Here is a 57671-nt window from a genome sequence, read left to right as displayed (position 1 = left end):
TTCTTAGATTCTTTAGGAGCTTCTTCTTTGTTATTATCTCTTAATTCAGAAACTTTTTTACCAGTTCTTTCTTCGATTAATTTGTCGTTAACTTCGTTCAATCGTTCAGTTTCTTTCTTGATGTCTAATCTATTGAACAAGTTTTCTCCTCTTTGAACCTTAGTTCCAACAACAGTTTTACCGAACACTTTTCCATCTTCCCATTTAATTTCAGAAAGACCAATTTGCTCTTTGATTTTATTGCTTGTTTCTGTGATAAATGGAGAAGTTAATATACAAATAACTCTTATCGCATCCATCAAATTATACAGAACAGTTTTCAATCTTTCTGGGTCTTCTTTAATCAAAATCCATGGAGTTGTTTCATCAATATATTTATTAGCCCTTCTAACAACTTTCCAAATTTCTTCAAGTGCATTTGAAAAATCAAGTTCTTCCAATAACTCTTCAACTTTTCCTTGGCATCCTTCGACTACAGATATTAAACTCTTGTCAATATCGTTGTTGTCATTCGGTTGTGGGATAACACCATCAAAATATTTTTCAACCATTGATACCGATCTACTTACAAGATTGCCCAAATCATTTACCAAATCTGAATTATATCTGTTCATAAATCTTTCTGTCGTAAAGTTACCATCATTACCAAAAGTAAAATCTCTTAAAATGTAGTATTTCAAAGCATCTACACCGTACAAATCGATAATTGGCTCTGGATAGTATACATTTCCCTTTGATTTACTCATCTTATCTTCATTGAATAAAATCCATCCATGAGCGAAAACTCTCTTTGGCAATGGCAAATCCAAAGCCATCAACAACGCTGGCCAAATAATTGTGTGGAACCTTACAATTTCTTTTCCAACCAAGTGAATATCACATGGCCAGAATTTATTGAATAATTCTTCATCTTGTCCATATCCAATCCCTGTCAAATAACAGCTAAGCGCATCAATCCACACGTAAATAATATGCTTATCATCAAATGGAACCTTAACTCCCCAGTCAAAGCTTGTACGAGATACGGATAAATCTTCCAATTCACCACTTAAAAAGTTATTCACCATTTCGTTCTTACGAGATTCTGGCTTCAAGAAATCTGGGTTGTCTTTGTACAATTGTAAAATTCTATCTTTGTATTTTGATAATCTGAAAAAGTACGATTCTTCTTCGTGATAATGAACATCACGTCCACAATCTGGACACTTTCCATCCTTTAGTTGTGATTCTGTCCAAAAAGCTTCACAATCGACACAATAATGTCCCTTGTAAGTAGACTTGTAAATATCTCCCTTATCGTATAATTTTTGAAAAATTTCTTGAACATTTTTTTCGTGAGCCTTGTCTGTACTTCTGACAAAACTATCTATGTCTATGTCTAGTTTTTTCCACAAATCCTTGGCACTTTGTACAATTGGATCGATATAATTTAATGGATTATCACCCATATTTTTTTCTTTTGCTTTTTCATACAACTTTTGACCGTGTTCATCAGTACCTGTAGTCAAGAACACATCGTAGCCTTGGATTTTTTTGAATTTCTTCAAAGTATCCGCAATGATTGTTGTATAAGTATGACCCAAATGTAAATTACTACTTGGATAATAGATTGGAGTAGTAATATAATATGATTTCTTTTCTTCTGACATAATTTCCCTCCTAAATAAAACTACAATAAAATAAAAAATCCCTTATATGACATACATCATATAAGGGCGAAAATCCGCGTTACCACCTTAATTTTAGAATATAAAATATTCTCTCATTGTTTGGCACTTTAATGCCTAGCATTTGATAACGGATGCTCCCGGAAAAATTTAAAAGCATTAGCTATTCAACTTTTCAAACTCAAAGACCATATTCTGCAATAATCTAATATCCTATTCCACCAAACTAAGACTCTCTTTAAAAAAAATTATTACATACTCATCTCATCATAGTCATTTTATCAATATATTAAAATAATATCATAAACAAATGATTTGTCAAGCAATCAAAAAGAGAGGCTATTATACATAACCTCTCCATAAATTTATCGACTATTTTAATTCGATAGTAGCTCCAACTTCTTCAAGTTTAGCTTTTAATTCTTCAGCTTCTTCTTTAGAAGCGCCTTCTTTAATTGCTTTAGGAGCTTCGTCTACGATAGCTTTAGCATCTTTTAATCCTAATCCAGTTAAGTCTTTAACTGCTTTGATAACTTTCATCTTAGCGTCACCAACTGATGCTAAAATTACATCAAATTCTGATTTTTCTTCTGCTGCTGCTCCACCTGCTGCTGGTGCTGCACCTGCTGCTGCTACAGGAGCTGCTGCTGATACTCCAAATTTTTCTTCTGCTTTTTCTACTAATTCATTTAATTCAAGAACAGTTAAGCCTTCAACTGCTTCTAAGATTTCATCTATTGACATTTTTTACCTCCAAATTTTATTTTAATTAATTATTCTTCTACTGTTTCAGTAGTTTCGTTTGATTCAGATTCTTCTGAACCTTCATTTTTTGATTTAGCAATAGCATCTGCTAAATATACAAATTTTGACACTGGAGCTTTGAAGCTTCCAAGCATTTTTGTAAGAAGAACTTCTCTTGAAGGGATAGATGCGATTTTCTTTACACCTTCAACATCTAAGAATTTGTCTCCTAAATAACCTGCTTTAATTTCTAAGTTTTCGTGATCTGCTGCGAATTCTTTAGCTATTCTAGCTGCAGCGATTGGATCATCCATACTGAATGCAACCGCGTTAGGACCAGATAAGTAATCTAAGAATCCATCAAATCCCAATTCTTTAAAAGCAAAATTCATCATTGTATTTTTGTATACTTTGAATAATACATTTTCATTTCTGAATTTTTCTCTTAATTCTGTTGCTTCGCTAACATCTAATCCTCTATAATCAACGATAACCATTGATTTAGCATCATTAATATGTCCTTTAATTTCATCAACAACAGCTTTCTTTTGATTTAAAACGTGTTCTTTCATTATTTCACCTCCATGAAAAAGGCTACACTAAAAAAGTCTTTCCATCCAAAGACAGAAAGACTGATAAACTCATATCTTATGCTCCTCTGTAGGATGATTAAACTTTAATAGTCCCTACTGTCTTCGGTAGCCCAAATTAATTACCTGATTATTATATCATATTCTATGAATATGTCAACACTTTTTTATTATTTTTCTTCAATAATACAGATGTTTTTATCTTTCAATTTCTTTTCCTTATATCTGTACAATAATTCATAGATTGTTGCAAAAATTGGAACGAAAATAAGCATACCAACAATACCGCTTAATGCCGCCCCTATGGTAACTGCAACTAGCACCCAAATAGATGGTAGCCCTACAGACGATCCCACGATTCTAGGATAAGTTACATTACCATCAAATTGTTGAAGTACAATTATGAAAATCACAAAAATAATAGCTTTTGAAAAAGATTCGATTAAAATAATCAAAGCTCCCAATGCAGCTCCTAAAATAGCTCCAACCAATGGAATTAATGCTCCAAAACCAATTAGCACACTAACTGTTGCTGCATTTGGCATCTTCAACAAATACATTCCTATAAAGCACATAAACCCAAGCATAAATGCTTCGATAAATTGCCCTTTAAAGAACGAATAAAATTTTTCGTAAGCCACCTTAAAGAAAATTAAAATCTTGTTTGCAGTTTTTCCACCAAAAAAAACATAAGCCAATTCTGTAAATTGTCTTCTCAAAGTTTCTTTTGAAAATAATAAATAAATAGCAAATGTGAACGACACTACAAAGCTAAGTACAACAGAAAACACTGTGCTAATTCCAAAAAACACATTGTTCAATATATCCAATCCATTTTTGGTTAAGTAAGGTTTCAGTTTTACAACCAAATCATGAGTATTTGTGATAGCGTATGTGTCGTAAATTTTATCTAATTGTTTTGCAACCTCTGGATATTTTCTTAGCTTTTCAACCAATACCGGAATTCCTTGGATTAGTGATTTAATAGCTTCAAAAAAATTAGGAATTATAAGTATCACTACAAATGCTATTATTGCACTAACTATTACTAAACTTATTAACAGGGATATTGCTCTTTTTAGACCCGGTTTCGAAGTCCATTTTTTAAAAACTTTATTCTCAATAAAATTCATAGGCATATTTAGGACAAAAGCTAATGCCGCACCAATAATAAATGGAGATATAATCGCCATAAAAGTGCCCAATGCATTTCCTATAGATTTCCCATTGAACAAAAGATATGCCAAAATAACTGGAACAATTAATATAATTATCCCTATTTGAATTTTCTTTTTATCTTCTTTTAATAATTTCATTTTTCCCTCTGTATTTAAGAAAAGCCACCTTAACGGTGGCTAATAAATTCTTATCTATATTATTCTTTTGCAAATTGTAATGGATTAACCTTGATTCCAGGGCCCATTGTTGAAGCAATTGTTAAAGATCTAATATATTTACCTTTTGATGAAGCTGGTTTTGCTTTCAATATTGCTTGCATCAACGCATTGATGTTTTCAGCAATTTTTTCTTCTCCGAAAGAAACTTTACCAACTGGAACGTGAATAATATTGCTCTTGTCAGTTCTATATTCAACTTTACCAGCTTTGATTTCTTTGATTGCACTTGTAACATCCATAGTTACTGTACCAGCTTTAGGGTTTGGCATTAAACCTTGAGGTCCTAAGATTCTACCAATTCTACCTACTACACCCATCATGTCTGGAGTAGCTACTGCAACATCAAATCCTAACCAACCTTCTTTTTGGATTTTTTCTGCTAAATCTTCTGCTCCTACAAAATCTGCTCCTGCAGCTTTTGCTTCTTCAGCTTTTTCACCTTTTGCAAATACAGCTACCTTTTGGTCTTTACCTGTACCATGAGGAAGTACGATAGTACCACGAACTTGTTGGTCAGCGTGTCTACTATCTACACCTAATTTTGCGTGTAATTCTACTGATTCGTCAAATTTAGCTTTAGCAGTTTCAACAACTAATTTACTTGCTTCGTCTAATTTATATTCAACTGTTCTATCAATTAATTTTGCACTTTCTTGATATTTTTTACCTTTTTTTGCCATATAATCCTCCTTGTGGTTCTAACGAACTAAATCTCCCACTATTCTTCTACTGTAACTCCCATACTTCTTGCTGTACCTTTAATCATACTCATAGCAGATTCTAAGTTTGCTGCATTTAAGTCAGGCATTTTAATTTCAGCAATTTTCTTAACTTGTTCTTTAGTTAATTGTCCAACTTTAGTTTTATTAGGTTCTCCTGAAGCAGAATTTAATCCTAATTCTTTTTTAATAAGAACTGGTGCTGGTGGAGTTTTTGTTATAAATGTGAATGATCTATCTTGGTATACAGTCATAACAACTGGAATAATCATTCCCATTTGGTCTTGAGTTTTTGCGTTAAACTCTTTTGTAAATTGCATTATATTAACACCGTGAGGTCCAAGTGCTGTACCTACTGGTGGTGCAGGTGTTGCTTTACCTGCAGGAATTTGTAACTTTACTATTGCTTGTACTTTTTTAGCCATATTAGTTCCTCCTTAAACTATTGTGGTTATCGGGGCTAACCTCCCACATCGATCTATATGAAATTAATTAAATAACTTATATTCAAATTTATATTTTTTCGATATCATCAAAGCTAATTTCAACAGATGTGTCTCTGCCGAACAAGGAAATTAAAACTTTACAGATAGCTTTTTCAGTATTTATTTCTTCAATAATACCTACTTGATCGCTAAATGCTCCAGAAACAATATTCACATTGTCTCCTACATTAACATCAATTTCTTTTTTAGAGTAAGATTGATTTTTAAGAGCGAATTTTTGGATTTCCTTTTCACTAACTGCTACAGGTTTGGATTCTGGTCCTACAAATCCTGTAACACCTCTGGTATTTCTAACTAAATACCATGAGACATCGGTAATTGTCATCTTAACGAAAACATAACCGGGGAAGATCTTTCTTTCTTTTAACTTTTTAGCTCCACCGACCTCTGAAACATATTCTTCAGTAGGTACTACTACTTCAAATATATCGTCGATATAACCACGATTTTCTACCATTTTTTCAATATTAACTTTTACTTTACCTTCGTGTCCAGAGTAAGTATGTACTACATACCATTTTCCCTCTTTGGCACGTTCCTTAAAATCTTCAGTTGCATTTTCAATAAATGTGTTATTTTTTTCGGTCATTGTGGATACTGTTCCTTTCTATATAAATAGTCCAATTAAACGTTGGAACACAGTATCTAATCCGTATACGATTAATGCAACTATAAAGGAAATTATAACTACTACTATTGAGTATTCTAAAGTTTCCTTTGGTGTCGGCCAGACAATTTTATTCCATTCAGTCTTCACGCCTTTCAAAAATCCTTGATTTTTTTGGGCTGATTTTTGATTAGAATTTTGCGTATTTTTCGCTGCCATAAGCTCCTCCTATCTTGTTTCCTTGTGTAGAGTGTGCTTTTTACAGAATTTACAATACTTGTTAGTTTCCACTCTATCAGGGTGAAGTTTTTTATTCTTTTTAGTAGTGTAATTTCTGCTCTTGCATTCAGTACATTCTAAAATTACTTTATCTCTCATATTAGACCTCCTCTATTAGTATGGACAAAATCCACCGTACTACTCTATCATAAATGCGTTAAAAAGTCAATAAATACTAAACTCTTGACAAATATTCTCCAGTTCTTGTATCTATCTTGATTTTATCTCCTTCGTTTACAAATAAAGGTACGTTAACTGTAGCGCCTGTTTCTACAGTAGCTGGTTTTGTAGCTCCTGTTGCAGTGTTACCTTTAATACCAGGTTCTGTTTGAGTGATTTCTAACTCAACAAAGTTTGGTGGAGAAACTTGGAATGCTTTACCCTTGAAAAATTTGATTGTTGCCATATCATTTTCCTTTATATAAAGAATAGCTTCTTCAACACTAACTTTATCAATTGGTAATTGTTCATAAGATTCTGGGTCCATGAAATAATATAAAGTTCCATCGTTGTATAAGTATTGCATTTCTCTTGTTTCAATTCTAGCTTCTTCATATTTTTCGTTAGGATTGAATGTCATGTCTCTGTTTGAACCAGTCATAACTGATCTGATTTTTGTTCTTACGAAAGCTGCACCTTTTCCTGGTTTAACGTGTTGGAAATCTATAATTTGCCATACATCCCCATCCATTTCAAAAGTTGTGCCTTTTCTAAAATCTCCTGCTTGTATCATATATACCTCCTACAATTATCTATCATATATTATACATTACTAATTAATTATGAACAACTATTTTCTCGCACATTCTGATGCATCGCCTTGTAAAATTTTCAAAGCGTGATCTAACGTATCAATTATGTATTCCAAACTTTCTTCAACAGCCTTAGGACTACCCGGCATATTTATTATGAGGGAGTTTTTTCTAATAACTGAAACAGCTCTTGAAAGCATTGCTCTTTTTGTAATAGTCATCGAATAATTTCTAATCGCTTCACTAATTCCCAAACAAAGTTTTTCTGAAACTTCTAATGTAGCCTCAGGAGTTACATCTCTTTTTGAAAATCCAGTTCCACCCGTAGTCAAAATCAACTCAATATTTTCATTGGAATACTCGATTAATTTTTCTTTTATAAGTTCTTTTTCATCTGCTACAATATCATATTTTTCTAATTTATAGCCGTTTTTTTCGATAATTTCTATAATTTTTTTACCACTTAAATCTTCTCTTTTTCCTTGAGAACCCTTGTCTGATACTGTAAGCACTGCTACTTTATACATATTAAAACCTCTTTGTGTCAATATATTTGCTTGACCTTGATATTATATAAAAATACTAGCCCATTGTCAATATTAAAATGCGTCAATATAGTGATTTAATTTGAAATTATCCAAATAAATTTCTATCACATCAAATCTAGGCTGATAATCGTACAAATCATTTTTGTCGATATAAATTTCTGTTGTTTTTCTTATTCTGTCTTGTTTTCCCAAAGTTACAAAATCAGAAGGAGCGCCGAACTTGTCATCAGTCCTTGCTTTTACTTCAACTATTACCAAATAATTTTCGTAAGTGCAAACTATGTCTAGTTCCCCAATTCTCTCGGAATAATTCCTGTCAATAATTTCGTAACCTTTTTCTATTAAATATTCACAAGCGTAATCCTCGGCAAATTTACCTCGGTTTTTTTCCATTTTCATATAATTTCCTCAAAAAAGTTTTTCTATGAAGTGGACACTCTCCATGTTCAAGTATCATTTCTCTGTGAAGTTTAGTTCCGTATCCCTTGTGTTTTTCAAAGCCGTATTGTGGATAGATAGTAGCCATATCCTTCATGTACTCATCTCTTATAACCTTTGCTACAATTGATGCACAAGAAATCGGATATAATTTTTCGTCACCTTTGACAAATGACATTTGTTTAATATCTGTGTCAATAATTTCTGCATCAATTACAATCAAATCAGGTTTTATGAATTTATTGTCCTTTGTTTTCAAACTTTCTACAGCTCTTTTCATGGATAATCTCGTGGCTTGCTTGATGTTAATCTCATCAATCACACTTTGATCCACAAAATTTACACTGTATGCCAAAGCTTGATCCAAAATCATATCCTTGAATTTAATTCTCTTTTTTTCAGAAAGCTTTTTTGAGTCAGTGACTCCGTCTATTATCTCACAATTTTTAGGCATAATAATTGCGCATGTCACAACAGGACCTGCTAATGGTCCTCGTCCAACTTCATCTACGCCACAAATTAATTCTTCCTCAAATTCGTTATAATCAATCGCAAACATCTTCTAATGAAATTCTTCCTAACTTTGTTTTTCTAAATTCATCTATAACTATTGATGAAACTTTAGAATAATCAATATTTTTTCCTTTTAACAAACAGCCACGTCTTATAGCAATATCATCCATTATTTCGATTGTTTCCTTGCTTTGTGTATCAATCGAATATCTTTTTTCTAAAATTTGTGGATCAATACTCATTAGTTTCTCGATGAGCTTGTACGCTAAGTTTTCTTCATCCAAAATTTCATCTTTGATAGCTCCAGTAAATGCCAAATTCAGGCCAATTTCATTATCTTCGAATTTTGGCCACAAAACACCTGGTGTATCCAACAATTCCATCTTGCCTTTTATTCTAATCCACTGATTAGTCCTTGTAACACCTGGAGTGTTTCCTGTTTTGGCAGATTGTCTGTTGGATAATTTGTTGATTATAGTAGATTTTCCAACATTTGGAATACCAACTATCATCATTCTAATAATTTCTGATTTTATGTTTTTGTCTTTTCTATTAGCAAGTACATCTTCTAAAATCTTTTTAGCTGTTGGCTCAATTTTATCCAAATTTTTACCGTTTTTGCTATCGATCGGAAGTGCTGTTATATTTTTCTTTGCAAAATAATTAATCCAGTTTTGTGTAATTTTAGGATCTGCCATGTCCATCTTGTTCAATAAAATCAATTGCGGCTTATCCTTTAAGATATCTTCTATAACTGGATTCATGGATGATCTTACAATTCTGCTATCCACAAGAACCAAAACTATGTCGACAAGTTTCATGTTTTCTTTTATCTTGTCAATAGCTTTTTTCATATGCCCTGGATACCAGTTTATATTATTAATGTCCATGTTATTTCCTTTCCATCTAAAAAAAGTACTGAGAAATTCTCAGCACTCAAATTAGAATTTTTGTTTTTCTTTAACTTTAGCAGCTTTACCTTCTCTGTGTCTTAAGTAGAATAATTTTGATCTTCTTACTTTACCTTCTCTAACTAATCTTACGTTAGTTACTCTTGGTGAGTTGATTAAGAAAGTTCTTTCTACTCCTACACCGTAAGCTAATCTTCTTACTGTGAAAGTTCTTCTAAGTCCAGTTCCTTGCATTTTAATTACAGTTCCTTCATAAACTTGAACTCTTTCTTTGTTACCTTCTTTGATAAGGTAGTCTACTTTTACAGTATCGCCAACATGAAAGTCGAACTTATTTTCTCTTAATTGTTCATCTTCTAATGTTTTTATAATATCCATTATGATCCTCCTTGGTTTTTTTCTTTCAGATATTTCTGATATATATCTTCTCTTTTAAGTTTAGTGTTGTTTAGTCTTGATTTTTCTCGCCACTGTTCGATTTTTTCGTGATTTCCTGATAATAAAACTTCAGGAACTTCATATCCGTTAAATACTCTGGGTCTTGTGTAGGAATCTTCCTGTAGCAATAAATTGTAGTGCGAATCTGTTTTATAACTTTCATCATTTCCCAAAACATCGTTAATCATTCGGCTTACACAATCTATAAGAACCATAGCTCCTAATTCTCCACCAGTCATCACATAATCTCCAATAGAAATCTCCTCATCACAATAATGATTGATGATTCTACTGTCGACACCTTCGTAATGGCCACAAAGAATTACTATTTCTTTTTCTTTTGAAAGTTCTATACACTTTTGTTGATTAAGAACTTTCCCTTGAGGAGACATAAACACAACTTTTGATTTGTTTTTGTTCACATCTTCCAAGCAGTCATAAATTGGTTGGCAAGTCATAAGCATCCCAGCTCCGCCACCATATATCTCATCGTCTACCTTTTTGTGTTTATTTTTAGTGTAATCCCTAATATTAACCACTTCAAGTTCAATGAGATTGTTTTGGACTGCTTTTCCTATGACGCCGTATGATTTTAAGTAATCAAAACTTTCTGGAAATAATGTGAGAATTATAAATTTCATCACATACCCTCAATTATAACTACATCGATTAATCCATTTTCTAAATCTATTTTTTTAATGAACTCTTTTACAGCAGGTATCATAAATTCTTTTTCATCATTTTTTATTACATATACATCATTACTATAAACGCTCAAAACTTCAACCAAATCTCCGATGTATTCACCATTACTATAAGCTTTCAATCCTATCAAATCGTCAATGTAAAAGCTTCCATCTTTCAATTCGTATCTGTCTTTTTCATCTATATATAAAAACTGTTTTTTGAATTCAAGAACTTCATTAATATCGTTAAATTCTTCAAAATCAATGTACAAAAAACCCTTGTACATTCTATAATTTTGAATATTGACCTTAACTTTTTTATCCCCAAGATAATAACAAATATCTTCGTCAAATCTTTCGATATTATCAGTCAACGGTCTCATTTTAAGACATCCTTTAATACCGTGAGTATTGAGCACTTCTGCTACAGCTATATATTCCATTATTGCAAAATATCTACGACAACTTTTTCGCCACTCTTAATAGCCGCTGCCTTAGTAATAGTTCTAATTGCCTTGGCAATCTTCCCTTCTTTTCCTATAATTTTCCCCAAATCTTTGGAATCTGCTTTAATTTCTATAATAACCGTATGTTTGTCTTGTCTTGATGTTACTTCAACTGCTTCTTTATTATCAACTAACGCAGTAGCAATTGTTTTAACTAATTTTTCCATGACAACTCCCAACTTGTATTATTATTTTGCTTCGTAAACTCCATTATTTTTGAATAATCTGTCTACTGTATCTGTAGGTTTTGCACCATTTTTAATCCATTGTTGAACTTTTTCGCTATCAACTTTAACAGTTTTTTCTTCAACTAATGGGTTGTAATATCCGATTTCTTCGATGAATTTACCATCACGAGGACATCTTGAATCTGCGACAACTATTCTATTAAATGGTTTCTTCTTTGCTCCCATTCTTTTCAATCTAATTTTTACTGACATAATTTACCTCCATAACTTATTATCTAAAAAAAGGCATTTTCATTTTACCTTTTTTACCAAATTTCTTTTGTAGCGCTCCCATATTTTTCATCATAACTTTCATTTCTTTGAATTGTTTCAAAAGTTTGTTAACCGCTACTTGATCTTGACCGCATCCTTTAGCAATTCTTTTTCTTCTAGATATACTAATGATATCTGGATTTTCTCTTTCTTCTTTGGTCATAGATTTTATAATAGCTTCAATCTTGTCAAATTCTTTGTTATCGAAATTCACTTGTTTAAGCATCTTACTATCCACGCCAGGAATCATTGCAAGAATATCTTGCATAGGTCCCATTTTTTTGATTTGCTGCATTTGGTCAAGAAAATCATTAAAGTCAAAACTTTGAGCTTTAATCTTTTCTTCTAATTCTTTTGCCTTCTTCTCGTCAAATTGATTTTGTGCTTTTTCGATAAGGCTAAGAACATCTCCCATACCCAAGATACGTGATGCCATTCTATCCGGATGGAACGGCTCCAAATCTCCAAGTTTTTCACCTACACCTATAAATTTAATAGGCTTATCAGCTACTTGTCTGATTGATAAAGCAGCACCACCTCTTGCATCACCGTCTAACTTAGTAAGGATAATTCCTGTAATATCCAAATCCTCGTTAAACTTAGCTGCAACATTCACTGCATCTTGTCCAGTCATCGCATCTACAACTAACAAAATATCTGAAGGATTCACTTCTTGTTTAATATTTTTCAGCTCATCCATTAAAGTATCGTCAATATGAAGACGACCGGCAGTATCTATAATTACATAATCAATGTTTTTTTTCTTAGCTTCTTCGATTGCTTTTTTTGAAATTTCAACGGGATTTGTTTGTCCCATTTCAAATACTTCTACCCCAACTTTTCCACCAACAACTTGAAGTTGTTTAATGGCAGCAGGTCTGTAAATATCACACGCTACAAGTAAGACGCTTTTATTTTTGTTTTTCAAATTCAATGCAAGTTTTCCGGCATGAGTTGTTTTACCTGCCCCTTGCAAACCACAAAGCATAATTACTGTAGGTTTCATTGGTGAAACGTTAAGTTTTTCTTCCTTTTCACCCATCATTTTAGTTAATTCTTCATTAACTATTTTAATAACTTGTTGACCTGGAGTAAGACTTTCCAAAACAGAAGAATCGATAGCACGTTCTTTTACTTGAGATATAAAGTCTTTTACAACTTTATAGTTAACGTCCGCTTCCAATAAAGCAAGTTTAACTTCTCTCATTGCAACATCTATATCTTTTTCTGTTAGCTTTCCTCTGTTGGTCAATTTTGACAAGGCATTTTGTAATTTATCGGACAAATTTTCAAATATCATTTTCCACATCCTCTAAATCATTTAAGAAATCTTCTATATCTATAATGATATTTTCAATTTCTTTGCTTTTGATTTCTGGTGACAAAGAGAAAAGATCATTTCTGATTTTTCTAAGAAATTGATGACTCTTTTTTGATTTTTCAATTAAGCCAAGTTTTTGTTCGTATTCATAAAGCTTATTTTCAGCTCTTTTCAAACTATCACTTACAGCTTGTTTTGAAATATCACAAATTTGAGCAATTTCATTTAATGACAAATCCTCATTGTAGTATTTGTCAATTACATCGTATTCTCTTTTCGTAAGCAATTTACCATAATAATCAAACATCATGGTAATATTTAATAATTTTTCCATTCAATCACCGTCAACCTTTTTACTTGACTTGTATATTATATAAACTTAAAATCCATTTGTCAAGCATTTTAATCAAAAAAGAAGTGCTTTTTTGCACTTCTAATTTGTTTTTCATTAATAAAATTCTTTTTTCAAACTTCTACTGAATAATTTGTCGATTTCTTCTTCGCATTTTGAATTTTCGTACAAAACTTTGTACACTGCATTGTTAATCGGTAAATCCAAATTCATTTTATCTGCTTGTAATTTAATAGCTTTTACAGTGTAGTATCCTTCAGCTAATTTGTCGTATTTTTCTGATTTTGCATACATTTCACCGAACATTCTGTTGTGAGAATATTGCGAAAACACTGTAGCCTCATAATCTCCCAAGTGACAAAGTCCGTACGCGCTGAGCTCTTTACCTCCCGAAGCTTTAATAAACCTTGCGACTTCTCTACAACCTCTGCTCATTAAAGCTCCCTTCAAAGAACTTATTTTCATTCCATCCAACATTCCTGCAGCAATTCCAATTACGTTTTTGTAAGCTGCGCCTATTTCATTTCCAATCAAATCTTGGCCATAATAAAACCTAATCAAATCTGAACTGTAATTTTCAATCAACAATTCTTTCACATCTTCATCTTCCGAATCAATTACCATACAATTTGGAACATTGCGGTAAAATTCTTGTGGATGACCTGGGCCAATCCAAGCTGCAACTTTGTTAGATCCATCCATAATTTCTTTGCAGACTTCTGATAATCTTTTTCCAGTCGAAATCTCAATTCCCTTCATATTAGTAACGATAATTTTATCCTTAATTCCAATAGACTTAAGTTCTTCACACACATTTCTAAAACCTTGTGCATTTATACTAACATGAATAACATCACATTCTTTTGCTCTTGTAATATCATCAGTTAATTCTAAATCATCTTGCAAAGTTATGATACCATTCGTACGACTTTTCTTAAAATTTTCGAAATCTTCAGTTCCATTCAAACCATACAACAAAACTTCATGACCAATTTTTTTCAAATACCAAGCGATGAAACTTCCCCATCTGCCAGGCCCTATAACCATAATTTTCATTATATACCTCTTTATTTCTTTTTGTTAGATTTCTTATTATTTTCTTTATTAATAGCTCTCATTCTAATCATATTCATCCACAAAAGTGTGTTGTAAATTACAAATATAAGATATGTTAAGAACACATATACCTTATTAGGATGGTAATAAATCAACATAAAACCTATTAACAAAACGATAAAACTTCCGTATTCAAATTTTGTTCTTTTTCTTTCAAGACTTTTTGGTAAAATCATTTTATTTTGCGACGCATAAACTGCCCACGCAAGTAAAATTAACAACGATATTATGTTGTGGCCTCTAAGCAAAGTAGATACGAAAACTACCATCAAAACATTTGATATCGCTAATATAACATTGTCTGCATTTTTAGTATTATTTTTCATCATATCACCTAGATAAATTATAACATATTACCAAATTTAAAATAATGTAAAACTTTTAGTTAGTAATAAAATAGTAATAAAAAATCCTGTTATCAAATACTTGATAACAAGATTTTGTCAACATAAATTTATTTCTTTGCTTTTTGTTCCTTGTCTTCTAGTTTCTTTTTTTCGATGTAAGCTTGTTGTTTTTGTTTAATCAAATACTCTGCTGCAATTCCTGGCATTGTCATTGCTATTGGATCAAGGATTTCCTTTAATTCATCTTCTGTTAAGATTTTTTCGTCCAATACGATATTTCTAACAGTAATTCCTGTACTCAATGCACGTTTTGCGATTTCAGCAGATTTTTTGTATCCGATATGAGGAACAAGTGCTGTAACTATTCCTACAGATTTTTCGACGTCGTTTGAAAGTTTTTGTCTGTTTGGTTTGATACCAATTATGCAGTTTTCTCTGAAAGTTTTCACTGCATTAGTCAATATAGATATAGATTCAAATAAACTATCAAACAAAACCGGTTCGAATGCGTTAAGTTCCAATTGTCCGTGTTCTGCACACATTGTAATTGTATTATCGTTACCAATAATCCTGAATACAACTTGGTTAACAACTTCTGGAATTACAGGATTTACTTTTCCCGGCATAATTGATGAACCATTTTGTCTTGCTGGGAGCTCAATATCTCCTACCATTGTTTTTGGTCCTGAACTCATTAATCTCAAATCACTTGCCATTTTTGACAAACTTACGGCTGTTGATTTTACTGCTGAAGATATTTCTACAAGACCATCAAGGTTATTAGTTCCATCTATTAAATCTTCTGCTTGATGCAAATCAAATCCTGTTAATTCTGCTAGAATAGGAACTATATTTGTGAAGTAAACTTTGTCTACATTTACTCCTGTACCAATCGCTGTTGCTCCCATATTTATAGATTCAATTTGATCTGATGACCTTCTAATTCTTTTGATATCTCTTTTGATTACTGAATAATACGCGTGGAATTCTTGTCCCAATCTAATTGGAACTGCATCTTGAAGTTGGGTACGTCCCATTTTAAGTACATCATCAAATTCCACAGATTTATTTAACAAAGAAATCTCTAATTGCTTTAATTCATTTAAAGCTTTTATTAGTAGTCTTAAAGTTGCAATCTTGCCCGCAGTTGGGAAAACATCGTTTGTTGATTGACTCATATTAACATGATCGTTTGGATGAACATATTCATAAGTTCCCAATCCGCCGCCAAGTTTTTCATTGGCAATGTTTGCAATAACTTCATTGGCATTCATGTTAGCAGTTGTACCAGCTCCACCCTGAATTGGATCAGTCAAAAATTGATCGTGATATTCTCCTTGAAGAATTTTGTCGCATGCGTAAACGATTGCGTTTTTGACATCCTCCCTCATGATTCCTGCTCTGTGATTTGCTATAGCACAAGCTTTTTTAACTATTGTCAATCCATAAATTAATTCTTCATGTAAAGTTCTTCCTGTTATTGGGAAATTTTCCATTCCTCTTAAAGATTGCACACCGTAATATGCATCTTTTGGAACTTGCTTTTCACCAACACTATCAGACTCTAATCTGTAATCCATATTAACCCCCAAAAAACGTTTATTTATTACATTACAAATTGATATTAACACTTTTAAAATCCATTGTCAAAAATTTATAAAAATTGATTTTAAAAATAAAAATCAGCCAATATTTCAAAGTCTGAAAAACTTTTTATCGACTGATAATAAATTTATTTTTTAATTTTATAATCCCAATTCATCTTGTCTCTTACGAAGTTTTGTAATTATATGATCTTCATCTAAATTTACCATGTCGTAAGTAATCAAAGTGTCTTTTGCTATATCTACTTTTGCAGTTGTTTTTTCTGTTATGATTGGCATTGGTAACAAATTATTCTCCATTTGGTGTTTGTGAGATGTAATTTTACCAAAGCAATCGTGTCCACCAATACCTTCGATTGTTTGACCTTTTTTGATGTCTCTTTTTGCAACTGTAATTGTATCGGAAACTTGTCCGTATTTTGGATAAATTGTCGGTTCTTTCTCTACAATTGCATCGTAAATTGTAAGAGGAGTTTCCAAACTTGTCAAATGATATGGTCTGTACAAAGTATAGTTAGGTCCTTTACCCATTGACAAATATTCCATCAAATCGTGAACTTCGTTAGTATCGTGAGTTACAATTGCAAAAACTCCAGGCGCAACCCCAAATGCAAAATCAACTATATTGTAATTATTTAAAATTCCGCCTTGTTCTTTTAATTTAAATTCATCTGCGATATCGTGAATATTTGTTGTAATTCCATGGCAACCCAAAACATCCGGAGTAAATCCCAACGCATTTGCAACAGCTGTAAGTTCAATCATTGTGTTAGTTCCATCTACAAATGATGTCAACATTTTTGGAACTAATCCTTTTGATAAAGCTTCTTCTCTAAGAATATCTTCATTTGTGTAATTATCTAACGGATTATTTTTCCCTTTTCCAACAGCTAATAGTTTAAAACCTAATCCAAGAGCAAAATCAGATAATTGAATTATTGCACCCGGTTCATCTCCTGCAGATCCTGTGTACACAACGCCTTTTTTCTTTGCCATTTCATTTAATATTGGTCCAACGACTGCATCACATTCTACATTTAATAAAATTGTATGCTTTTCATTCTCAATACTTTCGACTGCAAGTTGTGTTCCAAACGGTGGATTTCCAGTAGCATCAATAACTCCATCAATCATATCCAATTTGTAACTCAAAGCGTAATCATCACTAACTACAAATGAATTGTTCGTTACAGCATTTTCTGCAACCTTCAAATCGGTTGTTTTGATAATATCCACATCTTTTACACCTGCTTTTCTCAAAGCATTCACGCACTTGTCGACGTGTCTGTCTATAATAACAGAAGGTCTCATTCCTTTGATTCTACTCAACTGACTCACAAGACCCGATCCCATTTTGCCACAACCAACCAAACCTACTCTAACTTTTTGACCGTGGTTATCTAAGTCAACAAGTTTTCTTTGCATTTTATTCATTTAGTTCTCCTTTTTAATTATAGACATCGCACAAGAATATGCAGACGAAAAAGCCCATTGAAGATTGTATCCGCCACAATCTCCGTCGACATCCATAATTTCACCAATAATATACAGATTTTTAATTTTTTTTGATTCCATAGTAGAAGGATTGATTTCATCTGTGTCGACTCCTCCGCAAGTTATCTGACCAGAATCTTCGTCCTTGTATCCACTAACACTAAATTCCAAATTTTTAAGAGTGTGTGCTAATTTGTAGATTTCTTCCTTACTAAGTTCACACACATTAATATCGTATTCGATATTCGCTTGATTCAAAACTTCTTCAATCAAATTATCGTTAATCAAACCGACCAACAACTCATTTATTTTCTTATAATAATTTAAAGATATTATGTAGATTAAATGCTCATACAATTTATTTTCATCCAAATCTACAGTGTCAATTCTTATTTTGACATCTAATCCCTTGTTTTTAGCTCTGATTGATTCTCCTGATAATTGCAAAATAGTTGGCCCACTAATTCCATAATCAGTAAACAACACATCGTGATAAAATTCAAAAACTTCTTTTCCGTCTACTACTAACTTTGCATTAGCCTTGAATTTGGTGCCGCTCATTTTCTTGAAACCATCTCCATTAAGCCTCAATTGCACAATTCCTGGATGAGTTTTCACGATATTGTGTCCAAATTTTTTCATAAGAATGTATCCATTTCCGTCAGAGCCACTTTTCTTGTAAGCTTTGGAACCACAAGCAACGACTAAATAATCAAACTTGTAAATCGAATCATTGGATTTTACTTCAAAAACATCGCCGTCTTTTCTTACATCATCAACAAAACTATCGTAGATGAATTCTACCTCCAAATGATTTGCCAAGCACATCATTTGCTTTACTATTGATGAAGCTTGCAAACTTTTTGGGAAAATCTTGCCATTTTCAAGCTCGACCTCAGGAATTCCCATATCATTGAAAAATTCTATAACATCGTAATTATCGAACTTTTTAATAGCACTTATTGTGAATTTTGGATTTTCGCCATGATAATTCTTGTAAGATACATTTCTGTTAGTAAAATTGCACCTACCATTACCAGTTGCATAAATTTTCTTCAAAGCATTGGTGTTTCTTTCAATAACAGTCGTGTCTATGTAATTTTGTTTTAAAATTAATGCCGCAAAAACCCCACTAGCTCCTGCTCCAATAATTCCTACTCTCATATTCCCCTCAATTCCCTAAATCGTAATAAATTTGTAACTTATTAAGTTTAATTCTATGATATTATAATAATAAGAATAAATGGTTGTTCATCCTCCTAATATGAACTTGCCAATGTTATTTAAGTAGCAAATCTATCCCAAAGATTTGCTACTTTTTTTATTACGATATTTATTCTATCACAAATTATGGGAATTTTTAAAAATGACGATTAATTGTAATAATTTTTGATTTTGACAAACAAAAAGCTCTCACAAATGTGAGAGCAAAATTTCTATTGTTCGAAATTTTATTGAAATTTTTCATCCAAGAATTTTATAATATCCATTGATTCATACATTGGTTTGCCATCAATAAAAAGACAAGGTACTTGGTCTTGTCCACCTTTTTCGATAAGGTATTTTTCATTAGCTTCATCAGCTTTGATGTCTACTAATTCAACATCCTTAATTCCTTTTTTTTCTATAAATCTTAAAACTTTCTTGCAGAATGGGCAAGTTTCCATGTAATACAATTTTAAATCCATAATAATCTCCTTTTCGTCTAACTCTTTGATACAATATATATACCCGAATGAAAAATATATAAACATGAACAAAAGGAGTTTTTATGATAACATATAAAATAGATGTATACATACCAGAAGATTACATAGATTTGTTAATAAAAAAACTAGGTGATGAAAAAATTATAACCATAGGAAATTACGATTATTGTTATACTACATCGAAAGTAAAAGGTCATTTTATGCCCAATGATTTAGCAAATAATTTTTCTGGCGAAAAAAATATTATCAACGAAGTTGACGAAATCAAATTAGAATTTCGCACGACAGAAAATAATATCAAAAAATGTATACAAATTATCGAAGATATTCATCCGTATGAAGAATGCGTGTATGATATTTTCGAAATAAAAAATTTTTAATAATAATAGGAGATACAATGGGAAAAATTAAAACTATTTGTGGAATTTGTCCAGGTCAATGCCATGTAGAATGCGACATGGACACTAGAAGGATAAAATCCATCAAAAAATCTGACGAAAAACCTTCCGCTCTTTGTTTGAGAGGATTGTATTCAGACGAAATCCTAAACTCAGAAGACAGATTGACTGATCCGTTGATCCGAACTGGTGAAAAAGGAACACTAGAATTCAAAAAAGCTTCATGGGATGAAGCGATGGAACTTATTAAAGAAAAATGTTCTAAAATAATTGAAGACTACGGCGCAAAATCAATCGCAAGTCATTTTGGTAGAGGTGCATTTGACACAACTACGAACGATTTTATTTCAATTCAAATGCCTAACGCTGATAACGGAGGATTCTTGTCTCCAATTGGAAGTCCGAACAACGGATCAGTTGGCTCATTATGTTTTGTATCGTTTGGCATATTTGCTCCTCAAACAGTTTTTGGATTAAGTGCACCCAATCTAGTTTGCGATTTGCAAAACACTGAAATGCTTTGTGTGTGGGGTGCCAATCCTAAAACAGATTCCCCTCCATTTTTCTACAATAATATGGTAAAAAGAAAAAATGAAGGAATGAAAATCATAGCCGTTGGCCATTATAATTCAGATATTATCGAATATGCTGATTACAAATACATCGTCAATAGCGGAACTGATATGGTACTAATCCTCGGAATACTAAATTACTTAAAAGATAAACTTGACCAAAATTTTATCGAAAAATACACTTACGGATACGATGAGTTCAAGGAATATTTTACACAATTTGATTTGGAAAAAACATCAGAAATCACAGGACTTGAAGTTGATAAGATAAAAGAGTTGGCAAATTTACTCTTTGACAACACAGTTGCTCTTAAATCATACACAGGACTCGAATATTCACACTGCGGAGTTCAAACAATACGTTCATTGTATATTTTATGGAGCTTATTGGGAAACTTAGATGTCAAGGGCGGACTTTTGATTAATAAGAACAAGCCAATTAAGAGGGTACAAAACCCACCAAACAACGCACAAAATATCGAAAAAATCGGTTCAAAAGAATTCCCTCTTTTTGATAAATTAATCGGTCAACCACAATTTACGAAACTTCCGCAAGCAATATTAGAATCCGATCCTTATCCAATAAAAGGTCTAATTAATTTGGGTTCATGTATGTCTGTAAATTATCCAAACAGTCAACTTTTCAGAAAGGTATTAAAAAGCTTGGATTTCTTTGTAACTTGTGACAGATTTATGACAGAAGATGCATACTTTGCAGATGTCATCCTCCCTGCTACAACTTATTACGAAGAAGACCGCTACGCAATATATCCCGACCACATCGAAATCAAAGAAAAATTAGTCGAACCTTTGGGCAATTCTCTTCCAAATATTTTTATTTTGAAAAAAATTGCAGATGCATTAGGATTTGGTGAATATTATCCAGAAAATTTCGATGAATTATTAGATAAATCTTTTTATCACACACCAGAAATTTTAAAAGAATTGAAAGAAAATGGTGTATATCATTTTGACAAAAAACCTGAAGTGTCTTATGAAAAATACGATTCATTTAATACAGAAACTGGCAAGATAGAAATTCATTCAAAACTTTTAGAAAAGTATGGATTCTCACCTATTCCTGTTTATGACGACGGATTTGAAAATGAGCACGAAAAATCAGAAAAATTATCCAAATATCCATTTACTATGAACACAGGTGCAAGAATTCATACGACATTTAGAACACAACACTTAAATATCAATGGATTATTGAAACACCAAGAATATCCGCAAGTTATAATGAATGAAGATGATGCGAAAGAATTGGGAATTGAAAATATGGATTTAGTTGAAGTCTACAACGATAGATCAAGTGTAATCCTCCAAGCAGTTACTAATAATATGTCAAATCGTCACGATTTGGAAATAAATGTCGGCGGTGGTTCATTCAGCCAAGATGACAATTGGAAAGATGCGAATATTAATATGTTAATCGACAACGAAATCTTTGATCCAATTTCAGGATTCCCAGTATTCAAAAGACAATACTGTAATATTAGAAAAGTTAAATAAAAGAAAAAACCTTCTGAGGCTTGAATTTAAGCTACAGAAGGTATTTTTTTAGAAAAATTTTAAACAAACAAATGCTGTTAGAACTGCTAATATAATTGTTAGTCCAACATTTTCTTTCAAATAAGCTATAATAATAGCTACGATTGAAGCTACAATTGTAGGAATTAACATTTCACTTGAAGCTGTCAAAATTCCTCTTATAACCATAATACTTAATGATGTATATGGTATTATGTTTAAAAATTCGGCGGTTTGTCTAGAAAGTTGTTTTCCTTTTAAATATTTAAGAGGTATTATCTTAGGAACAGCTGTAACTAAGCTACATAATAAAATTAAAATTATATTATACATTTTGACCTCTTTTCATAATTACTTTCAATCCGATGTATGATGATAATAAAATTGCTAAGATTATATCCCATCCAGATGGTATAAATTTCAAATAAAAAATAATTGCATAAGTTACAACGCCTATCAAACTAACTACCAAACCATTAGAACTTTTCTTAATAGATGGTACTACAAGTGCGATAAACATCGCAGTAAGTCCGACTTCTAATGATGTTTGGACTGATTTTGGCATTAATTGTCCTATCAAATATCCAACCGGCGTAAATATTCCCCAAGCCAAATAAGGTCCTAATTCTACGGCCAACGCAAATTCTGTGTTGAGCTTTTCTTTATTAAAACTCATTACCGAAAATGCTTCATCCGTCAACATAAATCCTATTACAGGAAGTGCTTTCGGATTTATTTTTTGTGTATGAATCCCCAAAGAAGTCGACATTATGAACAATCTTAAATTTAATAAAAATACCGACAACACGATGGAAAACATACCTACTCCAGCACCCAATAATTCAACTGCCATGAATTGTGCTGCTCCAGAATAGAAAACAAAAGAAAACAAAGTCGAATCCAACATGCTAATGTTTTGACCTTTGCACAACAAACCAAAAGCCATCGCTATAGGAATATATCCCAACATAATTGGAGACGAAAATTTGATTGCTTCTTTAATTCTATTTGAATCCATTAAATTTTCCTCCATTCCATTTTTATTACAAACATTTAAACGTAAGAAATCATAATCTACAAGAATTGCAGATTATGATTATTTTATTTCTCTTCTATCCAAAATAGCCTTATACAAGCTCATTTCGTCATAATATTCCAAATTAGCTCCCAATGGTACTCCCATCGCAATTCTGGAAACTTTTACGTTATATTCTTCATTTTTAAGAACTTCTATTATGAAGTTAGTTGTTAAATCTCCATTAGTTGTTGGTGATAATGCTAGGATAACTTCCTTTACATAATCTTTTTTGCATCTCAAAAACAAATTTTCCAAATTCAAATCCTGCGGAGCAATATTATCTCTTGGAGATAATAATCCTCCTAAGACGTGATATTTCCCATTGTATTCGCCAGTTTTTTCAATTGATATTACATTCATTGAATCTTCAACTACAGTTATGACACTGTTATCTCTTTTTTGGTCGGAACAAATATCACACAATTTTTTATCAGTAAGATTTCCACAATTAGCACATGGTCTAATATTAGTCTTCACATTTACGATACTTTCTACAAGCTCATCGACTTTCTTAGGATCCATATCTATAATTCTATAAGCTAATCTTTTCGCACTTTTTCTGCCAATAGTTGGCAAATTGGACAAGTTTTTAATCAATTCGTCCATTGCTTTAGGGTATAGTGACAAAATTATCCCCCCTTATTTAGAATCCTGGAATATTAATTCCTCCAGTGATTTTACCAAGTTCAGACTCACTCATGTCCAATACTTTTTTGATAGCGTCATTAACAGCTACCATAACCATATCTTGAAGCATTTCAACATCGCCATCTTTTACCAAATCTTCATCTATTTTAATAGAAACTATTTCTTTTTTTCCGTTTGCTACAACTTCAATAGCTCCGCCACCACTAGTTGCAGTAACTTCAGTTTCTTCTAATCTTTTTTGAGTTTCTTCCATTTGTCTTTGCATTTTTTGCATTTGTTTCATCATGTTACCCATGTTTCCCATACCAGGCATTCCGCCTCTAAATTTATTTCCCATAATTCCTCCTATTTTTCGATTATTTGGAAATTATTTCCAAACAAATTTTGTAATTTTTTAACATTTTCATTTGCTTTTTTCTCTGCTTCATCATCAATTTGTAAATCTAAAACCTTGAAATCATAATGGGGTTTTAGTAATTGTTCGATAACTTTTTTGTGAGGAAGCAAAGTGTACATATACAACTGGTTAGTTTTCAAAATCAACTTATCATTATCCAAACTAGCTTTAATATCATTAGCTAATTCTTTTGGAATTTTGTCGAAGTCTCTTAAAACTTCTCTTAATTTTACAAATGAATCCTCATTTTCGACAATTTCGTCTTCATCCGTGTCGTCGATTTTTTCATCAGTCTTTATTATATCATTTTTATTGGATAATTCATCTGATTTTTCTGCTTTTTCTGAAGATTTTTGTGAAATTTCTATGTTTTTATCGATTTTTTCATCAAATTCGACTAATTTTTGTGAAGAATTGATTTTTATCCCATTTTGTTCAATATTTTTGAGCTTATCTTCCAAAGTATTCACTCTTGCAATCAAATCATCGTAATCAATGTAATCTATTAGGCGCATTACCAAAATTTCAAGAAGAGCTTTTTGATTGTCTGCCTGTTTAAGTTTTTTCTGATGCTCTATTATAATCGACATACTTTCGACTATTTGCCTATTCGTAATCAATTCAGATTGCGCATTATACTCATCATTGTATTGAGTGTTGTTCTGTCTGATGTTGTCAAGGCCATTTTTTGATAGCAACAAGTTTCTAAAATGATTTAACAATTCATCCATAACATTTTCTACAGGCTTGTTGTGTGATATTGTATACAAATTATCCAAAACTTCTGTTGCATCTTTTTTTATGATGCTATTTACAAGCTTGAAAATTCCTGTATTGTCGACAATACCAAGTATATCATTTATATCTTGTTTTGTAATATTTTCTTTTTCAATGCTTAAGACTTGATCTAAAATAGATAATGCATCTCTCATTGCACCATCAGCTTTGTTTGCAATAAGTTCAATCGCATCATCGTCCATTTTTCTGTTCAAATCGTTCAGAATATATTTGATATTGTCTGAAATATCCTTAGCATTAATCATCTTGAACTCATAGCGTTGACATCTTGATAAAATTGTTTGAGGAATTTTATCGATTTCTGTCGTAGCTAATATGAACACCAAATGTTTTGGTGGCTCTTCCATGATTTTAAGTAAAGCGTTAAATCCTTCATTAGTAATCATGTGTGCTTCGTCTATAATATAAACTTTGTACTTTAATTTTGTAGGTGGATAAATTACTTTATCTCGCAGTTCTCTAATATCGTCAATTCTTCTGTTACTAGCAGCATCCATTTCTACGATATCTAATGTGGATTCTTCCAAAGAACTCATACAATTCTCACATTTATTGCAAGGATTTCCATCTTGTAAATTCAAACAGTTGATAGCTCTTGCAAAGATTTTCGCACAACTAGTTTTACCTGTTCCTCTTGAACCAGAAAAAATATACGCGTGAGAAATATTTTTCGTTTCGATTTGATTTTTTAAAATATCAGTTATATGTTTTTGACCGTAAACTTTATCAAAAGTATCTGGTCTATATTTTCTGTAAATAGCTTGCATAAATACCTCGTTTCATTTTTCAAACTACGAGTAATTTTTTGAAATTTTTCATTCAAAAATATCCTAAATCTTTTAATATTATATCATATTTGATATTTCTTGAATTCATAGTAAAATAGTATTAGAAATTTTATTTTTAAAATTTTTGAAGGGGGATTTAATGATGAAAAATATTGACCCATTTTTATTGACAATGTTAGGGTTAATAGTTCCTGGTCTTCTAACCGGAGTAGGAGCAATCCCTGTTTTTTTCACAAGAAATGTAAGTCAAGGTAAGTTAGATGTATTTTTAGGGGCAGCTGCAGGCGTCATGCTTTCTGCAACTTGTTTTTCGTTAATTTTACCTAGTATTGAAGAAAACGGTGGAGGCTTTAGAGGAGTTATAATCTCTTCACTAGGAATTTTAGCGGGAGCTGTGTTTTTGGATATAATCGATAAATACTCTCCGCATGAGCATTTATTAGACAAAAGAGTTGAAGGAAATCCTTCAGATTCTTTGAAAAAAATATGGTTGTTTGTAATTGCGATTACAATTCACAATTTCCCAGAAGGTATGGCAACTGGAGTTGGCTTTGGTGGAGATTCAGTGGCAAACGGGCTTCCAATCGCAATAGGAATTGGTCTACAAAATATGCCTGAAGGTTTGGCTGTAGCTTTGTCTTTGGTTAGAGAAAATTACACAGTCAAAAAAGCATTCTTAATTGCATTATTTACAGGATTAGTAGAACCAATCGGTGCATTTTTGGGTTACGGACTTGTAACTTGGTTCTCACCTATTTTAGGATTTATTTTGGCTTTTGCCGGAGGCGCAATGCTTTTTGTCATTAGCGACGAAATTATTCCTGAAACTCACAGCAACGGATATGAACGCCAAGCAACTTACGGAATTGTAATTGGATTTATTATAATGATGATTTTGGATGTTGCTCTTGGCTAAATAAAAAAGCGGCTACTAGTTAAAGTAGTCGCTAATTTTTTTGATTATAACGCTTGAATAGCTGCCATAGTTACATAGTTGTATGGTTGGTTGTAATGTGGCAAGAAGAATATATCAGTTAGGGCTAGTTTGTCGATTGTAACGTGTTCTTGAATTGCCAAGCTGAACATGTGAATCATCATTGAAATATCATATTCACTCATTATTTGGCAACCTTTTATTTCGCGTGAATTTTTGTCGTAAACAATTCTGATAGTAACTTCTTTGTTGTTTTCTTCCATAAATGGTGGCTTTTGTAAATCTGTGAAATCAGTGTATTCAACTTCCATTCCCAATTTTTCAGCATTTCTAACTGTCAAACCTGTTGATACCATGCACAAATCGTAAATCTTAATTCCGTTTGAACCTTGAACACCATTTGATTCTAATTTTGTTCCACAAACATTGTGACCAGCTACTATACCACTTCTTACAGCGTTTGTAGCTAATGCAACGTATTCAAATTTTTCTGTTGCGTTGTTGAAAATAACTGTTGAATCTCCAACTGCAAATACATTTTCATCAGAAGTTTGTTGATGTTTGTCAGTGATTATTGCTTTTTTATCGTTTAATTTCAAATGATCTTTTGCAAGTGAACTGTTTGGTTTGAAACCAATTGACATTATTACCATGTCACAATCATATTCACCTTTATCAGTTATAACCTTATTTACTTTTCCATCAGTTCCTTCTAATTTTACAACTTCTTCATTAAATACTAAATTTACACCGTGATCTCTTAGGTTATCTTCCATTTTTTTACAGAATTTATCATCATAATAGCCTCTTAACACTGTATCACCATGTTCAATTAATGTAGATTCTTTTCCTAATCTCTTGAAAGCTTCTGCAAGTTCTGTTCCTATGTAGCCAGCTCCTACTACTACAACTTTTTTAATTTCTTCGTGATTTATCTTTTCTATGACTGATTGTGCATCTTGAAAAATTTTAACTTTTTGAACATTTTCCAAATCCATTCCTTCGATGTCTGGTAAAATTGGTTGAGATCCTGTAGCTAACACCAATTTGTCGTAAGATTCTTGAATTTCTTTTCCGTCTTTGTCCTTTGCATAAACAATTTTTTTGTCGTAGTCAATGTTGTCTACTTTTGTTTCCATGTGAACTGTAGCACCTTTTTGTTCGAAAACTTCTTTGCTACAATAAAATAATTTTTCTGGACCTTTAATTTGTTTTCCAATCCACAATGCCATTCCACAACCTAAGAAAGAAATATTGGAGTTTTGATCAAAAATTACTAATTCTTCATCTTTGTAATTATCCAATATTGTGTTCGCACAAGCTGTACCTGCATGGTTAGCTCCAATTAAAACTATTTTACTCATTATGTTTCCTCCTTTTTTTATTTCCTACTAATATTGTAGGATTAATAAGTAAAAAAATATTTGTTTGTTATTTAACAAATCTTTACGCTTAAAATTATATCAAATTTGTAATCATTTTTCAATAGGCAAACTATTTCTTTTTTTCAAAGTTCATATATAATAGTATTATGGAGGTAGAAAATTGAACAATTTAAAATACTTGAAATTACTTGCAAAAGAATTTCCTACGATTGAACAAGCAGCCAACAAAATAATCAGTTTGACTTCTCTGTCAGTTTTGCCAAAAGGCACAGAGTACTTCTTATCTGATTTACATGGACAATACGATAGTTTCAATAGAATCATTAAAAGTGCTTCTGGTAATACCAGAATTAAAATTGACCTTGAATTCAAAGACAAATTATCTGAATCAAGAAAAAATCAGTTGGCCAATCTAATTTACGATCCTAAAACAATTATCAATATTACAAAGGAAAACGATGAATATACAGAAACATGGATTAGAGATACTATTTTTTATCTGATAAGAATAGCAAAAAGAGTTGCCAGTAAATATTCCAGACAAAAAGTTCGAAATCAAACTCCTTTTTACTACAGAGATTTGATAGATGAAATGCTCAACATTCAATACGAATCTTTGAACAAGAAAGAATATTTTAATCAACTTTTAGATAGCATCATAAAAATAGAAGTTAGCGAAGATTTTATAATAACTTTGTGCGAATTAATTCAAGATTTGAACATTGACTGGCTGCACATTGTCGGTGATATTTTTGACAGAGGAAAAAGGCCGGACATTATTATGGATACTCTTATTGCTAAAAAAGATGTGGATATTCAATATGGTAACCACGATGTTACATGGATTGGAGCTTTTCTTGGTAGTTATGTGAATGCGTGTAACGTAGTTAGAAATGCAATAAGTTACAATAATTTCCAATCTTTGGAAGATGGTTACGGAATTAATTTGAGATTATTGTCGACATTGGCAGATGAATCATATTACGATGATCCATGTGAAAGATTCAAAGTTAGAATCTTAGATGATAATAAACACTCAGAAACTGATTTGCTTCACGCAGCAAGAATGCACAAGGCTATTTCTATAATTCAATTCAAATTAGAAAACCAACTTTTTAAGAGAAATCCAGAATTTGAACAATTAGACAGATTATATCTTGAACGAATTGATTTTAAAAATGGAATTTACAAGGATGCAAATGGCAAGCCTCATGCACTCTTGGATATTAAATTCCCAACAATTGATTCTGAAAATCCTCTCGAATTAACACCAAGTGAACAAGAAGTTATCGAATGCATTTCAAAATCATTCAGAACAAGTCACAGATTAAAAGAGCACATGGACTTTTTGTTCTCATATGGTTCAGTGTACAAAATCGCAAACAGCAATTTGCTTTTCCATGGATGTATCCCTATGAATAAGGATGGAAGTTTCGAAGAATTCACATATCAATCCAATACCTACAGTGGCAAATCTCTTTTGGATTTCTTCGAAGGAATTATAAATTCAGCGAAAAACATGGATGATAATGACCCAGACAGACAAACAGCATTGGACTTTTTCTGGTATATGTGGTGTGGCCCAAAATCTCCTATGTTTGGAAAAAGTAAAATATCAACATTTGAAAACTTCTTCATTACTGACAAAGATGTTAGAAAAGAAGTAAGTAATCCTTATTTTAATTTAAGTAAGATGGAAAAATATGCCGACAAAATATTTGAAGAATTCAATATGAATCCTGAAACTTCTCACATAATTAATGGACACGTTCCTGTTAAAAGCATCAATGGAGAAAAACCAGTATCAGCTAATGGCAAAACTTATGTAATAGATGGTGGAATTTCAGAAGCTTACCAAAAGAAAACAGGTATTGCTGGCTATACGTTGACATTTAACTCGCATCACCTAGCAATAGCAAAACACAAGAATTTCAAAGTGATGGAATCAGTTCACGGCGCATACACTCCAGAAGTTACAATAACAGAAGAATTTCCAAAAAGAATGCTTATAAAAGATACAGACGAAGGAGAAGAAATCCTAGAACTTATCGAAGATTTGGAAAGTTTAATTGAAGCGTACAGAAGTGGTACAATTCAGCAAAATTCAAACTAATACCCATTAAAAAAACTAATCTTGGAAAATCCAAGATTAGTTTTTCTTATAATACACCGAATTTATTAAATGGAAAATATCTCAAAAAAGCTCTACCAACTATCGCCTTTTTCTTTATCGGTCCGAATATTCTGCTATCATTTGATTCTCGAGGGAGTCTGTTATCCCCCAATACAAAATACTCATCTTCTCCTAATTCCCATTTTGTTTCATTTCCTGAAACAAGAGTCGTTTGACTACTTGTATAATTTTCATTCAATTGTTCATTATTAACATATACTTTATTGTTTTTTAATTCAACAGTATCTCCCGGTAATGCTACAATTCTTTTGATGTAATCACGACCAGATTTATCCGGTGCGTGAAGTTCTATAATGTTACCTCGTTTTAATTTGTTCTTAAAAATCCCCATTCTGTTGACGAAAATTCGATCTCCATTCTCAATTGTAGGATTCATGCTATTTCCTTCAACATGAGTTGTACTAATTACAAAATTTCTAAGCAATAATGCCAACACAATGGCAATTCCTATTACAAATAACCACTCAAAAAAAGATTTTGCTTTTTCTGTCATATTTACAATTCCCTTTCTAATATTTACTAATTTGATTATAATACTAATCAGTAAATGTGTAAAGGTTGCTAATTTATTATCGTATTATAAATTATTTGTAAAAATTATGAATTAAAGACGTCTCTGTCTAATTCTCCCTCGCTTGCTGCAACTATAACTGCTGAAGAACCTGCTGCTGTAACATTTGTAGCTGTTCTACCCATATCTGCAAGCATTGATATAGGGCTCATCAATACAACCATTTCAACAGGAAGACCCATTGCTGCGAATACTGCTGTAGTAGTAATTGTTGCAGTTCCTGGAACTCCAACTGTACCCAATGATACTGCCAACGCTACTAATATTAGCATTACGTATTGTCCGAATGAGTAGTGAATTCCCATAACATTAATTGTCAAAATCGCAGATAACACAGGCCAAAATCCTGCACAACCTGGCATACCAACAGTTGAACCGGTTGATGCAACAAATGTTGCTATCTTTTCAGAAACACCTAATTTATCTTTTAAGTTATCAGTATTCGCTGGAATACATCCTACAGAAGATTGTGTAGAGAATGCAATCAATTGAACTGGCCAGAATTTCTTGAAGAATTTGATAGGATTTACCTTTGCAAAAATCGCTAAAAGTGCACCTGTTGTGATATATGAGTGAAAAATTGATGCAACATAAGTCAATATCAACACAACAATCAATGGCATCATGCTAGCCATATCAGTTCTACTAACTGCGTTCGCCATCAAAGCTAATACAGCATATGGAGTAAAGTCTATAATCATTCCTGTAAATCTAAAAATAACTGCCGCAGCTGAATCGATAAAACTTAAAAATGGTTTTGCTTTTTCCGCTTCTCCTCTTTCTTTTAATTGTAAAATCGCTAATCCTAAAAGAACTGAGAAAATAATTATAGGAACTACTTTTGCTTCTGCTGCATTTCCCAAAACATTATCTGGGAAGAAATTTACAAAAGTTTCCGCAAAAGTTGGAACTTCCTTAGCTTTTGCATCTGCTGCTAAAGTTAATGAACTTCCTTGTCCAATTTTAAATGCTACCCCTAAAATTAAACCTATAAGTGACCCTAAAACATTGTGTAAACTTAAAATTCCAATTGTTTTTGTTCCTATTTTCTTCATTTTTTCTATACTTTCCAAAGAAACTACAGTACTAACAATGGATGTAAACAATAATGGAATTACAATTGCAAATAATAAATTAGCATATATAGATCCAAATACTTTTACATATTCTGTGTTTCCTTTGAAAATAAATCCTACTATAATACCTAGAATTGCAGCTACAATTGTTCTTGTACCAAAATTCATTTTCTTCTTAGCCATGAACATCAATAAAGCAAACAATACTAAAGTAACTGCTAATGCTACAAATTTCATCTAAACACCCCTTTTTTGTTTTATAGTTATATATTATAGTATATTGAGCACAACTTTCAAATTTAATTTTAACTTTTGTAAATCTTATTTTCTTAATTCTATACATTATTCAGCAATTTTGATTTTTTTTACTAATTTTTTGCGAAACAATTTTTGTATCAGAAAATACATTTCCTTAATAATACTAATGAAAATCGTTTGATATTTTGTGAAAATATTATTAAATTTTTATTATCGAATTATATATATAAATTATTTAATTTTTGTAATATTTTCTAACAAAAAATCAGAGGCTATTAACCTCTGACCTAAATTCTATTCATACATTTTTAATAAAACATCTTCAGCTTTTATTGGAAGAGTATCAAAGGTGCAACCAAGTGCATTTAATATCGCTCCATTAATCGCTGGTGCAGGTGTATTCGAAACTATTTCTCCAATTGATTTTGCTCCGAATGGACCTGTCGGCTCATAACTTTCGCAAAAATCAACATGGATATTTCCAATGTCTTTTCTTGAAGGCAAATTATACGAAATAAATGAATGTTCTTTTAATCTTCCTTCATCATCCCACAATGAATCTTCATACAATGCATATCCTATTGATTGGCCAATTCCGCCTTCTACTTGAACTGTCGCTAATTTGGTATTCATCACAGTTCCGCAATCGACAACCGCTGCGTAATCTTCTACTTTTATTTCTCCTGTTAATTTGTCGATACTTATTTTTGCAAATCCTGCCATATATGGTGGTGGTGATGTTTTTGAATCAAAGTTTCCCACACCGATTAATTGCATGCCATTTGGACCAGTTGACAAATCTCTCGCCAAATCTTTAATTGCAATTAATTTCTTATTTTGCAAATAAACTGCTTGATCTCTAATTTCTAACCATTCAACAGAAGTTTCAAATCTCATTGCAACACGTTTTTTGATTTTGTTTAACAAATTTTCGCAAGCACGAACAACTGCTCCACCAGTTATATACACACCACTTGATGCGTAACTTCCTGGATCAAATGGCGTTATATCGGTGTCTGCAATTATTGGAATTATATTATCAATTCCACATTGCAACACTTCGTTTGCCAAGTTAACCATTATAGAATCTGTCCCTTGTCCAACATCTGTAGGACTCATCAATAATGTGTAATCGCCCTGTTCATTTAATCTCACTTCAACAGTAGAGGTGTCTACGTTTTGAATTCCACTTCCTTGTTGTGCAATTGCCATTCCAACGGAAATTATTTTGTCTTTTTCTTCTTTGAAAGGATAATATTTATCCCATTCAATCATTTCTCTTGCCTTTTCAATGCATTCATTTAATTTGCAACTTTTGACATCAATTCCATAAGCAAGAGTCTTCTCACCTTCTCTAACAGTGTTTTTAAGTCTTAACTCAACTGGATCCATGTTTAATTTTTTCGCTAATTTATTTACCATAGATTCCAATGCGAATGTTCCTTGAACTGCTCCGTAACCGCGAAAAGCTCCACCAGGAAGTTTATTTGTGTAAACAACTTGACCGAAAAACCTCGCCGCTCTCATTCTGCTATACAAAGGAAGTGTTTTGTTTCCGACCAAATTTAAAGTCGTAAATGCGTGATATCCGTAAGCTCCTTGATCGGACAACGCATAAATGTCACACGCTTCAATCGTCCCGTCTTTTTTGGCACCTATTTTAACTTTCACTTTCATTTGGTGACGTGAGTTTGAAGCTTCAAAAGTTTCTTCTCTGTCAAATACAAGTATCGATGGTTTTCCTGTTTTTAAAGTTACAAATCCTGGATAAATTTCTGTGACACTTGTTTGTTTTCCACCGAATCCCCCGCCTACTCTTGGTTTTATAATTCTTATTCTTGAATCACTTATTCCCAAAGCAACGGATAATTGTCTTTTGATGTGAAATGGAACTTGTGTAGATGAAATGCAACACAATCTATCGAATTGATCCATGTAACAATAAGATCTGTATGTTTCCATCATGCAATGCGCTTGTGCCTTTGTTGTAAAAGTATCTTCTAATACGACATCACATTCACTCATTACCTTGTCAACATCTTCTCCCCAAGATTCTTTCTTTTCACCAACTAGATTTCTTTTTGTATCGTAACCAAAAACTTTAGTTGGTCCGTTAAAGAATACATCTTCTTCATGTACAACAATTTCGTTGTCTATAGCTTTTGTGTAATCAAGTAATGGTTCTTTAACATCATACTTGATTTTAATTTTCTTCATAGCCTGATTACACACTTTTTCGTTAATTCCAACTACGATTGCCACAGGCTCTCTCATATATCTAATTTCTTTTGACAAAATCGACATATCATAAGGACTAGGTTCTGGATAAGATTGCCCTGCCAATGTAAATTTATTGTCGAAAACATCTTCATAAGTGTATACTGCCACAATTCCATCCATCGCTTCTGCTCTTGATTTGTCTATTTCTAATATTTCGCATCTTGCATACGGACTTCTCATCAGCTTAATTATCAGTGCATTAGGATCTTTCAAATCCTCTGTATAAACAGGTTTTCCAGTAACTAATGAGCTTGAATCTATTTTTTTGAAATCTTTATTTATCTTCATCATCAATCTCCAAATATTTCTTAATAGCTCTCATTTGAGAAGCATAACCTGTACATCTGCATAAATTACCCATCAAATAATCTTCGATTTCTTCATCTGTAGGATTTTTGATAGTTTTCTTCAAACTCAAAACATTCATAATGAACCCCGGTGAACAAAAACCGCATTGTTCCCCACCTTCTTCAGTCAAAAGTTCTCCGAATTTTCTTTGGCTATCTGATATTCCTTCCAAAGTTGTAATCTTTTTTCCTTCACATCTTAACGCCAAAACAGAACAAGAAAGTACTGGAACATCATCCATCCACACAGTACAAAGACCACAATTTGATGTTGTACAACCACACTTAACCGATTTATAACCTAAATCGCGAAGCACATTGTACAAAGTAGTATCGCAATCAACACTAGCTATATGGTTTTTATTATTAACATTCAATTCTATAATCATTGCAATTCACCTAACGCTTTTTCCAATAATCCAACAAATAAAAGTTTTCTGTATTTTTTCTTCGCTTTATTATTTGACCCTATATATTCATCGATTAATTCCAATGTCTTTTCCCTATCAAATCCATTAGTATTAATCTCATCAGAAACATCTCTCATAATCATTGCTTTTTGAGGTCTCGCTCCAAATACTACCTTATATTTTTCATCAATTTTAGAAATACTTACAATAGCAATTGGAAAATCCTTGCAACAAATTCTTTGAACAATTTGAGTGCAATGGACATCTTTGTTAGGAATCATGACTTCAACTAATAAGTCCTTCTTTATATCAGAATTCAAAAATTCTTCAACACTCATTACACCATTATTGTACAATCTAACCTTTGCATCTAGTAATAATAAAATAGGCAAAAAATCAGAAAATGCATATCGTGAAAACACGCTTGCTCCAACTTGGGCAGTGTTTCTTAGTTGAGTTGACACAATTCTTTTCAAAGATTTAGGAATAATTCCATCACAAAATTTTTTTAAGAAATCATTGTATTCCAAATCTCTGTATGTAGTAGTTGCTCCGATTTTTATTTCATCGTCTTCAACATTTATGTAATTTAAATCCAATTTTGACAAATCAATCCCAACATTGTAAGAACGACAGCCTGCTTTAAGAAAATGACATCCACCCAAAATTTTATTCATTTTTGATTTCATCAACAACTCATAAGCTTCATCCAATGTTTCTGGACTTTTGAAATCTCTTAATGTAAACATAACCACTCCTTAATTTTAATCAGTCTATATTATATCACAAAAATAGTCGGCTATCTTTTGACAACCGACTAGCATTTTCATATAACTTTTGTACGAAATAATTTTAAGTTTTAAATATTTTTAGCTTGTTCTTTTTTAGCAATTGATGGTAGTATTAATCCCAATCCCAACAATACCACTGGAGTCAAGATGTTAAGCATCAATTTGAAATTCCATTGACTTGTGAATGGTTCTCCTTCTTTTGGAATCATACCTAATATACATGCAAATGCTGTGAATACAAAACACCAACCGGCGATAAATTTACCGAATGATTTTGATTTTGTAAATCTATATTCTACACCTTGTTTTTCATTTAGATAGTGTTTCAAAGCAAAATATGCTGCAAATACCCACATATAACGCATTGGCATTACTATTGAGTTCAAATCCAACAACCAGTTGTACAATTCATTTGAGTTTCCAATTCCCAAAGCTGGAATAATTATCAAAATACTAACCAAAATGGTAGTTAGTTTGTATCCACCAACTGGAACTTTTTTGTCGTTGATTTTTCTCAAGAAGTTTGGAACGTATTTTGCATCTGCTTCACTCAATAAAAGTTTAAGCGGTGCATCGATACTCATAACCAAAGCTGCAGCTTGTCCAGCAAAATTTGTCAACGCATAAATAATAACAAGTGATGAACCTATTCCATAATATTGTCCCAATTTTTCAAATGCATAATAAGCACCATTCATTTTTAAGTCGTTTGCAACATTTGTTGTATCGAACATCATACCCATTGCAACTGAACCCAAAATCGCAGATACAGTTACCATCAAAGCCATAATCAACATAGCTTTTGGGAAGTTTCTGCCTGCATCTTGTGTATCATTTACATAAGGTGAGATTTTTTCACAACCACCTACGGCAAACACTAACATGGAAATTGTCGTCAAATAATGCAAATTAAAATTAGGCAGATAAGTCTTGATGCTCGTCATATTTGGAGATGCAACTTCTACTCCTCTTAATGCAGGAGCTGCCAACATTAATAAAATAAATAAAATACCCATCACAAAACTTGCGGTACCGGCAATTGAACCTAAAACTTTTATAGATTTAATACCATTTGCAGCTAAAAGCACAAATAATAAAAATATTATTAGTACTAATGCTTGTAGTACAATTGGATTTAAAGATTTTACCATTTTAGGATTTCTAAAAATTGCCCATGAACCTGCAACCATTAAGTTTTGTGGTTTTTGTGCTAAATATGGGATATGTACTACCCAATAAGTCCAGCCGGACAAATAAGCTAGTAATGGTCCCATTGTTTGTTTTATCCAATAGCTAAGTCCTGATTGTCCTTCTTTGAAAGTTGAACCAAGTTCTCCAACCATCAATGAATAAGGAATAAAATACAAAGCCATTATGAATATCCAACTTGTAATAACTGTCAAGCCTTGGTTAGCATAGTTATTAACAACATTTCCAAAACCCCATACAACTGTGAATCCCATCCAAATTAGATTGGTCACTGTAAGAGATTTTTTCTTTTGATCGTCAATTAAAACATCGTTTTTCATATTTCCCTCCTAATTAGATTATAGCAAAATTTATTTTTGTTGGGAACATTTTTCAATAAAAAATAGCTTCCAGATTTACTAGAAGCTACTTGATATTTTATTTTGAATAATTTTCTATTATTTTCAAAACCAAATCCGATGCTTTTTTCATTTGGTCGATAGATAATAATTCGTGCTTTCCGTGAAATGCATATCCACCAGTGAAAATGTTCGGACAAGGAAGTCCTTTGTAGGATAATTGTGCTCCATCAGTACCACCTCTGATTGGTTGAACTAATGGTTTTATTCCCAAATCTTCCATTGATTTATAAGCCAAATCCACAATTTCCATTACAGGTTCTATTTTTTCTTTCATGTTGTAATAGCTATCTTTCATTTCAAGTTCGATAGCGTTGTTGTATTTCACATTCAAGAATTCTACTAATTTTTCCAAATAAGATTTCTTTTCTTCGAATTTTTTCTTGTCGTGATCTCTGATTATGAATTTCATAACAGTATTTTCAACAGATCCTTCGAATGATGTCAACAAATAAAATCCTTCGTAATGTTCAGTGTGTTCTGGTCTTTGAGCAACTGGAAGTTCATTGAATAATTCCATACCGATTAATTGTGAATTAATCATAGTATTTTTTGCGCTTCCAGGATGAACATTTTTGCCGTGAATAGTTATTGTCGCACCTGCTGCATTGAAGTTTTCGTATTCCAATTCTCCAATTGGACCACCATCCAAAGTATATGCAAAATCAGCGCCGAATTTTTCTACATCGAACAAATCAGCTCCTCTGCCTATTTCTTCATCAGGAGTAAATCCAATTTTAATTGATGGATGTTTAATATCTTTGTTTTCGCATAATTTATTCACAGCATCCATTATAATTGCAATACCAGATTTATCGTCAGCACCCAAAAGTGTAGTTCCATCTGTATGAATTAAAGTTTGTCCTTCCAAATCTTTTAAAAATGGAAAATCTTCCACATTAGTAGTTACAGAATCGGATAATTTGATGTCTCCACCTTTGTATTCCAAAATTTGTGGTTTTACATTTTCTCCTGACATATCCGGAGCAGTATCCATATGAGAAATGAAACCGATAGATTTTGATTCTCTATCCAAGTTTGATTCTAACGATGCATACACATATCCATTTTCATCCATATGTGCATTATCTATTCCCATTTCTTTTAGTTGTTTAACCAAAAGATTACCCAAATCTTTTTGTCTAGCTGTTGATGGACAAGTTTCGCTTGATTCATCACTTGTAGTATAAATCTTCGCGTATTCAATAAATCTATCAACTATATCTATCATAATTTTCTCCTATTTAATAACTTTCTTTTCTTCCCAAGATTTTTTAACTGCGTTTGCAACATTTCTTGCAACATCTTTGTTGAATGCTTCTGGTAAAATTCTTTCTTCTGTTGGTTGTTCAACCATGTGAGCTATTGCATAAGCTGCTGATAATTTCATATCGTCAGTAATCTTGTCTGCTTTTGCATCCAATGCTCCTCTGAATATTCCAGGGAATACCAATACATTGTTAACTTGGTTAGGATAATCACTTCTACCTGTTCCAACAACTCTTGCACCAGCTTCTTTTGCTTCGTCAGGATAGATTTCTGGAACTGGGTTAGCCATCGCTAAAACAATAGCATCGTGATTCATTGAAGATACCATTTCTTTTGTTAAAATTCCAGGAGCGGAAACCCCGATGAAAATATCTGCATTTTCCATAGCAGTTTTCAAATCCCCTTTAACTTTATTAGGATTAGTAGTTCTAGCGATTTCTCTTCTAGCTTCGTCAAGTTTTTCATCATCAGGATCGATAATTCCACGACTGTTTAAAATTAAGTTGTTCTTAGCACCTGCTAATGTTAACAAGTTAGAAATTGCAATACCAGCTGCCCCTGCACCACTGATTACGATTTTGACATCAGAAATATCTTTCTTAACAATTCTCAACGCATTGATAACTGCAGATAATACTATAACAGCAGTACCGTGTTGGTCGTCGTGGAATACTGGAATATCTAATTCTTCAATTAATCTTTTTTCGATTTCAAAACATCTTGGAGCTGCAATATCTTCAAGATTAATTCCACCAAATGAAGGAGAAATTGCTTTTACAGTGCTGATAATTTCTTCAGTGTCTTGTGTGTTCAAGCAAATTGGGAATGCATCAACATTACCGAATTCTTTGAATAAAACTGATTTACCTTCCATAACAGGCATACCAGCAATTCCACCAATGTTTCCCAAACCTAAAACTGCAGAACCATCAGTTACTACAGCAACCATATTTCCTTTATTTGTATATTTATATGCTAATGAATTGTCTTCGTGAATTTTCTTACAAGGTTCAGCAACACCAGGAGTGTAAGCCAACGCCAAATCCATAGCGTCATTAACTTTAACTTTAGATACTACTTCTAATTTCCCTTGATTTTTTTCGTGAAGTTCAAGAGCTTTTTGTTTAATTTCTTCGATATTCATTTTTCACCTCATAAATTTTCATATAACTTTCAACAAAATTGTTGAATTACATTATTACAATATAATTTTAACACTAAAAGCTAACTATTCCAAACAAAAAGAGGTATTATTTAAAATACCTCAATTAATTTAGAAAAATATTGGAACCAAAACAGATGCCAATAAAATTATTAAAGCTCCTCCCAAACGAGAAGATATTTGTGCAAATGGCATCAATTCCATTCTATCTGCAGCCGTAAGAACAGCAACATCACCAGTACCACCCATGTTAGCCATGCATAATCCTGCTGTAAGAGCTGTTTCTATTGGATAGAATCCTACGAAATATCCTACGATACCAGCGCCAATGATAGCTCCTATAATAACCGCAAGAACAAGAATTACATAGCTTGGTGTAAATGCTTCGAAAATTTGTCCCAAATTAGTGTAAGCCATACCAATACCAAGCATAAGTGCTGCAGTGAAGTTTTTGGCCACGAAATTGTACCAACCTTCAGCAACGTGTTCAATTTTTTCTGGAACAATTCCAGCTGCTTTAACAATAACTACAGAAATAATCATCCAAGCATAAGAGTGGATTTTGATACCGATTTTTTCGAACAAAAATGCTAATATTGCACCAAATGTGAAAAATGCTGTTGCAATTACAATACCTGCGCCGTAATCTTTAACATTTTCTAAGATTATATTTTCTTTCTTTTCAGCTTTCAAACTATCATCATTACTTCTAACTAATTGTCCATTACCCGTTAAACTTGGTTTTACTTTTCCTAATCTGTTCAACAAACCACCAGCAACAATTGCCGTAGCATTACCCAATGCAACTGCTGGAACAAGTTTACTCAAAATAGTTTCGGACGGAATATTCAATGCTGATTCGAAAACTTTAGAAATAGGTACAGCACCTGCTCCCATTCCTCCGCCCATAATTGGGATACCGATGTATGCGATAGACTCACCTACACTCTTTCCTAACAACAAACCTACACCACCTACTAAAAGTAATGCCATAATTACAGAACCCAAAATACATGGTAAATATCTAATAGCTGCTTTAATAAGCAACTTTCTATTCATACCAAGAATTGAACCTGTGATTAAAGCTGCGATGTAGAAATCAAGGAATCCTCCTTTAGTCATAAAAGTATTTATACTTTTGATGGATTCAGCTGGTAACCATTTATAATAAGTTATAGCCGCACCAACAAATATAGATACAATAGCTCCACCACCCAAATATGTCTTGATAATTGGTGTGTGATTTCCGATAAGGTTTAATAATTCGCCGAATACAATCAAAAATAAAAATGCTCCAACCATACCGTTTGGTAGAACATCAAATATGAATGAAATAACGATTATTACACAAGCGATTATAAAATACGGAATTTTTAAACCTGCAATCTTTTTATCCATAACTTTCCTCCTTATATAGTTTTTTACATCTTATATTATCTCATTTAAAAAAACAAAAAGCAATCTAAATCAGCTTAATTAAAAGTAATAAAGTGAATAAATACAAAATTGTAGTACTCACAACATAGTAACCAGCCAATGAATCATCTTGCTTATATCTTTTAGCGAAAACATAAGTATTAACAGCCGTAGGAGCACCAAATAAAATCAGCGCTACAACCTTTTGAATTTCAGACAAGCCGAAAATTTTTCCAATAAATAATCCTGTCAAAGGAAGAACCAAAAGTTTTACAATGGAAACCTTCATAATTGATTTAATTTCTTTGAAATCTATTATAAAATTCAAACCGTATCCCATAGTCACCAAAGCTAAGGTCCCTGCAATATCTCCCAAACTTCTCAAAGGAGTTTCCAAGAAAAACAAATTAACCTTAGTTACATACAAAAATATTCCTACGAAAAGCCCAATCATCAACGGAGTCTTTAATACATTAATGAACAGTTTTTTCTTAGAATTATTTTCTCCAACCAATCCTTCGTACATGCTTACAGTGTAGAAATTATAGAAAAATTGACTAATTCCTGTGATTGCACCCGCCATAACAATCCCTTCATCCCCAAACAAAACACTTAATATTGGAAATGACATTATAATGAAATTGCCTCTACTCATAGCATTGGCTTCTAGTACAACATAAGATTTGTCCTTGTTGGTAATTTTCGCCCAAAAGTAAGTAAGAAAAATGTGAAATACAAACACCACATTCAAATATACAAAATATTTTACACTTAGATTTTGTCCAAAATCTACTTTATAAAAACTCATCATAATTTTTAGAGGAAAAAACACATTAAAAATCAGCTTGTTAAGTCCCGTCATAGTATTATCGTCTACAAGGTTGAACTTTCTTATCAAAAAACCAATAAAAATCAAACAAAACAAATTGATTATCGTTAAGTACAACTGCGAATAATTTACCAAAAAACCACCTTTTTCACATAAAAATATAGGTAAATGAAACCACTTACCTATACAACAATACTATTTATTTGTCAAAAAATCAAATTATTTTGTGTACAATTCAATGTATCTGTCCTCTGTAGTGTAATCTGATTTTTCAATCGAATCGATGACTAAACCATCAGATATGAATTTCTTCAAAGAATCGTCCAAATCATTCTTAGCCACAATATTTACGGTTCTTTGATTTTCACTATCCGATGTTACAACCTTGTATTGCTCCTTTGAAATCTCAGACAAATTCTCAAACGCTATTTTTTTATCCACCAGAAACATCACATCGTCTGTTAACTTGTCAACCTCTGACAAAGTATGAGATGATAACACAACTATCTTGCCATCATCTTTTAATTTCAGAAGATAATTTCTAAGCAAAATAACGCTAGTAGGATCCAATCCAGTTACAGGCTCGTCCATAATGTAGATATCATAATCCCCCATGAAAAAATACGTCAACAAAGTTTTTTGCTTTTGACCCAGAGAATAAGTGCTAACTTTCCTCTTCATAAAATTATGAACTTTAAAAATATTCAACACTTCTTCAAACTTTTCATCAGAAACATGGCGTGAGTTCTTTGCGAAAATAAAATGATCCAATCCTGTCAAGTTATCATACAACATATCCAAGCTTCTTGCATAAGATAAATACTTGAAAATCTCCGGATTTTTATTATCTATATCATTAACCTTAATCTCGCCTGAATCGTACTTCGTCAAATCAGAAATTATATCCATCAGAGTAGTCTTACCAATACCATTTGGTCCAACTAACGCGTAAATTCCAGGTTTATCTAATTTCAAATTCAAATCCTTTAACACTTCGTTTTCACCGTAAGATTTGTTCAGACCTTTAATCTCAAGCATTAATATCCCCCTTCATTCTTTTCATTGATATCAAATTAAACACTATAATATAAAATACAATCATTATCACATTATATATCGGATTAGAAAAACTAAACTTATTCAAATAATTGTATCCGCCTTTCAAAATCATCAAACTATCCAACGAACTAAACGGATTCAATAAGAAAAACTTACCCAAAGTTCCAAAATAGCTAATAATTATTCCCAAAACAATCAAGAAAGTTGTAGCAATTATATTCACAGTTTCATTCTTGATGAATGTAGTCATCATATTTGAAAAACTAACCACAAGTAAAATTATCAAAATATTTATCAAAATCATTGGCAAAATGAAACCACTGGATGCCCTGAACACACCCTCCACCACGCCGTTATAGCTGTAATCGTAGCAGAACACTGGATACAATTTCTCCCCAAGTCCTCCATTGAATAATCCAATAATCACGGCAATTACCAAAATCACAATATACATTCCGACAGATAATACAAACGAATTAATCTGCTTTGATTTCCAGACATCTTTTTTCCATTCATTCAGAAAAGCCAACTTCAATGTTCCATTGGACCTTTCCTTTTTGAACTCAAGAGTAAATATCAAACAAATAATCAACGTAAAGGCTGGAATAATCCCATTTTCATACATAGATATTACATTACCTATGAGTCCTTTTTGTTCAGTAGGAGCATGTTGTTTTGTTTTATACAAACTTAGCTTTTTATTTGATAATAAACTTTGTTCAATCTCATTACTAACAATATTATAACTTGAATCGGGCTTTAAATTGTTATTCATAAAATAATTCACCCTATTCTCATTAGAGCGAGAAGTACTTGGATCTATCCATTCTGCATCAAATTCCGAATTAGAATTCAAATAAAGAAACATATTACTGTAATATTCTGTGGGATTATTAGCTCTGTTAACATAAGATTTTTTAAAATTTTCCAAATTAATTAGTCTTTGCTTGGATCTTTTGTCTTTTGGATTGTTGTGAACGTTAATCTTTTCAACGTCAATATCAATATCAATAGTTTTTAAATCATCCCTTGATTTTATGTTTTTGTATTTTATAGTATTAAAACAGAAAAACACAGCTACCACTACAGTTAGTACACAAAAATACTTATATAATTTGCTTCTCATAATTTTGGCAAAATCTAATTGCAAAATATTTTTGATATCGATTTTGGAGTATGTTTTAGAATAATTATGATAAATAAACCTGTATCTGTTATTGTTTACAATGATTAAACAAAAAATCATTAATAGAAATACAATTGGCACTAATATTGAAAGATTGCCGAAATTATGAAAACTATTTAAACTAAACGATAGATTATATTTTCTAGATAGTAATGAAATTATCCAGTAAATTGATAAAACAACAAAAATTGATAGATTTTGTTTCATGTACCTTCTGAAAATCTCATACAACATCATCGCAATGCTGTAAATCAAAAATCCCGTCCCTATGTATTTTAAAGCAAGTATCATTGAGTTTACATTCATTGTTATTGGCATATTAATCTTAAGGTCTGTTACAGATTTCAAAATCATATCGTTCGCACTTCCTATTGGAAATCCATTGACTACAGAATAAATGATATTGCCCACAATCATCGATAAGATTACAACCGCAAAAAATACGACATACTTTACAAGCCTTGCATATACTAATTTTTTGGAACTTACCGAAATAGTATCTAATTTTAGATTTTTGAAATTCATCTCATTAGCAAATACAGCTATCAGAAAAACCACACACAAGAAAATATCATTCATAACATTTTCCATTAGGAAACCAAATGATTTAAAAAAACTAAAATTGTTGGAAGTTGTGTAGTACCCATATCTGTTAATTTCATCACGAACCAAATTAAAATAAGAATCCAATTCGTTATACATTCCATAACTAGGCAACTTGTTTAAGTTGTTTTGTTGTTTGAATGATTTTATCTCATCATATTGATTCAACAATTTATTGTAGAAATTATGCTCTGTCTTTGAGGAATACTTTGCAGCTTTTGTCTCTTCCATCAACATACTCACATCGTATTCCAAAGGTTTTATGTACTGCAAAGAATAAAAATTCATCTTGCTAAAATCCAAATATTTCTGCTGTTCTTCTTTATTTTCAGAAGATTTGGAGATTGCAAATGACTCCATCATTGTATTTTCAAAAGTATTCCTAGTTTGTATAAAATATTTATAGTCTTGATCAGTATATTCATATTTTATACTGTTTAATGTTACAAAAGTATACACACAAAAAATAATAACTACAACAGGAAAAATTAACGACTTGTAAAGTTTTTTCAGTTCGAACATATTGTCTCCTTTCATTGAATTTCAAAAATATTATTTGCTAATTTCTCCCGAATAATACCAAGTCTCAGTATTATTGGTTACATCAATAGTAATTAATCTCTGTCTGTAAAGTTTCCCACTGTAACCGTCATTATACACATCTTCATACTTCAAATGTACAGGTGATTTTCCCCTCACAAAAGTAAAATTCTCACCATATTCATCTTTTTCAACATTTTCTAATCCATAATAACTTGCCGAACTAACAGCCGATGAAACGTTTGCATTTATTGTACCAACCACTGTCAAACATGCAATCATAATGACAAATAAATTTTTTTCATTTTTAAGTCTCCTCTCATAATATTCTTATTTATTGTATACCCTATTTTTTATTTTTTAATCTATTTTTCTAAAATTTTAATTCGTTTTTTTTTAGTGTATTTCATATACATTTTTAAGAAATTATTTCCTCATTTAATACAAAAAAATCTTCCACACTATTTAGTGCAGAAGACTTTTTGCAATTATTTATCGCTTAAATCAATATTTAAGATTTTAGGAACTGTTGTACTGACAAGATCTTTAGAAAATTGTGTTTTCAAAGTTCTATCCAACACATACTTAATGTCATTCATATCATTGTAATCTTTTATGAAAATCACTTTGGAATTTTTATCAATTGCTACGATTGTATTATTTTTTCTATTGTTTAAATAAAATATTGAATTGGCATTAGTATAAATTTCAGCTATATTCAACTTGTTCTTACTAATCGTATCATTCAAAACGTTGATGTTACCTATAGTGTTCATATTCTTGATAGAAAAATCATCTCGTTGTATGCTACTTGCATTTTCCCACATTTTTAATGTGCTATTTTCTTTGTAATTTCCTAACAAAAGTATTGTAAGATTTTCATCTTGTAACTCTGAAATTTTTTCATAAGTTTTATCATTTTTCAAAAACCTATAATTTTTTATATCGCGTCCATAATACAATTTATTAAATTTCTTTTCAGTATCGTTAAGTTCCTTGTAATCACCTCTGTTTTCTCTTTGACTATAAGTTAAGGCTACATTTTCGTCTGGCTGTGTACTTTCTACATTTTCTACCAATTTTGGTTCGTGATTTTTATTATCTAATGATATTTTTTCGTTTTGTATAGGTAACATATCATCTCCAACTGAGTTTTCAGTGTATTTTGTTTGTAATGATCTGTTCACTAAATCTTCAATATCTTGATTAGAAATGTATTTTTTCACGAACAACATTCTTCCGTTTTCATCTGCTATCAAAATATAAGGGCTGGATATCGACTTATCAAAATCAAATTTTTCTCCACCACAGTAGAAGTTATTTTTTACATCATTCATATCAAAAGATTGGAACATATTCTTCAAAATAGTTTCATCTTTATAATTAGAAATCTTGATTAAGTTGATTTTATCCAAATTCAAATACGATGAATTCTTCCACATTATTCTAGAATTTTTATCTTCAGGTGAACCAACCAACATTACATTTACTTTTTTATTCAAGAAATCTTTTATATATTTTTGATTTGAGTTGATATCTTTCATTAAATACATATTCATATCTCGACCGTAATATTTTTGGTTAACTTCTTTTTCACTTGGCTCGAAAATTCTGTAGTCTCCTCTTTCATTTCTTTGAGAAAAAGTCATAGGAACTATTCTATTCGGATCTTTTTCTTTTGGAATTTCTTCTAAAATTTTGAGATCTACAATAGGTTTAACTGAATCTGTTATTGTATCATTGACTGCAAAAGTATTAACAGTTCTGTCCAAAACATACTTGATATCTTCGTTTGAATTGTATTCTTTTGTAAACATATAGTTTTGATTTTTATCAATGGCAACTATTGTTGGTTTTGGAACTTGTATCAATGAATTATATGCTCCAGTAACATAGATTTCTTTCTTAACATTTTCCAAGCTTTCAAATCTTTCTTTCTTTTTATTGATGTCAGCTTGTGCTCCCAAATAAGATACATTTATTAAATCATAGTTTCCTTCTTTTATATATTTAGAATTTTGCCACATTTTAATAGTATCTTCTTTTCTGTAATCTCCAATCAAAAGTATTTTAATATCTTTTTTAGAAATTTCATCTAATGATTTAGGTTTGTTGTCTTTATCTATCAGTTTAATCCTAGAAAGATCCTTAGCGTATTGTGAACTGAACTTAGCTTCATTTTCCGACAATTTTTCATAATCTTTTCTGTTTTTTCTTTGTTCAAGAGAAATAGGATAGTTTGATTTGAACATATCTATGCTAAGTTTTTTGAAGTTCTTATTGTCTGCGTAATATCCATTGGACATGTTAAATCTTCTCAAAAGCTCATAATTGGATTTATAAGGGAATACATTTAACAACGAGCCATTCTTATCCAATACAACTACTTGGTTTTTATTAGATCTAAATTGTCCATTTAATGAATTACCTCTCATAAATGAATCTGAATACAATTTGTCTTTACTAATTTGTTCCAAATCCTTTTGATTTCCATTTGTAATGACATTGACAAAATTAAATGCTTTATCATTTATATTGGAAGAGTTGTCAAACATTTTTTTAGATTGTGAATCAACCCTATCTCCCATTAAGAATATAGTAGGTCTTTTATTATCTATAATATCCTTTATTTTAACAGGCTTATTATCTTTATTGTAAAGTACAAAATTACTATAATTAAAACCATATCTTGATTTAACATTTATCATTGTTAAATTATCAGTTGAATCGAAGAATCCAAGAGCATAAGCTTGCTCAAATGATATTGGGAAGTTTTGTTCTTTTATTTCAACATCAATAGGATTTTGTGGTTTATCATCTGGTTTTTCATCTGGATTATCATCTGGTTTATCATCCGGCTTATCATCGGGTTTTTCATCTGGATTAGATGGTTTGTCGCCCACTTGAATTGAGATTTCTTTTGTATAATCTTTGAATCCTTCTCTTGAGATTTTTATTTTCAAAGTATATTGTCCCAATACGTTCTCATCGCTTGTCTTAAATGCAAAGTCGATTTTACCTGAATTATCTGATACTGCACTTTTCTTGAATAATTGTTTTTGATTTGAATCTTCTAATATAACTTCAGCCTGTGATTTATCTAGTTTTGAGTCATTCAAATCTGATACAACTAATTCTAAATTAATACTATCTCCAAGTTCGTATTTTTCTTTATCAGTTTTAATCGTAGCTTTCATTTGAAGTAAATCTGGAGTATTTTGACTTACAACTTGATACTCTAAAAACTTAAATGCATTTTGGTACTGTGCATCTAGTAATTCCACTTTTACGCTATATTTTCCTAAAGTAGTTCTATCATTCGTACCAATTTTTAATATATGTCTACCATTTTTATCTGTTTGTCTGTTGTAAGATACAGTTCTTCCAAATGGATCTTGTAAAGTGTATTTTATATTTCTATTAGCTAAATGCTCTCCAGTATCATGATCTTTTAATTCTACGTTTATTTGAACGATATCTTTTCTTTTTACTGTTGTGTTAGGCGAAGTTATCTTAATGTTAGCTTTTTGATTTGTCTTCAATTCTACATTAGGATCCACATTTTTGTCTTCAATTTTAATATTTTGTTTTGATAATATAGCTTGAAGATTGTTGAAATCTTTTTGAGTTATTAGATTTACAACTCTTCCTTCTTCGTTTAACACCAGTATTTTTTCATCTTGACCTAATGACAATTTTTGATTTCTTATATTATTGTCTTTGTCTATAAAACTTTTTGATATCAATCTTCTAAGATTTTGTTGTTCCAGGTACGATTTATCATTTTCAGATGTTATTCTAACAAAATTGTATGTGTCATTTGATTTGTTTGCAAATTTTTTCAAATCAGTTTCTTTGTTTGAGAATAGTACAACACTTGGTTTCTTCAAATCAACTACATCATTTAGAATTTTTGTTTTATCGTTCAAATCGTTCATCGAATAACCTAGGATATTTTTACCATAAATATTTTTCAATATTTCTTTGTTGTCTATATCATTTTTCAAATGAGCAAAATAAGAGGATTTATCAGCATCATCATAATTTATAAAATTATCATTTACATCTTTGTTTGAGATATCAAATTTTGTGAATGAGTAATCCTTGAAATATCCATCTTTATTAACTTCAGCTAAAATTTTGTAAGTTCCTGGATATATGTTTTGTGGAAGCTTAACTTTTAGTTTTTCTTGGCCAATGTTATTTGTTTTGATTTCACCATTTTGGATTTCTGTTCCTGCTAAATCAAATATTTTGTAGCTTACATTTGCTTGTGAAATGTAATTATGATTTGAATCAGTAGTTTTAATGTTAATTGTTATCTCATTTTTGAAATTGTATACTGATTTATCTCGAATTACATCTAATCTAAGATTTTTATTATAATCTTTATTTTCTATTCCTGAGATTTCAATATATTTTTGCATACCTTCTTTAATATAGGCTACAGATTTGAATCCCTTGTCCTTTAATTGTTTTATTTTTGCTTCTGATTCCACATTACTTACTACAAATAAGTTTGTAGTTTTGTCCAAATTATTCATAAAATCATCAAAGTCTTTATCGTTCAAATCCATATTAAATGAATTATCAATATGTGATTTATCAAAATTTGCTTTAGATCTAACATCTAATACAAAAGGTTTTTGAGTTTTCAAATAATCTGTAACATCTAGAGCATTTTTAGCTTCAAAGAAAGCATTATTTGTCTTAGGAATTTGATTTGAGAGTGCATAAATTACATATCTCTTTGATGTTTTTTCGTAATTATCCTTGGATAACTCAAAGTATAATTCGTATTTTCCTGGAGTTTTTACATCTACATCATAGCTTATATTTCCTTTGTCATCTGTTTTAATAATTGATTCTTTCTTTGAATTTGGAGATATTTCTTTGACTTTGACATCTAAATTTGAAAAGTTATTTCCATTTTCATCCTTTAAGTTTAATTTTACAACTGCATTTTTACTTGCTTCGTAAATTTTTTTGTCTGACACTATAGTTGTACTGAACTTTTTAAGTTTTGGTCTTTCAACTGCTATGAAACTAATTGATTCAGATAATGATTTATAATTTGATTTTTGTGCTTTCAAAGTTATATCATACTTACCTGGGGTAAGTTTTAGTTTGTATATCCACTTTCCGATTGATTTGTCATCTGTGCTAGTTCTATCTATTATAACTTTACCATCTGGAGTTTTTACGGAAATATTAACTTCTGCATTATTTACATCATTTCCGAACTCATCTACTGTTTTGAAACTAATTTCAGGATTTTCATCTACAAAATACTGATCTTTTTTATTCTTAGCATTAACTGAAATTCCTTTATACTCATCGTCATCTTCTCCGAATTTAATTTTATAATTTGCTGAGGATGATGGATAATTATAGTAATCCGCAGTAGCTTTTATCAAATATTCTCCTTTTGAAGTATATGCTTTTGGTGTCATATATATGAATACATAACCTTGATAATCGCTCATTTTCCTAATTTTTGTTTCTTGTTGATTAGGATCCAATATACTTATATCAACAGATGAATTTCTCATTGGATTATTATTTTGGTCTTTGATTTGAATTTTAATATATGCAGATTCATTTAGTTTGTATACTTTTTTTGCTGAATCAAAAGAAATATTCATGTATTTTCCATCTTTTTTAGCAAAGAAAGAATCTTTTTGTTCTACATCGTAGTATCCTTCTTTGTATGCAACGGCTTCTATTTTATAAGTCCCCATTACATTTCTTTCTGATAAGTTCATCGAGAAGTTAGCTTTCCCATCCTTATCAGTTTTCAGATTAACATCGTATGTTTTTTGATTAGGATCTGTTATCGTCAATCTAATATTCGCATCAGAAATTGGTTTATTTTCGTTATTGACTACAAAATCTACATTTACAGGCTCTGTTTTAACCATGAAAGTTTTTTGTGATAACTTCATTTGTAAATCCAGATTTTTCATTTCTGCTGTATTTCTATCTACATTTACATCAAGTGTTTCAGTGAAATTATCGAACCCGCTTAAACTAGCGTCTACTTTTATTTTATATACTCCTTCTTCGTTGAATATTTCTTTTTCCAAATCAAATACAGCTTGACCTTGTTTATCTGTGTAAAGCGATTTAGTGTATTCTTTTTGAGATGGAGATGTTATAGTAGCCATTACTTTTGCATATCTTTTAATTTCGTTGTATTTATTAGTAACTGTAGATACTAGTTTTACTTGAGTATTTGGTTTGATTTTGTCCTTATCTAGTTTATTGTCAACAAAAAGTGGATTTTCAACTGTTGGAACAAAATCTTTACTTTCTACGTTAAAAGTATTAATTCCGATTAATTTGTTTTTGTAGTAAATATTTACTTTGTATTTACCAATAGCGGCATTATTTGCTAGTCTAACATTAAAATTGGATTCCCCAGTAAGATTTGTTTTTAAATTATACTTGAAGTTTTGATTATGAGATGTAATTATTTCACATTCAATATCTTTATTTACAATTTGATTTTCAGATTGATCCTTAAGTGCTATGTTAATAGCTACTTGTTCCCCTTGAAGATATGTTTGTTTGTCTGAAGAAATATTAGCTTTGAATTGTGCATTTGATTCATCAACTTTGATTCTCATAGTATCAAAAACTTTATAAGAATTTTTTGATTTCGCAGTGATAATACATTCTCCATATCCAACAGCTTTAACTTTTCCAGTACTATCAATGTCGCAAACTGTCTTATCAGAACTTTCCCATTTCAAGTCTTCAGTCTTTGCAGTATTAGGTAATAAATCTATTCCTAATGTTACTGTTTCTCCTATTTTTAGAAGTTTTTCTTTTTCTTTGAATTTGATGCTTTCTATCTTAGTTTCATTTTCATCATTTTCATTGATATGCTCTCCATCAATCGTAAATGCTTTTAAAGAAACATTGGCATTTTTTATTTGGTCTGTCAAGTCTGTCCATTTTTCGCCATCTTTACTTACAAAAGATTGCCCAGCTTCTGCTGTAGTTTTTGAAGAAAATCCTTTTATTGGTCTTTCAATTGGAATTGGATACTTATATCCCGGAGTTTTCATTCTGACAATTACAGCGAATTTTGAACCTTTTGAAATAAGCGTGTCTTCAACTTTAACTTTTTCATAACCTGCAAATTGCATCTTACCTTGTTTAACGCTGTTTTTTTGTGAAAGTCCACCGTTTTTATCTACATTTGTATTAACAAACACTTCGTATTCAGCATCATTTGCAGAAGTCCACAATCCTACACTTGAAAGATATGCGTCTTCTTCCACTGGACCAAACACATTCGCATAATACGATTCTTCTCCAAGTCCAACTTGACTTGTCATTCCCAATTTATCGTATTGCCAGATTTTTTCATTTTCATTCAAATCTTTTAAAATATATTGAGAGTTTTGTGTTCCTATGTTTTTGTCGTAGTATGATACATAATAATATCCGCCTTGAGTTCCCCAACCAGTTCCCCAAGAATTTTTACAAATCCATGCTCCATCTCCTTGAGGTGTGGTCTTGAAATTCTTTTTGCTATAATTATCATCCCATCCTACAATTGTTACAGCGTGATTTGGAACTTGACCACCAGAATAGTAATGGGCCATAGTTTTTTTGTTAAGATATTCATCTCCACCCATAACTGCTGAGTACACTCCACCGTATTTTGTTATCATAGATTTAATTAAATTATTATCGTTAAAATCTCTTCTATCTGGCAAAAATATTGCTTGTGTCAATTCCTTTGCTATTGGCAAGTTTTCAGGGGAATCTGAGCCGTAGATATCATAAGGATCATCTTTTTCTAGAACAGGCCCAGATCTTCTAGCCAAATATGCAGAAGAAACTGTTCTAGTTCCACCATCACTTGGACCCCAGTCAAAACCGTGAGTATTTCTCATGTGTTTTTCGGAAAAATCCATTCTTTGATCTGGCATTAGAATCGATTCAGCAGATCCAAAGGTTGCAAAAGCCCAACAAGATCCATTAGGCCCTTGATCCTTAACGCTTGTCACTTTTCCTATGTCTCTCAAATCAAATTTTGATTGATTAACATCACTTAAACTTCTAAAAAAGAAAGTGCTTGGAAATTTTCTTTTACTAGTCTTGTTATCGATAGAAGAATAATTTGTATGGATTTTATAAGGATCTTGTTTTAATTTTTTTGAATTATCATTAAAATTAGCATTTTCTATGCTTTTTTCGTATAAATTAATTCCTCTATTACTTGAATCTTTTTGTTTGAACTCTACAATATCTTTCTTCGAATTATCCATTTGTTTTTCAGCTGATATAGGATTAATTGGAAGAATTAATGCTATTGATAGCACAACTGAAAATATTTTTAATTTTTTGCTCATAATTTGCTCCTTTATTTGTGAATAAATCTTCTTACACCCTAAAAAAATATTTTTAGATTTGTAAGAAGATTTACTACATTAAGTTTAGCTTATAAGGGCAAACCAAAAGATTTGCCCCATATAACTAATTAAAATCAAAAATCAAATATCCATCATTAGATGTTTTATTTGAATCTGAATTGTCATCTCCAAAATCTGGATTAATGACTTCTTCAGAAGCTCTTAATTTTTCTCTGTTGTTTTTGTATGTTTCATATGAACCATATTCTAATTTATTGTCATCATGACCATAACCAACAATGATTTCTTCTGAATCTTTTGGTTGGAATCCATCTGGTAAGAAATCGAATGATGGATTATTTAACCAAATAATTTTAGCAATTCTAGCAGGATCAGGTAGTTCAGATTGTACATTGAATTCTGACCAAGGAATAGATTCTCCTTCACGAAGTGCTAAAATAGATTCAAATTCTTTAGGATATTTTGCTCTTAATTCATTAACATAATCTCTTAAGATGTAAACACCTTCAGCTGCTCTCGAATAAGAAACGCCTCTTGCTCTTCTAACATCTTGTGCTTTTCTTAATTCTTTATCGAATTTAGTTCTATCTTCAGCTGTAAGATATCTGTTAGCTTTATTTTTAATATTTCTAATTTCGTTTAATTGCTTATCAATTGTTCCACTTAACCATTTTGGACTAGCATATACATCACGTTCTAGTAATGCTTGACTACAAGCTGATTTAAGTCTAGCATCTAACTCTATTAGGTTTTTTACTTGAATTTGAGTTCTTGATGCTTTAGTAATATCAGCAATTTCTTTTGAAAGTGAATTTCTTACAAATTCTCTTTTACCTTTAACTCCAACTTCTGTCAAATCATCTCTGTAGTAATTGTTAAGGAGTTTTCTGGCATCAGCTAAGCTTTTATTGAAAACTCTCTTTAAGTAGATTGTCGCAAAATCATCAGAAGTTAAATCAGGGAATTGTTTTAATTCATCCATAACACTTGAAATTTTTTCGCAAGCTTTTTCAATATCTTCTACTGAATTAAAAGGGTTGAAAGCTGTTACTAATGCTACAAATACTTCTCCAGCTGCTCTACTGTGAGCTTCTTGAACTTTATATAGAAGTTCTGTAGAACATCTGTGCATAAATATTCCTGTCAAGCCTAAAAGTTTAATTCTAGGAGCTATTGAATCTAAATCATATATTGTTTGTTCGTTAAATTTTTGAGCTACAGGTGGAATGTCAAAACTTCTGTCTTCAGCTAGTGTCATAATATCTTCTTGATAAGCTTTCATTAGAGGAACATTTTTAACTTTATTTTCCTCTAAAATTGTTGCTCCTTTCAACATTTCATTTTGTGAAAGCTGCGGAATCATTTCTTGATATTCTTCCATTAAACTACGATCATTTTGTTCATTGGCACTTGCAATTACTGGTGCTGCTACATTAAATACCATTAACATAGCCAACATAATTGATAAAAATTTCTTTTTCATATTATCCTCCAAAATATTTAATGGTTATTATATTTCCGGGTCTGTAAAATCAGGATAAATAAGATCCGAATTAATGCCATCCATACTTGTTGTAACTACTTCATCTTGTAATGAAGACCTAGCAGCTACATAGTTGTTATAATTTCCATATTGAGCTTTTTGTCCACCAAACCCAATAATAATGTTTGAACTTTGGGATTTCATGCCCGCTGGAACTTTGTCAAAAGTAGGTGAAACTATCCATTGTATGCTAGCTATTTGATATGGTTCAACATAAGATGATGGAATAAACAAGCCATGAACTTCAAAATCTTCCTTCTTTAAAGATCGTGAATATTTATCTAACAGCTTACTATTAAAATCCCATAAATCGTATATAGCATTTGCTATTGAATCATATCTAGGATTTTTTTCTACTTTTTTATCTACAACTTTTTTTACTAGATTTTGCCACATATCAAAATCTTCTTTATCTATAACAGATCTGTATTTTGATTTCAAAACATTTTGTCTTCTAATCTCACCCAAAACAGTCTCATTTAACCATCCAGGATTTGCTAATACTTCCTTGGAAAGATATGCCGATGACGCTGCAGATTTTAATCTTGCATCTAGTTCGACCAACTGTCCAAATGTTATTTTTTTACCTACTTCTTTGTTAATTTCATTAACTTCAGTCCTAAAAATACTTTGTATAAATTCTTCCTTGCCCTTTGAACCGTAATTACCTTTATCAAAGTAATTAGTTGATGATTTTCTTGCTTCTGAAATATTTTTGTACATCAACCTTTTGACATAAACTGTTGCTTGATCGCTTGACGTCAAATCTCTCATACTTATAATCTTTTCAAAGTTTTTTTCCAATTTATCTATTGCTGCTAATACATCTTTTTTGCCATTAAATGGATTAATCGCTACCATAACAGATTCAAATGCAACTTGAGCTGCCAAGTTATGAGCTTCTTGGATTTTATAAATGTATTCTGTTGTCATTAAGTTAATAAATCTATTTACTTTTCTTAACAACTGAATCCTAGCTCCAATAGAACCAATATAGAAAAACTGTTGAGGATTGTAATTGTTTACTCTTGCAGGTAAATTTATACATCTGTCTTGTGATAGTAATGCCAAATCATCCTGAGCTTTTTTCATTAACGGAATATCATATGCTCTATTCCCTTCAATTCTTGCTCCTTTTAAAACAGAACTTTCTTTAGCTATTTCGTCTTCACTCATCATTAGATTATAATTATCATTAATATCCCTAAGTTGTGATAAATCAGATAATTCATACTCTTCAATTTTGATTTCACTATCCGCATATGATTTATTCAAAAATTCTTGCGGAATCGAAGTCAATAAAAACGATAACAGTAAAATTGCAGAAAACAATCTGTACTTATTTTTCATTTTCGATTAATTAATAAACCTCCTTCTTATAAAATTGATAGGATATTTAATATTAATATAGATTCCATAATATGTGGATTATTGAAATTTATATCATTTTTTCAAAACGCTTACACTTTATTCTAGTAAACCCTATTGATATAATAGTGTTTTCTAGTATTATTTTGTTCAGTTTTATGTTTTTATATTATATATCTCTATCTATTTTTTAAGTTATCATACTATTTGAAATTTGTCAATTAAAATATTATTTTTATTTATATGTATATTCTTTTTAGAACTAGAACATTGTTCAATATTTAAGTTTTGAAATATTTTTTCAATTAATTATTTTATTTTCCAAATTTATTCTAAAAATGTACAAATAAAAAAGCCCTCACCTAAGTGAGAGCTAAATAGTCTTAGTATATTAATTATTCAATAATTTTAGAAACAACGCCAGCTCCTACTGTTCTTCCGCCTTCTCTGATGGCAAATCTTAATCCTTCTTCGATTGCGATTGGAGTGATTAATTC

General features: G+C 31.3%; 55 protein-coding genes and 2 other annotated features (1 of these 57 running past the window's edge). Of the genes, 4 read left to right on the top strand and 51 right to left on the bottom strand.

The window, feature by feature from the left end:
* The 27 genes from metG to DES33_RS05650 form a co-directional block, all read right to left on the bottom strand.
* On the bottom strand, positions 1-1649 hold the 5' portion of the coding sequence (metG, locus tag DES33_RS05780; protein WP_110058358.1) for a methionine--tRNA ligase. 352 nt of this gene lie to the left of the window's left edge; the window shows 1649 of its 2001 coding nt (coding positions 1-1649); its start codon is at positions 1647-1649; its stop codon lies beyond the left edge, outside the window.
* Between the two features lie 59 nt (positions 1650-1708).
* Positions 1709-1947: a binding site (T-box leader), on the bottom strand.
* A gap of 92 nt (positions 1948-2039) precedes the next feature.
* On the bottom strand, positions 2040-2411 hold the full coding sequence (gene rplL / locus DES33_RS05775; RefSeq protein ID WP_094205474.1) for a 50S ribosomal protein L7/L12: 372 nt from the start codon (positions 2409-2411) through the stop codon (positions 2040-2042).
* Positions 2412-2440: 29 nt separating this feature from the next.
* Positions 2441-2983 (bottom strand): 50S ribosomal protein L10, encoded by a 543-nt coding sequence (rplJ, locus tag DES33_RS05770; protein WP_110058357.1) that lies wholly within the window; start codon positions 2981-2983, stop codon positions 2441-2443.
* A gap of 20 nt (positions 2984-3003) precedes the next feature.
* Positions 3004-3128 (bottom strand) — a sequence feature (ribosomal protein L10 leader region).
* Positions 3129-3171: 43 nt separating this feature from the next.
* Positions 3172-4317 carry an AI-2E family transporter gene (locus DES33_RS05765; protein WP_110058356.1) on the bottom strand — a complete coding sequence of 382 codons (1146 nt, stop codon included), beginning with the start codon at positions 4315-4317 and terminating at the stop codon, positions 3172-3174.
* Positions 4318-4376: 59 nt separating this feature from the next.
* Complete coding sequence (gene rplA / locus DES33_RS05760) at positions 4377-5078, bottom strand: 50S ribosomal protein L1 (RefSeq protein WP_002838605.1); 702 nt, start codon at positions 5076-5078, stop codon at positions 4377-4379.
* A gap of 38 nt (positions 5079-5116) precedes the next feature.
* Positions 5117-5542 carry a 50S ribosomal protein L11 gene (gene rplK, locus DES33_RS05755; RefSeq protein WP_002835316.1) on the bottom strand — a complete coding sequence of 142 codons (426 nt, stop codon included), beginning with the start codon at positions 5540-5542 and terminating at the stop codon, positions 5117-5119.
* An 88-nt stretch (positions 5543-5630) separates the two neighbouring features.
* Positions 5631-6212 (bottom strand): transcription termination/antitermination protein NusG, encoded by a 582-nt coding sequence (gene nusG, locus DES33_RS05750; protein ID WP_002838609.1) that lies wholly within the window; start codon positions 6210-6212, stop codon positions 5631-5633.
* 18 nt (positions 6213-6230) lie between these two features.
* Positions 6231-6449, bottom strand: coding sequence for a preprotein translocase subunit SecE (secE, locus tag DES33_RS05745; protein ID WP_094205471.1), 219 nt, complete (start codon positions 6447-6449; stop codon positions 6231-6233).
* A gap of 9 nt (positions 6450-6458) precedes the next feature.
* The gene (gene rpmG / locus DES33_RS05740) at positions 6459-6608 is read right to left on the bottom strand and encodes a 50S ribosomal protein L33 (protein ID WP_002835319.1); all 150 of its coding nucleotides are present in this window, start codon (positions 6606-6608) and stop codon (positions 6459-6461) included.
* Positions 6609-6684: 76 nt separating this feature from the next.
* Positions 6685-7242 (bottom strand): elongation factor P, encoded by a 558-nt coding sequence (efp, locus tag DES33_RS05735; protein WP_094224529.1) that lies wholly within the window; start codon positions 7240-7242, stop codon positions 6685-6687.
* 57 nt (positions 7243-7299) lie between these two features.
* The gene (locus tag DES33_RS05730) at positions 7300-7788 is read right to left on the bottom strand and encodes a MogA/MoaB family molybdenum cofactor biosynthesis protein (protein WP_002835321.1); all 489 of its coding nucleotides are present in this window, start codon (positions 7786-7788) and stop codon (positions 7300-7302) included.
* Between the two features lie 72 nt (positions 7789-7860).
* On the bottom strand, positions 7861-8208 hold the full coding sequence (locus tag DES33_RS05725) for a YraN family protein (protein ID WP_002835322.1): 348 nt from the start codon (positions 8206-8208) through the stop codon (positions 7861-7863).
* Positions 8183-8806 carry a ribonuclease HII gene (locus tag DES33_RS05720; protein WP_110058355.1) on the bottom strand — a complete coding sequence of 208 codons (624 nt, stop codon included), beginning with the start codon at positions 8804-8806 and terminating at the stop codon, positions 8183-8185. The genes DES33_RS05725 and DES33_RS05720 overlap by 26 nt, the downstream gene beginning before the upstream one ends.
* A complete protein-coding gene (gene ylqF, locus DES33_RS05715; protein ID WP_102164542.1) occupies positions 8793-9650 on the bottom strand; it encodes a ribosome biogenesis GTPase YlqF in 858 nt (285 codons plus the stop codon). The genes DES33_RS05720 and ylqF overlap by 14 nt, the downstream gene beginning before the upstream one ends.
* Positions 9651-9701: 51 nt before the next feature.
* Complete coding sequence (gene rplS, locus DES33_RS05710; protein WP_002835325.1) at positions 9702-10049, bottom strand: 50S ribosomal protein L19; 348 nt, start codon at positions 10047-10049, stop codon at positions 9702-9704.
* On the bottom strand, positions 10049-10750 hold the full coding sequence (gene trmD, locus DES33_RS05705; RefSeq protein ID WP_002835326.1) for a tRNA (guanosine(37)-N1)-methyltransferase TrmD: 702 nt from the start codon (positions 10748-10750) through the stop codon (positions 10049-10051). Before trmD ends, rplS begins: the two co-directional genes overlap by 1 nt.
* A complete protein-coding gene (gene rimM / locus DES33_RS05700; RefSeq protein ID WP_002835327.1) occupies positions 10750-11238 on the bottom strand; it encodes a ribosome maturation factor RimM in 489 nt (162 codons plus the stop codon). The genes trmD and rimM overlap by 1 nt, the downstream gene beginning before the upstream one ends.
* On the bottom strand, positions 11238-11468 hold the full coding sequence (locus tag DES33_RS05695) for a KH domain-containing protein (protein WP_002835328.1): 231 nt from the start codon (positions 11466-11468) through the stop codon (positions 11238-11240). The genes rimM and DES33_RS05695 overlap by 1 nt, the downstream gene beginning before the upstream one ends.
* 21 nt (positions 11469-11489) lie before the next feature.
* A complete protein-coding gene (gene rpsP / locus DES33_RS05690; RefSeq protein WP_110058354.1) occupies positions 11490-11741 on the bottom strand; it encodes a 30S ribosomal protein S16 in 252 nt (83 codons plus the stop codon).
* Between the two features lie 19 nt (positions 11742-11760).
* On the bottom strand, positions 11761-13101 hold the full coding sequence (ffh, locus tag DES33_RS05685; protein ID WP_094206960.1) for a signal recognition particle protein: 1341 nt from the start codon (positions 13099-13101) through the stop codon (positions 11761-11763).
* Entirely contained in the window at positions 13091-13456 is a 366-nt protein-coding gene (gene ylxM / locus DES33_RS05680) for a YlxM family DNA-binding protein (protein WP_002835331.1), read from the bottom strand. The genes ffh and ylxM overlap by 11 nt, the downstream gene beginning before the upstream one ends.
* Positions 13457-13570: 114 nt before the next feature.
* Positions 13571-14530, bottom strand: a complete 960-nt coding sequence (locus tag DES33_RS05675) for an NAD(P)H-dependent glycerol-3-phosphate dehydrogenase (protein ID WP_094206959.1) — start codon at positions 14528-14530, stop codon at positions 13571-13573.
* A gap of 11 nt (positions 14531-14541) precedes the next feature.
* Positions 14542-14916 carry a hypothetical protein gene (locus tag DES33_RS05670; RefSeq protein ID WP_094224526.1) on the bottom strand — a complete coding sequence of 125 codons (375 nt, stop codon included), beginning with the start codon at positions 14914-14916 and terminating at the stop codon, positions 14542-14544.
* A gap of 128 nt (positions 14917-15044) precedes the next feature.
* Positions 15045-16517, bottom strand: coding sequence for an aspartate ammonia-lyase (locus DES33_RS05665; RefSeq protein ID WP_094224525.1), 1473 nt, complete (start codon positions 16515-16517; stop codon positions 15045-15047).
* Positions 16518-16682: 165 nt separating this feature from the next.
* The gene (locus tag DES33_RS05660; protein ID WP_110058353.1) at positions 16683-17975 is read right to left on the bottom strand and encodes an NAD(P)H-dependent oxidoreductase; all 1293 of its coding nucleotides are present in this window, start codon (positions 17973-17975) and stop codon (positions 16683-16685) included.
* Positions 17976-19199 (bottom strand): BaiN/RdsA family NAD(P)/FAD-dependent oxidoreductase, encoded by a 1224-nt coding sequence (locus tag DES33_RS05655; protein ID WP_110058352.1) that lies wholly within the window; start codon positions 19197-19199, stop codon positions 17976-17978.
* A gap of 287 nt (positions 19200-19486) precedes the next feature.
* Positions 19487-19723, bottom strand: coding sequence for a glutaredoxin family protein (locus DES33_RS05650; RefSeq protein WP_110058351.1), 237 nt, complete (start codon positions 19721-19723; stop codon positions 19487-19489).
* A gap of 83 nt (positions 19724-19806) precedes the next feature.
* Here DES33_RS05650 and DES33_RS05645 point away from each other — a divergent pair, with 83 nt between their 5' ends.
* The gene (locus DES33_RS05645; RefSeq protein WP_110058350.1) at positions 19807-20124 is read left to right on the top strand and encodes a YqfO family protein; all 318 of its coding nucleotides are present in this window, start codon (positions 19807-19809) and stop codon (positions 20122-20124) included.
* Between the two features lie 17 nt (positions 20125-20141).
* Complete coding sequence (locus DES33_RS05640) at positions 20142-22229, top strand: molybdopterin-containing oxidoreductase family protein (RefSeq protein WP_110058349.1); 2088 nt, start codon at positions 20142-20144, stop codon at positions 22227-22229.
* A 48-nt stretch (positions 22230-22277) separates the two neighbouring features.
* Here DES33_RS05640 and DES33_RS05635 read toward each other — a convergent pair whose 3' ends face one another.
* The 6 genes from DES33_RS05635 to DES33_RS10000 all read right to left on the bottom strand — a co-directional run bounded on the left by DES33_RS05635 (position 22278) and on the right by DES33_RS10000 (position 25991).
* Positions 22278-22580: an AzlD domain-containing protein gene (locus DES33_RS05635; RefSeq protein ID WP_002838595.1), complete on the bottom strand. Its 303-nt coding sequence runs from the start codon at positions 22578-22580 to the stop codon at positions 22278-22280.
* On the bottom strand, positions 22573-23265 hold the full coding sequence (locus tag DES33_RS05630; protein WP_110058348.1) for an AzlC family ABC transporter permease: 693 nt from the start codon (positions 23263-23265) through the stop codon (positions 22573-22575). Before DES33_RS05630 ends, DES33_RS05635 begins: the two co-directional genes overlap by 8 nt.
* A gap of 78 nt (positions 23266-23343) precedes the next feature.
* Complete coding sequence (gene recR, locus DES33_RS05625; protein ID WP_094205457.1) at positions 23344-23952, bottom strand: recombination mediator RecR; 609 nt, start codon at positions 23950-23952, stop codon at positions 23344-23346.
* 16 nt (positions 23953-23968) lie between these two features.
* Positions 23969-24310 carry a YbaB/EbfC family nucleoid-associated protein gene (locus DES33_RS05620; protein ID WP_002838638.1) on the bottom strand — a complete coding sequence of 114 codons (342 nt, stop codon included), beginning with the start codon at positions 24308-24310 and terminating at the stop codon, positions 23969-23971.
* Positions 24311-24318: 8 nt separating this feature from the next.
* Entirely contained in the window at positions 24319-25926 is a 1608-nt protein-coding gene (dnaX, locus tag DES33_RS05615; RefSeq protein ID WP_486320522.1) for a DNA polymerase III subunit gamma/tau, read from the bottom strand.
* Entirely contained in the window at positions 25869-25991 is a 123-nt protein-coding gene (locus tag DES33_RS10000; RefSeq protein ID WP_479454351.1) for a hypothetical protein, read from the bottom strand. The genes dnaX and DES33_RS10000 overlap by 58 nt, the downstream gene beginning before the upstream one ends.
* A gap of 104 nt (positions 25992-26095) precedes the next feature.
* Between DES33_RS10000 and DES33_RS05610 the strand changes: the two genes are divergently transcribed.
* On the top strand, positions 26096-26872 hold the full coding sequence (locus DES33_RS05610) for a ZIP family metal transporter (protein WP_094206949.1): 777 nt from the start codon (positions 26096-26098) through the stop codon (positions 26870-26872).
* Between the two features lie 44 nt (positions 26873-26916).
* On the opposite strand, the gene nox is transcribed toward DES33_RS05610, so the two are convergent.
* Entirely contained in the window at positions 26917-28254 is a 1338-nt protein-coding gene (gene nox, locus DES33_RS05605) for a H2O-forming NADH oxidase (protein WP_110058346.1), read from the bottom strand.
* A gap of 181 nt (positions 28255-28435) precedes the next feature.
* Here nox and DES33_RS05600 point away from each other — a divergent pair, with 181 nt between their 5' ends.
* The gene (locus DES33_RS05600) at positions 28436-30388 is read left to right on the top strand and encodes a fructose-1,6-bisphosphatase (protein WP_110058345.1); all 1953 of its coding nucleotides are present in this window, start codon (positions 28436-28438) and stop codon (positions 30386-30388) included.
* 46 nt (positions 30389-30434) lie between these two features.
* Here DES33_RS05600 and lepB read toward each other — a convergent pair whose 3' ends face one another.
* From lepB to DES33_RS05515, 17 genes are all read right to left on the bottom strand, one after another.
* Positions 30435-30962, bottom strand: coding sequence for a signal peptidase I (lepB, locus tag DES33_RS05595; protein WP_002835354.1), 528 nt, complete (start codon positions 30960-30962; stop codon positions 30435-30437).
* A 104-nt stretch (positions 30963-31066) separates the two neighbouring features.
* Entirely contained in the window at positions 31067-32353 is a 1287-nt protein-coding gene (locus DES33_RS05590; protein ID WP_110058344.1) for a dicarboxylate/amino acid:cation symporter, read from the bottom strand.
* A 315-nt stretch (positions 32354-32668) separates the two neighbouring features.
* Positions 32669-34942 carry a xanthine dehydrogenase family protein molybdopterin-binding subunit gene (locus DES33_RS05585; protein ID WP_227930569.1) on the bottom strand — a complete coding sequence of 758 codons (2274 nt, stop codon included), beginning with the start codon at positions 34940-34942 and terminating at the stop codon, positions 32669-32671.
* Positions 34929-35390 carry a (2Fe-2S)-binding protein gene (locus DES33_RS05580; protein WP_094205448.1) on the bottom strand — a complete coding sequence of 154 codons (462 nt, stop codon included), beginning with the start codon at positions 35388-35390 and terminating at the stop codon, positions 34929-34931. The genes DES33_RS05585 and DES33_RS05580 overlap by 14 nt, the downstream gene beginning before the upstream one ends.
* A complete protein-coding gene (locus DES33_RS05575) occupies positions 35387-36160 on the bottom strand; it encodes an FAD binding domain-containing protein (protein WP_110058342.1) in 774 nt (257 codons plus the stop codon). Before DES33_RS05575 ends, DES33_RS05580 begins: the two co-directional genes overlap by 4 nt.
* A gap of 110 nt (positions 36161-36270) precedes the next feature.
* The gene (locus DES33_RS05570; protein WP_110058341.1) at positions 36271-37731 is read right to left on the bottom strand and encodes an APC family permease; all 1461 of its coding nucleotides are present in this window, start codon (positions 37729-37731) and stop codon (positions 36271-36273) included.
* Between the two features lie 97 nt (positions 37732-37828).
* Entirely contained in the window at positions 37829-39040 is a 1212-nt protein-coding gene (gene pepT, locus DES33_RS05565) for a peptidase T (RefSeq protein ID WP_110058340.1), read from the bottom strand.
* 9 nt (positions 39041-39049) lie between these two features.
* Positions 39050-40222, bottom strand: a complete 1173-nt coding sequence (locus DES33_RS05560) for an NAD(P)-dependent malic enzyme (RefSeq protein WP_094224512.1) — start codon at positions 40220-40222, stop codon at positions 39050-39052.
* A gap of 129 nt (positions 40223-40351) precedes the next feature.
* A complete protein-coding gene (locus DES33_RS05555) occupies positions 40352-41638 on the bottom strand; it encodes a 2-hydroxycarboxylate transporter family protein (protein ID WP_094224511.1) in 1287 nt (428 codons plus the stop codon).
* A 64-nt stretch (positions 41639-41702) separates the two neighbouring features.
* Positions 41703-42620 carry an AEC family transporter gene (locus tag DES33_RS05550; protein ID WP_110058339.1) on the bottom strand — a complete coding sequence of 306 codons (918 nt, stop codon included), beginning with the start codon at positions 42618-42620 and terminating at the stop codon, positions 41703-41705.
* A gap of 84 nt (positions 42621-42704) precedes the next feature.
* A complete protein-coding gene (locus tag DES33_RS05545) occupies positions 42705-43523 on the bottom strand; it encodes an ABC transporter ATP-binding protein (RefSeq protein WP_110058338.1) in 819 nt (272 codons plus the stop codon).
* A complete protein-coding gene (locus DES33_RS05540; RefSeq protein WP_110058337.1) occupies positions 43516-45855 on the bottom strand; it encodes a hypothetical protein in 2340 nt (779 codons plus the stop codon). The genes DES33_RS05545 and DES33_RS05540 overlap by 8 nt, the downstream gene beginning before the upstream one ends.
* 30 nt (positions 45856-45885) lie before the next feature.
* Entirely contained in the window at positions 45886-46155 is a 270-nt protein-coding gene (locus DES33_RS05535; RefSeq protein WP_110058336.1) for a hypothetical protein, read from the bottom strand.
* Between the two features lie 206 nt (positions 46156-46361).
* The gene (locus tag DES33_RS05530; protein WP_110058335.1) at positions 46362-54242 is read right to left on the bottom strand and encodes a lectin like domain-containing protein; all 7881 of its coding nucleotides are present in this window, start codon (positions 54240-54242) and stop codon (positions 46362-46364) included.
* A 124-nt stretch (positions 54243-54366) separates the two neighbouring features.
* Positions 54367-55746 carry a CAMP factor family pore-forming toxin gene (locus DES33_RS05525; RefSeq protein ID WP_094224505.1) on the bottom strand — a complete coding sequence of 460 codons (1380 nt, stop codon included), beginning with the start codon at positions 55744-55746 and terminating at the stop codon, positions 54367-54369.
* A gap of 27 nt (positions 55747-55773) precedes the next feature.
* Complete coding sequence (locus DES33_RS05520; protein ID WP_094224504.1) at positions 55774-57156, bottom strand: CAMP factor family pore-forming toxin; 1383 nt, start codon at positions 57154-57156, stop codon at positions 55774-55776.
* A 413-nt stretch (positions 57157-57569) separates the two neighbouring features.
* On the bottom strand, positions 57570-57671 hold a 102-nt coding region (locus DES33_RS05515; RefSeq protein WP_211305676.1), incomplete at its 5' end, for an EF-Tu C-terminal domain-related protein.

Origin of the sequence: Finegoldia magna (genome assembly GCF_003182075.1) — a bacterium.
GTDB lineage: Bacteria > Bacillota > Clostridia > Tissierellales > Peptoniphilaceae > Finegoldia > Finegoldia magna.
The sequence above is the reverse complement of the archived record's forward strand: the minus strand, read 5'-3'. Positions and strand labels throughout refer to the sequence as shown.

Coding starts and splice junctions, on each gene's coding strand:
- rplL (WP_094205474.1), bottom strand. CDS start 2,411: ATGTCAATAGATGAAATCTTAGAAGCAGTTGAAGGCTTAACTGTTCTT.
- rplJ (WP_110058357.1), bottom strand. CDS start 2,983: ATGAAAGAACACGTTTTAAATCAAAAGAAAGCTGTTGTTGATGAAATT.
- DES33_RS05765 (WP_110058356.1), bottom strand. CDS start 4,317: ATGAAATTATTAAAAGAAGATAAAAAGAAAATTCAAATAGGGATAATT.
- rplA (WP_002838605.1), bottom strand. CDS start 5,078: ATGGCAAAAAAAGGTAAAAAATATCAAGAAAGTGCAAAATTAATTGAT.
- rplK (WP_002835316.1), bottom strand. CDS start 5,542: ATGGCTAAAAAAGTACAAGCAATAGTAAAGTTACAAATTCCTGCAGGT.
- nusG (WP_002838609.1), bottom strand. CDS start 6,212: ATGACCGAAAAAAATAACACATTTATTGAAAATGCAACTGAAGATTTT.
- secE (WP_094205471.1), bottom strand. CDS start 6,449: ATGGCAGCGAAAAATACGCAAAATTCTAATCAAAAATCAGCCCAAAAA.
- rpmG (WP_002835319.1), bottom strand. CDS start 6,608: ATGAGAGATAAAGTAATTTTAGAATGTACTGAATGCAAGAGCAGAAAT.
- efp (WP_094224529.1), bottom strand. CDS start 7,242: ATGATACAAGCAGGAGATTTTAGAAAAGGCACAACTTTTGAAATGGAT.
- DES33_RS05730 (WP_002835321.1), bottom strand. CDS start 7,788: ATGTATAAAGTAGCAGTGCTTACAGTATCAGACAAGGGTTCTCAAGGA.
- DES33_RS05725 (WP_002835322.1), bottom strand. CDS start 8,208: ATGAAAATGGAAAAAAACCGAGGTAAATTTGCCGAGGATTACGCTTGT.
- DES33_RS05720 (WP_110058355.1), bottom strand. CDS start 8,806: ATGTTTGCGATTGATTATAACGAATTTGAGGAAGAATTAATTTGTGGC.
- ylqF (WP_102164542.1), bottom strand. CDS start 9,650: ATGGACATTAATAATATAAACTGGTATCCAGGGCATATGAAAAAAGCT.
- rplS (WP_002835325.1), bottom strand. CDS start 10,049: ATGGATATTATAAAAACATTAGAAGATGAACAATTAAGAGAAAATAAG.
- trmD (WP_002835326.1), bottom strand. CDS start 10,750: ATGAAATTTATAATTCTCACATTATTTCCAGAAAGTTTTGATTACTTA.
- rimM (WP_002835327.1), bottom strand. CDS start 11,238: ATGGAATATATAGCTGTAGCAGAAGTGCTCAATACTCACGGTATTAAA.
- DES33_RS05695 (WP_002835328.1), bottom strand. CDS start 11,468: ATGGAAAAATTAGTTAAAACAATTGCTACTGCGTTAGTTGATAATAAA.
- rpsP (WP_110058354.1), bottom strand. CDS start 11,741: ATGTCAGTAAAAATTAGATTGAAAAGAATGGGAGCAAAGAAGAAACCA.
- ffh (WP_094206960.1), bottom strand. CDS start 13,101: ATGATATTTGAAAATTTGTCCGATAAATTACAAAATGCCTTGTCAAAA.
- ylxM (WP_002835331.1), bottom strand. CDS start 13,456: ATGGAAAAATTATTAAATATTACCATGATGTTTGATTATTATGGTAAA.
- DES33_RS05675 (WP_094206959.1), bottom strand. CDS start 14,530: ATGAAAATTATGGTTATAGGGCCTGGCAGATGGGGAAGTTTCATCGCT.
- DES33_RS05670 (WP_094224526.1), bottom strand. CDS start 14,916: ATGAAAAATAATACTAAAAATGCAGACAATGTTATATTAGCGATATCA.
- DES33_RS05665 (WP_094224525.1), bottom strand. CDS start 16,517: ATGGATTACAGATTAGAGTCTGATAGTGTTGGTGAAAAGCAAGTTCCA.
- DES33_RS05660 (WP_110058353.1), bottom strand. CDS start 17,975: ATGAATAAAATGCAAAGAAAACTTGTTGACTTAGATAACCACGGTCAA.
- DES33_RS05655 (WP_110058352.1), bottom strand. CDS start 19,199: ATGAGAGTAGGAATTATTGGAGCAGGAGCTAGTGGGGTTTTTGCGGCA.
- DES33_RS05650 (WP_110058351.1), bottom strand. CDS start 19,723: ATGGATTTAAAATTGTATTACATGGAAACTTGCCCATTCTGCAAGAAA.
- DES33_RS05645 (WP_110058350.1), top strand. CDS start 19,807: ATGATAACATATAAAATAGATGTATACATACCAGAAGATTACATAGAT.
- DES33_RS05640 (WP_110058349.1), top strand. CDS start 20,142: ATGGGAAAAATTAAAACTATTTGTGGAATTTGTCCAGGTCAATGCCAT.
- DES33_RS05635 (WP_002838595.1), bottom strand. CDS start 22,580: ATGTATAATATAATTTTAATTTTATTATGTAGCTTAGTTACAGCTGTT.
- DES33_RS05630 (WP_110058348.1), bottom strand. CDS start 23,265: ATGGATTCAAATAGAATTAAAGAAGCAATCAAATTTTCGTCTCCAATT.
- DES33_RS05620 (WP_002838638.1), bottom strand. CDS start 24,310: ATGGGAAATAAATTTAGAGGCGGAATGCCTGGTATGGGAAACATGGGT.
- DES33_RS05610 (WP_094206949.1), top strand. CDS start 26,096: ATGATGAAAAATATTGACCCATTTTTATTGACAATGTTAGGGTTAATA.
- nox (WP_110058346.1), bottom strand. CDS start 28,254: ATGAGTAAAATAGTTTTAATTGGAGCTAACCATGCAGGTACAGCTTGT.
- lepB (WP_002835354.1), bottom strand. CDS start 30,962: ATGACAGAAAAAGCAAAATCTTTTTTTGAGTGGTTATTTGTAATAGGA.
- DES33_RS05590 (WP_110058344.1), bottom strand. CDS start 32,353: ATGAAATTTGTAGCATTAGCAGTTACTTTAGTATTGTTTGCTTTATTG.
- DES33_RS05585 (WP_227930569.1), bottom strand. CDS start 34,942: ATGAAGATAAATAAAGATTTCAAAAAAATAGATTCAAGCTCATTAGTT.
- DES33_RS05580 (WP_094205448.1), bottom strand. CDS start 35,390: ATGATTATAGAATTGAATGTTAATAATAAAAACCATATAGCTAGTGTT.
- DES33_RS05575 (WP_110058342.1), bottom strand. CDS start 36,160: ATGTTTACATTAAGAGATTTCAAAAGTCCAGAAACATTGGATGAAGCT.
- DES33_RS05570 (WP_110058341.1), bottom strand. CDS start 37,731: ATGAAAAACGATGTTTTAATTGACGATCAAAAGAAAAAATCTCTTACA.
- pepT (WP_110058340.1), bottom strand. CDS start 39,040: ATGATAGATATAGTTGATAGATTTATTGAATACGCGAAGATTTATACT.
- DES33_RS05560 (WP_094224512.1), bottom strand. CDS start 40,222: ATGAATATCGAAGAAATTAAACAAAAAGCTCTTGAACTTCACGAAAAA.
- DES33_RS05555 (WP_094224511.1), bottom strand. CDS start 41,638: ATGGATAAAAAGATTGCAGGTTTAAAAATTCCGTATTTTATAATCGCT.
- DES33_RS05545 (WP_110058338.1), bottom strand. CDS start 43,523: ATGCTTGAGATTAAAGGTCTGAACAAATCTTACGGTGAAAACGAAGTG.
- DES33_RS05540 (WP_110058337.1), bottom strand. CDS start 45,855: ATGTTCGAACTGAAAAAACTTTACAAGTCGTTAATTTTTCCTGTTGTA.
- DES33_RS05535 (WP_110058336.1), bottom strand. CDS start 46,155: ATGATTGCATGTTTGACAGTGGTTGGTACAATAAATGCAAACGTTTCA.
- DES33_RS05530 (WP_110058335.1), bottom strand. CDS start 54,242: ATGAGCAAAAAATTAAAAATATTTTCAGTTGTGCTATCAATAGCATTA.
- DES33_RS05525 (WP_094224505.1), bottom strand. CDS start 55,746: ATGAAAAAGAAATTTTTATCAATTATGTTGGCTATGTTAATGGTATTT.
- DES33_RS05520 (WP_094224504.1), bottom strand. CDS start 57,156: ATGAAAAATAAGTACAGATTGTTTTCTGCAATTTTACTGTTATCGTTT.